This is a genomic window from Thermocatellispora tengchongensis, from assembly GCF_014202315.1.
Lineage (GTDB): Bacteria > Actinomycetota > Actinomycetes > Streptosporangiales > Streptosporangiaceae > Thermocatellispora > Thermocatellispora tengchongensis.
This window is the reverse complement of sequence record NZ_JACHGN010000023.1, coordinates 57,672-113,290: the sequence shown is the minus strand read 5'-3', so window position 1 is coordinate 113,290 and position 55,619 is coordinate 57,672. Positions and strand designations below refer to the sequence as shown.

At 71.9% G+C, this 55,619-nt stretch carries 56 protein-coding genes (2 of these 56 cut by a window edge); 27 read left to right on the top strand and 29 right to left on the bottom strand.

All coding sequences use genetic code 11. The features are described 5' to 3' along the window. The 14 genes from HNP84_RS40150 to HNP84_RS40085 form a co-directional block, all read left to right on the top strand. On the top strand, positions 1–473 hold the 3' portion of the coding sequence (locus HNP84_RS40150) for an ABC transporter ATP-binding protein (RefSeq protein ID WP_185055301.1). 430 nt of this gene lie to the left of the window's left edge; 473 of the gene's 903 nt are visible here — the last part of the coding sequence; the start codon falls outside the window, past its left edge; it ends in the stop codon at positions 471–473. Then, the gene (locus HNP84_RS40145) at positions 470–1,327 is read left to right on the top strand and encodes an ABC transporter permease (protein ID WP_185055300.1); all 858 of its coding nucleotides are present in this window, start codon (positions 470–472) and stop codon (positions 1,325–1,327) included. Before HNP84_RS40150 ends, HNP84_RS40145 begins: the two co-directional genes overlap by 4 nt. A 53-nt stretch (positions 1,328–1,380) precedes the next feature. Next, positions 1,381–2,415: an ABC transporter substrate-binding protein gene (locus tag HNP84_RS40140; RefSeq protein ID WP_185055299.1), complete on the top strand. Its 1,035-nt coding sequence runs from the start codon at positions 1,381–1,383 to the stop codon at positions 2,413–2,415. Positions 2,416–2,505: 90 nt separating this feature from the next. After that, entirely contained in the window at positions 2,506–3,036 is a 531-nt protein-coding gene (locus HNP84_RS40135; protein WP_185055298.1) for a DoxX family protein, read from the top strand. Positions 3,037–3,087: 51 nt separating this feature from the next. Further along, positions 3,088–4,272: an acyl-CoA dehydrogenase family protein gene (locus HNP84_RS40130; protein WP_185055297.1), complete on the top strand. Its 1,185-nt coding sequence runs from the start codon at positions 3,088–3,090 to the stop codon at positions 4,270–4,272. Positions 4,273–4,414: 142 nt separating this feature from the next. Continuing rightward, positions 4,415–5,650 carry a cytochrome P450 gene (locus HNP84_RS40125; RefSeq protein WP_185055296.1) on the top strand — a complete coding sequence of 412 codons (1,236 nt, stop codon included), beginning with the start codon at positions 4,415–4,417 and terminating at the stop codon, positions 5,648–5,650. 1 nt (position 5,651) lies between these two features. Then, positions 5,652–6,740: a zinc-binding dehydrogenase gene (locus HNP84_RS40120; protein ID WP_185055295.1), complete on the top strand. Its 1,089-nt coding sequence runs from the start codon at positions 5,652–5,654 to the stop codon at positions 6,738–6,740. Continuing rightward, on the top strand, positions 6,721–8,178 hold the full coding sequence (locus HNP84_RS40115; RefSeq protein WP_185055294.1) for an aldehyde dehydrogenase: 1,458 nt from the start codon (positions 6,721–6,723) through the stop codon (positions 8,176–8,178). The genes HNP84_RS40120 and HNP84_RS40115 overlap by 20 nt, the downstream gene beginning before the upstream one ends. 33 nt (positions 8,179–8,211) lie before the next feature. After that, positions 8,212–9,519, top strand: coding sequence for an amidohydrolase family protein (locus HNP84_RS40110; protein ID WP_185055293.1), 1,308 nt, complete (start codon positions 8,212–8,214; stop codon positions 9,517–9,519). Positions 9,520–9,907: 388 nt separating this feature from the next. Beyond that, entirely contained in the window at positions 9,908–10,663 is a 756-nt protein-coding gene (locus HNP84_RS40105; protein WP_185055292.1) for an enoyl-CoA hydratase-related protein, read from the top strand. Positions 10,664–10,688: 25 nt separating this feature from the next. Then, positions 10,689–11,921 carry an acyl-CoA dehydrogenase family protein gene (locus tag HNP84_RS40100; protein ID WP_185055291.1) on the top strand — a complete coding sequence of 411 codons (1,233 nt, stop codon included), beginning with the start codon at positions 10,689–10,691 and terminating at the stop codon, positions 11,919–11,921. A gap of 60 nt (positions 11,922–11,981) precedes the next feature. Continuing rightward, positions 11,982–13,097 carry an acyl-CoA dehydrogenase family protein gene (locus HNP84_RS40095; RefSeq protein ID WP_185055290.1) on the top strand — a complete coding sequence of 372 codons (1,116 nt, stop codon included), beginning with the start codon at positions 11,982–11,984 and terminating at the stop codon, positions 13,095–13,097. Next, entirely contained in the window at positions 13,097–14,269 is a 1,173-nt protein-coding gene (locus tag HNP84_RS40090; protein ID WP_185055289.1) for an acetyl-CoA hydrolase/transferase C-terminal domain-containing protein, read from the top strand. The genes HNP84_RS40095 and HNP84_RS40090 overlap by 1 nt, the downstream gene beginning before the upstream one ends. Positions 14,270–14,332: 63 nt before the next feature. After that, the gene (locus tag HNP84_RS40085; RefSeq protein ID WP_185055288.1) at positions 14,333–14,830 is read left to right on the top strand and encodes a flavin reductase family protein; all 498 of its coding nucleotides are present in this window, start codon (positions 14,333–14,335) and stop codon (positions 14,828–14,830) included. Positions 14,831–14,849: 19 nt separating this feature from the next. Here HNP84_RS40085 and HNP84_RS52135 read toward each other — a convergent pair whose 3' ends face one another. Both HNP84_RS52135 and HNP84_RS40075 read right to left on the bottom strand, forming a co-directional pair. Then, positions 14,850–15,005, bottom strand: coding sequence for a hypothetical protein (locus HNP84_RS52135; RefSeq protein WP_221337354.1), 156 nt, complete (start codon positions 15,003–15,005; stop codon positions 14,850–14,852). Positions 15,006–15,048: 43 nt separating this feature from the next. Further along, a complete protein-coding gene (locus tag HNP84_RS40075; protein ID WP_185055287.1) occupies positions 15,049–15,897 on the bottom strand; it encodes a fumarylacetoacetate hydrolase family protein in 849 nt (282 codons plus the stop codon). Between the two features lie 260 nt (positions 15,898–16,157). Between HNP84_RS40075 and HNP84_RS40070 the strand changes: the two genes are divergently transcribed. Next, a complete protein-coding gene (locus tag HNP84_RS40070) occupies positions 16,158–16,844 on the top strand; it encodes a GntR family transcriptional regulator (protein WP_185055286.1) in 687 nt (228 codons plus the stop codon). A gap of 23 nt (positions 16,845–16,867) precedes the next feature. Here HNP84_RS40070 and HNP84_RS40065 read toward each other — a convergent pair whose 3' ends face one another. The 3 genes from HNP84_RS40065 to HNP84_RS40055 all read right to left on the bottom strand — a co-directional run bounded on the left by HNP84_RS40065 (position 16,868) and on the right by HNP84_RS40055 (position 20,583). Next, positions 16,868–18,259 carry an MFS transporter gene (locus HNP84_RS40065; RefSeq protein WP_185055285.1) on the bottom strand — a complete coding sequence of 464 codons (1,392 nt, stop codon included), beginning with the start codon at positions 18,257–18,259 and terminating at the stop codon, positions 16,868–16,870. 139 nt (positions 18,260–18,398) lie between these two features. Next, entirely contained in the window at positions 18,399–19,532 is a 1,134-nt protein-coding gene (locus HNP84_RS40060) for a mandelate racemase/muconate lactonizing enzyme family protein (protein ID WP_185055284.1), read from the bottom strand. Between the two features lie 70 nt (positions 19,533–19,602). Further along, positions 19,603–20,583, bottom strand: a complete 981-nt coding sequence (locus tag HNP84_RS40055) for a hypothetical protein (protein WP_185055283.1) — start codon at positions 20,581–20,583, stop codon at positions 19,603–19,605. Between the two features lie 560 nt (positions 20,584–21,143). Here HNP84_RS40055 and HNP84_RS40050 point away from each other — a divergent pair. Beyond that, entirely contained in the window at positions 21,144–23,183 is a 2,040-nt protein-coding gene (locus tag HNP84_RS40050; protein WP_185055282.1) for a sensor histidine kinase, read from the top strand. A gap of 68 nt (positions 23,184–23,251) precedes the next feature. Further along, positions 23,252–24,139: a YwqG family protein gene (locus tag HNP84_RS40045; protein ID WP_185055281.1), complete on the top strand. Its 888-nt coding sequence runs from the start codon at positions 23,252–23,254 to the stop codon at positions 24,137–24,139. 68 nt (positions 24,140–24,207) lie between these two features. Here HNP84_RS40045 and HNP84_RS40040 read toward each other — a convergent pair whose 3' ends face one another. Then, complete coding sequence (locus HNP84_RS40040; protein ID WP_185055280.1) at positions 24,208–24,993, bottom strand: ABC transporter ATP-binding protein; 786 nt, start codon at positions 24,991–24,993, stop codon at positions 24,208–24,210. A 358-nt stretch (positions 24,994–25,351) separates the two neighbouring features. Here HNP84_RS40040 and HNP84_RS40035 point away from each other — a divergent pair, with 358 nt between their 5' ends. The 3 genes from HNP84_RS40035 (at position 25,352) to HNP84_RS40025 (ending at position 28,393) form a co-directional block, all read left to right on the top strand. After that, positions 25,352–26,257: an ABC transporter substrate-binding protein gene (locus HNP84_RS40035; RefSeq protein ID WP_221337353.1), complete on the top strand. Its 906-nt coding sequence runs from the start codon at positions 25,352–25,354 to the stop codon at positions 26,255–26,257. Beyond that, the gene (locus HNP84_RS54165) at positions 26,254–27,096 is read left to right on the top strand and encodes an ABC transporter permease (RefSeq protein ID WP_221337352.1); all 843 of its coding nucleotides are present in this window, start codon (positions 26,254–26,256) and stop codon (positions 27,094–27,096) included. Before HNP84_RS40035 ends, HNP84_RS54165 begins: the two co-directional genes overlap by 4 nt. A gap of 130 nt (positions 27,097–27,226) precedes the next feature. Continuing rightward, entirely contained in the window at positions 27,227–28,393 is a 1,167-nt protein-coding gene (locus HNP84_RS40025; protein ID WP_185055278.1) for an acyl-CoA dehydrogenase family protein, read from the top strand. 20 nt (positions 28,394–28,413) lie between these two features. Here the strand turns inward: HNP84_RS40025 and HNP84_RS40020 are convergent, their stop codons facing one another. Continuing rightward, positions 28,414–28,992 (bottom strand): 1,2-dihydroxy-3-keto-5-methylthiopentene dioxygenase, encoded by a 579-nt coding sequence (locus HNP84_RS40020; RefSeq protein ID WP_185055277.1) that lies wholly within the window; start codon positions 28,990–28,992, stop codon positions 28,414–28,416. 125 nt (positions 28,993–29,117) lie between these two features. Between HNP84_RS40020 and mtnK the strand changes: the two genes are divergently transcribed. Next, positions 29,118–30,338, top strand: a complete 1,221-nt coding sequence (mtnK, locus tag HNP84_RS40015; protein ID WP_312926836.1) for an S-methyl-5-thioribose kinase — start codon at positions 29,118–29,120, stop codon at positions 30,336–30,338. A 55-nt stretch (positions 30,339–30,393) separates the two neighbouring features. Here the strand turns inward: mtnK and mtnB are convergent, their stop codons facing one another. The 8 genes from mtnB to HNP84_RS39975 are packed head-to-tail and all read right to left on the bottom strand — an operon-like array spanning position 30,394 to position 38,210. Beyond that, positions 30,394–31,017, bottom strand: coding sequence for a methylthioribulose 1-phosphate dehydratase (gene mtnB / locus HNP84_RS40010; RefSeq protein WP_185055275.1), 624 nt, complete (start codon positions 31,015–31,017; stop codon positions 30,394–30,396). Further along, positions 31,014–31,694, bottom strand: a complete 681-nt coding sequence (mtnC, locus tag HNP84_RS40005) for an acireductone synthase (protein ID WP_185055274.1) — start codon at positions 31,692–31,694, stop codon at positions 31,014–31,016. Before mtnC ends, mtnB begins: the two co-directional genes overlap by 4 nt. Next, positions 31,691–32,647 (bottom strand): nucleoside hydrolase, encoded by a 957-nt coding sequence (locus tag HNP84_RS40000; RefSeq protein ID WP_185055273.1) that lies wholly within the window; start codon positions 32,645–32,647, stop codon positions 31,691–31,693. The genes mtnC and HNP84_RS40000 overlap by 4 nt, the downstream gene beginning before the upstream one ends. Next, positions 32,644–33,681 carry a s-methyl-5-thioribose-1-phosphate isomerase gene (locus HNP84_RS39995; protein ID WP_185055272.1) on the bottom strand — a complete coding sequence of 346 codons (1,038 nt, stop codon included), beginning with the start codon at positions 33,679–33,681 and terminating at the stop codon, positions 32,644–32,646. The genes HNP84_RS40000 and HNP84_RS39995 overlap by 4 nt, the downstream gene beginning before the upstream one ends. Continuing rightward, on the bottom strand, positions 33,678–34,571 hold the full coding sequence (locus HNP84_RS39990; protein WP_221337351.1) for an ABC transporter permease: 894 nt from the start codon (positions 34,569–34,571) through the stop codon (positions 33,678–33,680). The genes HNP84_RS39995 and HNP84_RS39990 overlap by 4 nt, the downstream gene beginning before the upstream one ends. Beyond that, positions 34,568–35,635, bottom strand: a complete 1,068-nt coding sequence (locus HNP84_RS39985) for an ABC transporter permease (RefSeq protein ID WP_185055271.1) — start codon at positions 35,633–35,635, stop codon at positions 34,568–34,570. The genes HNP84_RS39990 and HNP84_RS39985 overlap by 4 nt, the downstream gene beginning before the upstream one ends. After that, positions 35,632–37,179, bottom strand: coding sequence for an ABC transporter ATP-binding protein (locus tag HNP84_RS39980; protein WP_185055270.1), 1,548 nt, complete (start codon positions 37,177–37,179; stop codon positions 35,632–35,634). The genes HNP84_RS39985 and HNP84_RS39980 overlap by 4 nt, the downstream gene beginning before the upstream one ends. Before the next feature lie 2 nt (positions 37,180–37,181). After that, positions 37,182–38,210, bottom strand: coding sequence for a BMP family ABC transporter substrate-binding protein (locus tag HNP84_RS39975; protein WP_185055269.1), 1,029 nt, complete (start codon positions 38,208–38,210; stop codon positions 37,182–37,184). 333 nt (positions 38,211–38,543) lie between these two features. Here HNP84_RS39975 and HNP84_RS39970 point away from each other — a divergent pair, with 333 nt between their 5' ends. Next, positions 38,544–39,074: a flavin reductase family protein gene (locus HNP84_RS39970; RefSeq protein ID WP_185055268.1), complete on the top strand. Its 531-nt coding sequence runs from the start codon at positions 38,544–38,546 to the stop codon at positions 39,072–39,074. Between the two features lie 126 nt (positions 39,075–39,200). Continuing rightward, positions 39,201–39,875: an alpha/beta fold hydrolase gene (locus tag HNP84_RS39965; RefSeq protein WP_185055267.1), complete on the top strand. Its 675-nt coding sequence runs from the start codon at positions 39,201–39,203 to the stop codon at positions 39,873–39,875. Between the two features lie 18 nt (positions 39,876–39,893). Here HNP84_RS39965 and HNP84_RS39960 read toward each other — a convergent pair whose 3' ends face one another. The 11 genes from HNP84_RS39960 to HNP84_RS39910 all read right to left on the bottom strand — a co-directional run bounded on the left by HNP84_RS39960 (position 39,894) and on the right by HNP84_RS39910 (position 51,587). Further along, positions 39,894–41,612, bottom strand: coding sequence for an ABC transporter ATP-binding protein (locus HNP84_RS39960; RefSeq protein ID WP_185055266.1), 1,719 nt, complete (start codon positions 41,610–41,612; stop codon positions 39,894–39,896). Continuing rightward, on the bottom strand, positions 41,609–43,231 hold the full coding sequence (locus HNP84_RS39955; RefSeq protein ID WP_185055265.1) for an ATP-binding cassette domain-containing protein: 1,623 nt from the start codon (positions 43,229–43,231) through the stop codon (positions 41,609–41,611). Before HNP84_RS39955 ends, HNP84_RS39960 begins: the two co-directional genes overlap by 4 nt. 17 nt (positions 43,232–43,248) lie before the next feature. Next, a complete protein-coding gene (locus HNP84_RS39950; RefSeq protein ID WP_185055264.1) occupies positions 43,249–43,791 on the bottom strand; it encodes an ABC transporter substrate-binding protein in 543 nt (180 codons plus the stop codon). Between the two features lie 12 nt (positions 43,792–43,803). Then, on the bottom strand, positions 43,804–44,238 hold the full coding sequence (locus HNP84_RS39945) for a TroA family protein (RefSeq protein ID WP_185055263.1): 435 nt from the start codon (positions 44,236–44,238) through the stop codon (positions 43,804–43,806). Further along, complete coding sequence (locus HNP84_RS39940; protein ID WP_312926814.1) at positions 44,235–45,008, bottom strand: heme ABC transporter ATP-binding protein; 774 nt, start codon at positions 45,006–45,008, stop codon at positions 44,235–44,237. The genes HNP84_RS39945 and HNP84_RS39940 overlap by 4 nt, the downstream gene beginning before the upstream one ends. Beyond that, the gene (locus HNP84_RS39935; protein WP_221337350.1) at positions 45,005–46,102 is read right to left on the bottom strand and encodes a FecCD family ABC transporter permease; all 1,098 of its coding nucleotides are present in this window, start codon (positions 46,100–46,102) and stop codon (positions 45,005–45,007) included. Before HNP84_RS39935 ends, HNP84_RS39940 begins: the two co-directional genes overlap by 4 nt. A gap of 281 nt (positions 46,103–46,383) precedes the next feature. After that, a complete protein-coding gene (gene chrA, locus HNP84_RS39930) occupies positions 46,384–47,769 on the bottom strand; it encodes a chromate efflux transporter (RefSeq protein ID WP_185055261.1) in 1,386 nt (461 codons plus the stop codon). Positions 47,770–47,782: 13 nt separating this feature from the next. After that, positions 47,783–48,214, bottom strand: coding sequence for a chromate resistance protein ChrB domain-containing protein (locus tag HNP84_RS39925; RefSeq protein WP_185055260.1), 432 nt, complete (start codon positions 48,212–48,214; stop codon positions 47,783–47,785). Beyond that, a complete protein-coding gene (locus tag HNP84_RS39920) occupies positions 48,211–48,777 on the bottom strand; it encodes a Chromate resistance protein ChrB (protein WP_221337349.1) in 567 nt (188 codons plus the stop codon). Before HNP84_RS39920 ends, HNP84_RS39925 begins: the two co-directional genes overlap by 4 nt. Before the next feature lie 200 nt (positions 48,778–48,977). Further along, on the bottom strand, positions 48,978–49,937 hold the full coding sequence (locus HNP84_RS39915; protein ID WP_312926811.1) for a cation diffusion facilitator family transporter: 960 nt from the start codon (positions 49,935–49,937) through the stop codon (positions 48,978–48,980). A 528-nt stretch (positions 49,938–50,465) separates the two neighbouring features. Further along, on the bottom strand, positions 50,466–51,587 hold the full coding sequence (locus HNP84_RS39910; RefSeq protein ID WP_185055258.1) for a GNAT family N-acetyltransferase: 1,122 nt from the start codon (positions 51,585–51,587) through the stop codon (positions 50,466–50,468). Between the two features lie 139 nt (positions 51,588–51,726). Here HNP84_RS39910 and HNP84_RS56465 point away from each other — a divergent pair, with 139 nt between their 5' ends. Both HNP84_RS56465 and HNP84_RS39900 read left to right on the top strand, forming a co-directional pair. Then, positions 51,727–52,287, top strand: coding sequence for a BlaI/MecI/CopY family transcriptional regulator (locus HNP84_RS56465; RefSeq protein WP_312926809.1), 561 nt, complete (start codon positions 51,727–51,729; stop codon positions 52,285–52,287). After that, on the top strand, positions 52,284–53,153 hold the full coding sequence (locus HNP84_RS39900) for a M56 family metallopeptidase (protein WP_185055257.1): 870 nt from the start codon (positions 52,284–52,286) through the stop codon (positions 53,151–53,153). Before HNP84_RS56465 ends, HNP84_RS39900 begins: the two co-directional genes overlap by 4 nt. Here HNP84_RS39900 and HNP84_RS56460 read toward each other — a convergent pair. Both HNP84_RS56460 and HNP84_RS52130 read right to left on the bottom strand, forming a co-directional pair. Further along, positions 53,116–53,565, bottom strand: coding sequence for a WD40 repeat domain-containing protein (locus HNP84_RS56460; protein WP_221337348.1), 450 nt, complete (start codon positions 53,563–53,565; stop codon positions 53,116–53,118). The genes HNP84_RS39900 and HNP84_RS56460 overlap by 38 nt on opposite strands. After that, a complete protein-coding gene (locus tag HNP84_RS52130) occupies positions 53,508–53,762 on the bottom strand; it encodes a GTP-binding protein (RefSeq protein ID WP_221337347.1) in 255 nt (84 codons plus the stop codon). Before HNP84_RS52130 ends, HNP84_RS56460 begins: the two co-directional genes overlap by 58 nt. Before the next feature lie 160 nt (positions 53,763–53,922). On the opposite strand from HNP84_RS52130, the gene HNP84_RS39885 reads away from it, so the two are divergent. Further along, positions 53,923–54,306, top strand: a complete 384-nt coding sequence (locus HNP84_RS39885) for a Fur family transcriptional regulator (RefSeq protein WP_185055256.1) — start codon at positions 53,923–53,925, stop codon at positions 54,304–54,306. A gap of 96 nt (positions 54,307–54,402) precedes the next feature. Here HNP84_RS39885 and HNP84_RS39880 read toward each other — a convergent pair whose 3' ends face one another. Beyond that, the gene (locus HNP84_RS39880; protein ID WP_185055255.1) at positions 54,403–54,990 is read right to left on the bottom strand and encodes a TetR/AcrR family transcriptional regulator; all 588 of its coding nucleotides are present in this window, start codon (positions 54,988–54,990) and stop codon (positions 54,403–54,405) included. A 426-nt stretch (positions 54,991–55,416) separates the two neighbouring features. Between HNP84_RS39880 and HNP84_RS39875 the strand changes: the two genes are divergently transcribed. Then, on the top strand, positions 55,417–55,619 hold the 5' end (the start) of the coding sequence (locus HNP84_RS39875; RefSeq protein ID WP_185055254.1) for an aldo/keto reductase. 691 nt of this gene lie beyond the right edge of the window; the window shows 203 of its 894 coding nt (coding positions 1–203); the start codon lies at positions 55,417–55,419; the stop codon falls past the right edge of the window.

Here is a 55,619-nt window from a genome sequence, read left to right as displayed (position 1 = left end):
GGCTGCACCGGGTCCACCTGACGGGATTCGAGAACGCGCAGGTCACGCAGCTCTCGCAGGGCATGCGCCAGCGGGTGGCCATCGCCCGCACCCTCGCGCTCTCGCCGCGGTGCGTGCTCATGGACGAGCCGTTCGCCGCCCTGGACGCGCAGACCAGGTTGTTCGTGCAGCAGGAGTTCCTGGCCCTGTGGGAACGTTCCCGGGCGACCGTCCTGTTCGTCACGCACGACCTCACCGAGGCGATCTCCCTCAGCGACCGGGTCGTGCTGCTGGGCTCGCGGCCGGGGCGGCTGTGCCGGGACATCCGCGTCGATCTTCCGCGCCCGCGCGACGTCGATCACCTCAGGGCGGACCCGGCCTGGCAGCCGCTCTACGACGAGCTGCAGGACGCGCTGCGCGCCGAGGTTCCCGATCCCCGTCTGGCCGACGCGAGCGCCGAGCTCGCGCAGCGCATCGTGGCCGGGCCGAAGTGAGCGCCCCGGCCGTGCACCGGCACGCGGCCGGTCCTGATCGCGCCGCCGTCCAGGAGCGGCTGCGGGCACGCCACCGGCGGGCCCGCACCGCGAGGACGGCCGCCGTGTGGGGCGTGCGCCTGGGGGTCGTCGCGGCGTTCGTGCTCGTCTGGTACCTCGCAGGCGCCCTGGAGTGGATGAGCCCCGTGTTCATCAGCGACCCGGCGAGCGTGGCCGGGAGCCTTGCCGGCCTGGTCGTGGACGGCGGCATCTGGGCCGACGGGTGGGCGACGCTGTCCGCGGCGCTGACGGGCCTGGCGATCGGTGCGGCCACCGGGGTGGCGAGCGGCCTGCTGCTGGGCGAGTTCGCCCTGTTCCGGCGTGCCGTGCAGCCGATCGTCACGCTCGCCAACGCGCTGCCGCGCCCCGCTCTCGCGCCGATCTTCCTGGTCTGGTTCGGGCTGGGGGCCGGCGCGAAGATCGCGGTGTCGGTGAGCGTGGTGTACTTCCTGCTCCTGATCAACACGCTGGCCGGGGTGGACGGCGTGGACGCCGACCGCGCCACGCTCGCCCGTACGCTCGGCATGTCGCGGTTGCAGCGGTTCCGGCTGCTGCAGTTGCCCTCGGCCGGACCCGCCATCCTCGCCGGGCTCCGGCTGGGGTCGGTCTACTCCGTGCTCGGCGTCGTGGTCGCCGAGATGGTGGCGTCCACGGAAGGGCTGGGGCTTCGGCTGGTGCAGGCCACGAACCAGTTCGACATCGCCGGCTCGTTCGCGATCCTCTTCCTGCTCGCGTTGCTGGCGTTCGTGCTGGATTGGACGGTCGGACGCCTCGAAAGGCGCCTGTCGTGGGGAACCTCGCCGGCCACCTTGTGACGGTCACCTCGCCGCCGTCCTCGGCCACCTGTGATGAATGGAGTGCGACACCCATGCGCAGTCGACTCGCCCGCTCGCTGGCAGTTGTGACGGCGGCCGTGGCGATGGCCGGCCTGCCCGCGTGCGGCGGCCCCGCCACGGCGCCGGCAGACGGCTCGGACACGATCTCCCTGACCTTGCAGCAGTTCCCCGGCGCCTTGCCGTACATCAGCGACGTCATCGCGCGGGAGGAGGGCATCTTCGCCCGCAACGGCCTCGACGTCGAGTTCGTCAACCCGGGCGACGGAGCCACGGCGATGCGGCTGCTCGCCAACGGCGACACCCAGGGGCTGCTGGCGGACGTGGCGTCCGGGATCTCGGCCGCGGCGAAGGGCCAGCCGATCGCGGTGGCCGGCAGCGTCATCAACAAGAGCCTGTTCCAGATCTCGGCCCGGGGCGACCTGCTCGGCGTGCGGGGCGACTGGAAGGCCAAGGTGCAGGCGCTGCGCGGGAAGACCGTCGGGGTGCCCGGGATCGGCAGCAGCGCGGACCACGTGATGCGCGGCCTGCTGCGCGAGGCGGGCCTCACCCCGGGCACGGACGTCACCCTGATCTCGGTCACCACCGGCCAGGCCGCCATCGCGCAGTTCCAGCAGAAGGCGCTGGACGCGTTCATCAACGTCGCCCCCGCCGCCCACCTGATCGAGAAGGCCGGAGCCGGCGGCCTGTACGTGGACATCGCGAACGAGGCGCCGCCGCGGTTCGCCGACTCGGTGATCGGAATGATGACGAACAGGTCGTTCGCCAAGCAGAACCCCGAAGCCCTCCGTCGCTGGATCGCCGCGGAGGAACAGGCCATCCGGTTCATCGGCGAGCCCGCGAACCGGAAGAAGGTCGTCGGCTACATCGCCGAGAACATCACCTCCGACGACATCCCATTGGCCGAGAAGCTGGTGGACTACCTGAACGGCACCGCGTACTCGGCGACCCGGCCGCGGCTGGCGGTTCCGGCGCGGGTTCTGGACGCCCAGATCAAGCTGCTCGGCGACGGCGGCATTCCGGCCGGCTCGCTGAACGCCGCCGAATTCGTCGTCACCCCGAACCGGTGACCCTTGTCACCCTCGGAACAGTGCGGTGGAAAAAGGTGGAGAAATGACTGTTTCAGGCCGAGTGCCGGGCGAACAGGGAAAGGGAGTGGGATGGACCGAATCGACGCCGCGCTGCTCGTGCTGCGTCTGGTCATCGGCGGGGTCGTGGTCGTGCACGGGCTCAATCACGCCTTCGGCGGCGGCAGGCTGCCCGGCGCGGCCCGCTGGTTCGAGAGCCTCGGCCTGCGGCACGGGATGGCGCAGGCCGCGATGAGCGCCGTCATGGAGGTCGTCGCCGGCGTGGGCCTCGTCATCGGGCTGCTCACCCCCATCGCCGCCGCCGCCGTGATCGGCGTCATGCTGGTCGCCGGCGTGGTCGCGCATCGCCGCAACGGCTTCTTCGTCTTCAGGGACGGTTACGAGTACGTGCTGGTGCTCGGGCTCGGCGCCCTGGTCGTGGCCATCGCGGGCCCGGGCGGCGTCTCCCTCGACGCCGCGCTGGGCATCGTGGTCGCCGGAGGATGGGCGGCCCTGATCGCCGCCGGGCTGGGGATCGCCGGCGCCGCCACGCTGCTGGCCGCGACGTACCGCCCGGTCCGGGCAGGCGGCGACGAACGCGCCCATCCCGAACACCTGCCGTGAGCACCTCTCACAAGCACCTCTCGCAAGCACCGGAGAAGCACGTGGAGCGATATGACCAAGGACATCCTGGCCCGGCTCGATCCTGATCAGCTCGCCCTGCGCGAGATGGCCGCGAAACTGGCCGCCGAACGATTCGCCCCGCACGCCCGGGAGTGGGACCACGGCCGCACCCCGCTGCCGGCGGCGGAGCGGAGGAAGCTCGCCGAACTCGGCCTGCTGGGCATCACCGTCCCGCAGCAGTACGGGGGTGAGGGCCGGCCGCTGCTGGATGCGCTCATCGTGCTGGAAGAGCTCGCCAAGGCCTCACCCGTCGCGGCCTGGCCGGTGTTCGAGGCGTGCACCGGACCGGCCCGGGTGATCGAGCTGTTCGGCACCGAGGAGCAGCGGGCCCGCCTGCTGCCGCCGATCGTGGCGGGGGAGAAGACCCTCTCGGTGTCGATCTCGGAGCCGGACGCCGGCTCGGCCGCGACCGACATGTCCACCCGAGGGCGTGTCGTCGGGGACCACATCGTGATCAACGGCGTCAAACGATGGTGCTCGGGGGCGGGACACTCCGAGCAGTACCTGGTCTACCTGCGGCTGGACGACCGGCCGGGCGCGAAGGGGATCGGCGCCGTCGTCGTCGGCCGCGACACCCCCGGCCTGACGTTCGGCCCTCAGGAGCGGCTGATGGGCTTTCGGGGGGTCTGCTCGGCCGACATCTTCTTCACCGACGTACGCGTGCCGCTCGGCGACCTGATCGTCCCGGCCGGCGGGTTCTCCAAGCTGTTCACCGCGTTCTCGATCGAGCGGCTGGGCAACGCGACGATGTCGCTCGCCATCGGCCAGGCCGCGCTGGACCGCGCGGCCCGGCATGTCGGCGAGCGTGAGCAGTTCGGCCGCCGCATCGCGGACTTCCAACTCGTCCAGGGCACCATCGCCGACATGGTGATGCGGGTCGAGTCGGCCCGGCTGCTGATCTACGCGGCGGCGTCGCAGGCCGGGCGCGGAGCTCCCGGCCCGCTGGCCGCGTCGATCGCGAAGTGCACGGCGAACGAGATGGCCAAGGAGGTCTCCGACCTGTCGATCCAGTTGCACGGGGGCTACGGCTACTCCGAGGAGTACGAGGTGGAGCGGCTGCATCGCGACGCGCACGGCTGGGCGCTCGCCGGGGGCACCCTCAATATCCAGCGGGTGCGAATCGCGTCGGAGTATCTCGGAATGCGATTCGACCAACGCGCCGGCGGAGCGGCGTGAGCGGGCCCAGCCGGAAATTCCCGTGTCCCGTAATACGGAAACGAGCACCGACAACACCACCCAATGCGCCTTGACGCCTATTACCAAGAATAGGGAAGATGTGCGCACTCATCTGACCCACGTCAGGGGTAACACATTGCAAATGTACAGCGACACGAAAATGTACAGCGACACGAAAATGGACGGCGACGTGGATGCCGAGCGGCTCGCCGCCAACTTCGACCATCTCGATGAAAAACTCGGCGATGAGGTCCTGAACCAGGTCTACCGCCGCCTTCTCGCGGGCTGCCCGGTCGCGAAGACCGCCGCGCACGACGGTTTCGCGCTCGTCACCAGATATGCCGACGTCGTCGAAGTCGAGAAGGACTGCACCAGATTCTCCTCCGCTCAGGGCGTCATCCACCCGCCGCACCCCGGCCGCGACCCCAGCATTCCCATCGAGTTCGACGGCCCGGCCCACATCGCGTACCGCAAGCTGTTCATGGAAGTGCTCAGCGCGCCGCGGGTGCGCGGCATCGTGCCGTACCTGCGCGACCTCACCGAGCGCGTGCTCGACGCGTTCGCCGAGGGAACCGACGACGACTTCGTGCAGAAGGTCGCCGTGCAGATTCCCGTGCGTGCCGTGGGCCGTCTCCTGGGATTCGGCGAGGCGGCGAACGAGCAGCTCCAGGCATTCGCGGCGACGGTTCTGGAACACGCCGGCACACCGGCGATGCTGGAGGCGATGCGGGAGCTCGACGCTCTCGCGAGCACGCACCTGAGTCAGCGCCGGGCCCGGCCTCGCGACGACTACCTCACCACGCTCGTCCAGACCGACTTCGGCGGCCGGCCCCTCACCGAGGACGAGCTGCGCAACATCGTCCGGTCCTTCGTCTTCGCGGGATTCGAGACGACGGCACGGTCGATCGCGAGTCTCGTCCATCATCTGGTGACACATCCGGAGCTGCAGGCCCGGATGCGGTCGGACCCCGCCTCGATCGAGGGGATCGTGGAGGAGGGCCTGCGCCTGTTCCCGCCCGTGCACACCATGTTCCGCACCGTCACGGCGCCGACGACGCTCCACGACACCTCGCTGGCGGAGGGGGAGCGGCTGGTGCTGCTCTACGCCGCCGCCAACCGCGATCCCGAGCAGTTCGAGGACGCCGAGACGTTCCGGCCGGATCGGGCGAACCCCCGGCAGCACCTAGCGTTCGGCATCGGCCCGCACTACTGCGCCGGGGCCACGCTGGCGCGGGCCGAGATACGGATCCTCCTCGAAGCCCTCATCGCCCGGCCGCCCCTGGAACTGGTGGGAACCCCGCGGCACCTGCCCCGCCTGATGATGGGCCAGATGATGGGCGTCGATCACCTGCCCCTTCGGTTCCAAGGAGAGCACTGACATGCGTTCCGCCGTGCTCGTGGAGTTCGGGAAGGACCTCGCGGTCGAGTCGCTGGAGCCGCTGCCGCCCGGTCCGCGCGACGTCGTGGTCGCCGTCGGCGCGAGCGGCATCTGCCACACCGATCTCTCGGTCCGCGACGGCCTGTTCCCCGGCATGGTCTCGGGGCCGATGATCGGCGGCCACGAGGGGGCCGGCACGGTCATCGAGGCCGGCGACCAGGTGACCCGGGTCGCCGTCGGCGACCGGGTGATCGCGTCCTTCCGCCCGGCATGCGGCGCCTGTCCGTACTGCGTGCATGATCGCTCTCACCTGTGCGACGCCCTCGGCCCCTTCCTGCGGGCGCCGCGCGCGATTCGGCACGACGGTTCGCATGCCGTCGCCATGAGCGGGATCGGCACGTTCAGCGACGTCCTGACCTGCGACGAGGCGTCGGTGGTCCGCGTCGCCTCGGACCTGCCCGATGCCCACCTGGCCCTGCTCGGCTGCGGCATGACCACGGGCGTCGGCGCCGCGCTGTTCACCGCGCGCGTGCACCCCGGCTCGACCGTCGCCGTGGTCGGATGCGGCGGAGTCGGTCAGTCGGTCATCCAGGGCGCGGTCATCGCCGGCGCCGCCCGGATCATCGCGGTCGATCCGGTCGAGTCCAAACGGCGGATCGCCCGCGGTCTCGGGGCCACGGACACCGTCGATCCGGCGACCGCGCCCGCCGAGGAGCAGGTGAAGGAGCTGCTCCGCGGCAGGGGCGTGGACTACGCGTTCGACGTCGTCGGCGCGCCGGAGATCGTCGCGTCAACGTACCGCATGATCGGCAAGGGCGGGACTCTGGTGCTCGTCGGCTACGGGCCGATGGACAGCGAGTTCCGCGCACCCTCCTTCGACCTACAGGCGAACGAGAAGACGGTGAAGGGGTGCGTGGCCGGCTCGGCGCAGGTCCGCCGCCATTTCCAGTTGTTCGTCGATCTGATCGAGCGGGGCCGCCTCACCACCGAGGCGCTCGTCTCACAGCAGGTCCGTCTGGACGAGATCAACGTCGCCATGAAGGCGATGCTCTCAGGTGAGGTCATCCGAAGTGTCATCACGACGTTCTGAATCCGCAGATCGCCGTCGCGAGGCGATCTACATCGACGGTGAGTGGGTCGCGTCCACAGGGCCGCTGCGCGACGTCGTGTCCCCGGCGTCGCTGGAGGTCATCGGGTGCGCCCCTGACGGCACGGCCGCCGACATGGACCGTGCCGTGGCCGCGGCGCGCCGTGCCTTCGACGAGGGCTCGTGGTCCGGCCTTCCGGTCACCGAGCGGCTCCGCTACCTGGAGCGGGCGAGCGAACTGTACGCCGCGCGCGCCGGAGAGCTCGCGGAGCTGATCACCGCGGAGATGGGGAGCCCGATCACGTTCTCCCGGCAGGCCCAGGGCCCCATCGCGCAGCACATCCTCACGTACTTCATCCGGCTCGGCAAGCGGTTCGAGTTCGAGCAGGCCCGTACGGGGCTCAGCCTGCCGGCCCTCGTGGTCCACGACCCGTCCGGCGTCGTCGCGGCCATCGCGCCGTGGAACTATCCGCAGGCCCTGCTGCTGATGAAGATCGCTCCGGCGCTGGTCGCCGGCTGCACCGTCGTGGCGAAACCGTCGCCCGAGACGGCGATCGACGGACTGGTCCTGGCCGAGATCTTCGACGAGGCCGGCCTTCCGCCCGGGGTGCTCAACGTGGTTTCGGCCGATCGGGAGGCGGGCGAGCACCTCATCAGCCACCCCGGCGTGGACCGGGTGGCGTTCACCGGCTCGACCCAGGCCGGCCGCCGGATCGCCGAGATCTGCGGCCGCGACCTGCGGCGCTGCACGCTCGAACTGGGCGGCAAGTCGGCCGCGCTCATTCTGGACGACGCCGATGTGGCGCTCACCATGGCCGGCCTCCGCGACTACGCCTTCCGTAACAGCGGACAGACCTGTACCAACCAGACGCGGATCCTGGTGCCGCGTTCGCGGCGCGAGGAGTTCACCGACGCCCTGTGCGCCATGGTCTCGTCGATGGCGGTGGGCGATCCGGCCGACCCCGCGACCGAGATCGGCCCGCTGGTGTCCGAGCGCCAGCGGGACCGGGTGGAGGGCTATGTGGACATCGGGCGGAAGGAGGGAGCGAGGGTCGCCGTCGGCGGCGGACGCCCGGTCGGCCTGGACGTGGGCTGGTACGTCGAGCCGACCGTCTTCGTGGACGTCGACAACTCGATGCGCATCGCCCGTGAGGAGATCTTCGGCCCGGTCGTCGGGGTCATCCCCTACGACGACGACGCCGAGGGCATCGCCATCGCCAACGACTCCGACTACGGGCTCGCCGCGAGCGTGTGGGGCGGCGACCCCGAGCGCGCGGCCGGCGTGGCCAAGCGGCTCAAGGCCGGCATGTTGCTCGTCAACGGCCAGGGGGGCAGCTTCGACGCGCCCTTCGGCGGCTTCCGGCAGAGCGGGATCGGACGTGAATGCGGCATCGAAGGACTCCTCGCCTACACCGAGCCGAAGCAACTGCCGCTCCTGTGACCGGCCCCGAGAGAACGTACGAGAGGTGACACGATGCCGAGCGATCTCGAAGCTTCCCTGTCCGACACCGACATCTTCACGGTCGGGCCCGATCACGAGCTGTCCTTCCTGCCCGAGCCGGAGCCCAGGGACGTCTGGTGCCCGGTGATCTCGGTCGACGACCATGCGTTCGAGCCCCCGACCCTGTTCGACCGGGTGCCGGCCAGGCTGCGCGACGAAGCGCCCAAGCTGGTCCAGGTCGAGGGCCGGCCGGCCTGGCGGGTCGGCGGCAAGCACTTCTTCTTCACCGGCATGGACGGCGCCGCGAACCGGCCCATCAGCGAGTGGCGGTCGGTGAAGATGCGGATGGAGGACTATCGGCGGTCGGTGTACGACACCGATGCCCGGGTCCAGGACATGGACCTGGCCGGGGTGTGGGCCTCGCTGTGCTTCCCCTCGATCACCTGGGGGTTCGCCGGCACGACGCTGTCGCGCATCCCCGACCCGGAGCTCGCGTACGCGTGCGTGCGGTCCTACAACGACTGGGTGGTCGAGGAGTGGGCCGGTTCGCATCCCGATCGGCTCATTCCGTGCCAGATCACCTACCTGCGTGATCCGGAACTGGCCGCCAAGGAGATCTACCGCAACGCCGAGCGGGGCGTGCACGCCGTGAGCTTCACGGAGAACCCCGCGGCGCTCGGCTATCCGAGCGTCCACTCCGATCACTGGGAGCCGTTCTGGCGTGCCTGCGCGGAGACCGAGACGGCGATCAACCTGCACATCGGGTCCTCGGGCCGGATCTCGTGCCCGTCGCCCGACTCACCGGTGCCCGTGCAGGTGGCGCTGTTCCCGCTCAACGGGATCGAGACGGTGGTCGACTGGATCTTCTCCGGAATCCCCCTGCGATACCCCGACATCCATATCGTGCTGTCGGAGGCCGGGATCTCGTGGGTGCCGATGGTCGTCGAGCGCCTGCACCGGGCCTACCGCCAGCGGGACGCCGAGCCCGAAGTGTGGGCCGCCATCAACACGCATCCCGTGGACGTCCTGCGGCGGAACTTCTGGTTCACCTCGATCGAGGACCCGTCGGCGTTCCGCCGGCTCGACGTCATCAGCGAGGACCGCATGATGCTGGAGGTGGACTTCCCGCACACGGACAGCTCGTGGCCCGACAGCCAGTCGCTGTTCCGATCGGAGCTGGAGTCCCTCCCCACGGAGACCGTCAAGAAGATCTGCTTCGGGAACGCCGCCGCGCTGTACCACCATCCGGAGCCCCCGGCCTCGGTACAGGCGGCCTCGACGCTGCTGGGCGCGGCGGGTCAGGCGACCGACGCCGATTCGGGTGCGCGCTCCCGTCCGTGACCGTCGGCGCCGGGCTCGGGGAGTGTGAGCCCTGGCAGCCGGACCACTAGCAGTGATGGTCCCGTTGAAGCCGCCCTTCCCGCGGGACGCACTTCAGGCGAGCGGCCCAGCCGTTCCGGAACGGATCGGGCGCCTCCGGAGCGAGCCGACCCTACGGGACCTCGGGCCGAGCCGGAGGCATCCGAGACGCAGCCGCGACCGGCCGGGACAGCCGAGTCGTTTTCACCACCGAGGCAGAAGGAGGAAAGCGACAGATGCAATTCGATGTCGCTTCGGCGATGCGCATGGCCGGCGAGCCGGGCGGCGTGACGCCCGTGAGGTCAAGCGGACCCGATCGCCCTGATCGCCGCATGCCGGGCCGGCGCACGGACGTGCGGGTGAGCCTGCGATGACGGACACCGTGCTGACCGAGGTGGTGGACGAGAACATCCTTGTGATCACCCTCAATCGGCCCAACGTCAAGAACGCCATCAACTCCGACATCTCGCTGGGACTGCGTGCCGTCTTCGAGGAGCTGGACGGAAACGACGAGCTGCGGGTCGGAGTGCTCACCGGAGCCGGAGGAACGTTCTGCTCGGGCATGGACCTCAAGGAGTTCGCCCGCACCGGAAGGCCGCAGGGCGCGCAGGTGCTCCTCCGGGAGGGAACCAGGAAACCGCTGGTCGCCGCCGTCGAAGGCGTCGCCCTCGGAGGCGGTCTCGAACTGGCTCTCGTCGCCGACATCTTGGTCGCGGCCTCGGACGCCCTGCTGGGCCTGCCGGAGACCCGGGTCGGGCTGTTCCCCAGCGGCGGCGCGCTGTACCGGCTGCCGGGCATACTGCCCCGACCGCTGATCGCCGAGCTGGCCTTCACCGGTGAGCCGATCGGCGCGGAACGCGCTCATCATTTCGGCCTCGTCTCCCGGGTGACCCCTCCCGGCGCCACCTTGGGCGAGGCGCTGACGATGGCGGCGCGGATCGCGCGCTCGGCCCCGCTCGGTGTGGCCGCGAGCAAGAACCTGCTGCGTGGCTGCCACGGGGCGACGGCCAACGACTTCTGGGCCCGTCAGCGGGAGCTGGCCCACGCCGTGTTCTGGTCGAAGGACGCGGCCGAAGGCGCCGCCGCCTTCGCCGAGCGCCGAGAGCCCTGCTGGCGTAACCGCTGAGCGAGCCCACACAGGGAGTTACCGGATGGATCTGGACTATCCACCGCAGGTCGCGGAGTTCCGGGCCGAAGTGAGAGCCGTGCTGGCAGAGGAGTTGCCCGACGGCTGGGCGGGGACGGGTGCCATCGCCACCGCTGAGGAGACCCGGGCATTCGTCCGCGAGTGGCGGCGGACGATGTACCGCCGTGGCCTGCTCGGAGTGGCCTGGCCCCTGGAGTACGGCGGACGCGGGCTGACCATGCTGCACCAGGTGGCGCTGGTGGAGGAGCTCACCCGGGCCGGCCTTCCCTTCGGGGAGCAGCCCGCCGACTCGACGGGCGTGAAGATGCTCGGCAACACGCTGCTGCGGTTCGGCACGGAGGAGCAGAAGCGCGCCATCCTGCCCGCCCTGCTGTCCGGCGAGCAACGCTGGTGCCAGGGCTTCTCGGAGCCCGGCGCGGGTTCCGACCTGGCGTCGGTTACCACACGGGCCCGCCTGGAGGGAGAGGAGTGGGTCGTGGACGGGCAGAAGACCTGGACCTCCGGAGCGCACACGGCCACCGGGATCTTCGCGCTGGTGCGCACCGACCCGGCGGCTCCCAGGCACCGCGGTCTGTCCTTCCTGCTGATCCCGCTGGACCAGCCAGGTGTGGACGTCCGCCCGATCCGGCACGCCACCGGCGGCACGGACTTCTGCGAGGTGTTCTTCGACGCCGCCCGTACGCCGGCCGGCATGATCGTCGGCAGGCCGGGTGACGGCTGGACGGTCGCCTCGGTGCTGCTCACCTTCGAACGCGGCGAGGAGGCCGCGACCAACCCGATCCACTTCCGGGCCGAGCTGGACCGGCTCTTCGAGCTCGCCCGCCGGAAGGGCCGGGACCAGGACCCGGTGATCCGGCAGTGGCTCGCGCGTGCCCGCGCCCGCGTGGAGGTGATGCGGTACCTGGGCTATCGAATCCTGTCGGACGTCATGGCGGGCGGCGAGCTGGGGCACGCCTCCTCGGTCTCAAAGCTGTACTGGAGCGAGTACCACCGCGAGGTCACCGAACTGGCACTGGACATCCAAGGGCTCGACGGTCTGGCCCTGACGGGAAAGGAGGCCACGCGCCCGCTGCGCACGGATGACCCCGGTGCCGACCCGTCCTCGTCGCGGAGCTGGTGGAACGTCTCCCTCAACGCGCGAGCCGGGACGATCTACGCGGGGACCTCGGAGATCCAGCGGAACATCCTGGCCGAACGGGTCCTCGGCCTCCCGCGGGAGCCGCGGCCGGGCAGTTGACCCGGATCTCCCGCCCCGCGAACACCACGACCTGATGGGACCCTCGACAGAGAGGCCACGATGCGGTTCAGGTACGACCCCGAGCACGAGGACCTGCGCGAGAGCGTGCGCGCCTTCCTCACCGACGTCGCCTCCGAGAGCGCGGTACGACGGGACATGGAGTCCGACCGCGGCTGGTCGCCGCGGTCGTGGAGCCGGCTCTGCGCGGAGCTCGAACTGCCCGCACTGGCCGTGCCCGAGAAGTACGGCGGCGCGGGCGGCGGCCTGGTCGAGCTCGGCGTCGTGCTGGGGGAGGCGGGCCGCAGCCTGCTCTGCGCGCCGCTGCTCTCGACCGGCCTCGCCATACAGGCGCTCCTGCTGACGGCGTCCGGTGACGAGGTCGCCGAGCTGGCGGCCGGCCGGCGTACCGGGACGCTGGCGCTTCGCGAGCCGGGGCGCGACTGGGACGCGGTGCCGCGCACCCGCGCGGTGCCCGGCTCGAACGGCTGGCGGATCACCGGCACGAAGAACTGGGTGCTGGACGGGAGCTCCGCGGACCTGTTCGTGGTGAGCGCGAGCACGCCGGCGGGCACCTCGCTGTTCCTCGTCGAGTCCGGCGGCGGCGTCAAGGCCGAGGCGATCGAGACCGTCGATCCCACCCGCCGGGTCGCTCGCGTGATGTTCGACGCCGCCCCCGCCACCCTGGCCGGCGCCGACGGCGCGACCCTGATCCCGTCGATCCTCGACACCGCGGTGATCCTGCTCGCGGCCGAGCAGGTCGGCGTGGCCGAGCGCTGCCTGGAGATGGCCACCGAGTACGCGCGCCGGCGCATTCAGTTCGGCCGTCCCATCGGTTCGTTCCAGGCGGTCAAGCACAAGCTGGCCGATGTCCTGCTGGAGGTCGAGGCGGCCCGGTCGGCCGCGCTCTACGCCGCGTACGCGGCGGACCGGGGTCTGGACGTGGCCGAGGCCGCGGCCATCGCCGGCGCCACCTGCTCGGACGCCGCGTTGCTCGCGGCCGGTGAGAACATCCAGGTGCACGGCGGCATCGGCATGACGTGGGAGCACCCTGCCCACCTCTACCTGAAGCGCGCCACCGTCGGCCGCATGCTGCTGCGGCACCCACACGACCACCTTGAGCGCCTGCTGGAGCCGGCCGGGCTGCCCCGTACGGCGGCCGGAGAGCGGGGGCGGTGATGGCCGCGTTCGAGGACGAACTGGCCCGCCTGGTGAAGCCAGGGGCACGGATCGCGCTCGCGGACGGCGTGGGGACCCCGCGCGTGCTGCACGGCCCGCTGAGCCGCGCCGCGAAGGGCAGGGACGTGCGGCTGGTGCTCGGCTGGATGCCGTTGCCCGCCCCGGATCTGGACCCGGGCGCGTTCGCCGACGTGCGCGTCCTCATGGGAGGACCGGGCACCCGCGCGATGGTGGAAGCGGGCCATGCCCACGCCGTTCCCACCCGGCTGTCGGCCGTGCCCGCGCTCCTGCGCGGGCCGCTCCGGCCGGACCTGGTGGTCGCGACCGTCGTCCGGCGAGCGGACGGCCTGCGTCTGGGCACCGAGGTCGGGTATCTGCGCGGCCTCGTGGACGCCGGGGTGCCGGTGGCCGCGGTCCTCTCCTCCGGCTCGCCGTGTGCGGACGCCGGGCCCGCGTTGCCCGGCGAGATGGTCACCGTCATCGGTGAGACCGGTGACGGGCCGGGCGAGGTGCCCACCCCGGCGCCGACCGCGGCGGACGTGGCCATCGCCCGGCGGGTCGCGCGGCTGGTACCGGAAGGCGGCCGGGTGCAGGTCGGCCCGGGGCGGCTCGCGCAGGCGATGGTCTCGGCCCTGGAGGTGCCGGTCCGGATCGACTCCGGCCTCCTGCCGGACCCCGTTGTCGATCTCGACGAGAAGGGCCTTCTGGTGGGCGAGCCCGTCGCCGCCTACCTGAGCGGCACGCGCCGGCTCTACGAGTGGGCGGACGATCGGCCGATCCTGCGCCCGGTGGAGGTGACCCATGACGCGGCCCGGCTGTCGTCGCCGGACCTTCCGCCGTTGATCGCGCTGAACTCCGCGCTTGAGATCGATGTGGACGGACAGGTGAACGTCGAGGGCATCGGCTCCGCGGCAGTGGGCATGATCGGAGGCCACCCGGACTTCGCCGCCGCCGGGGTGCGGGGCCGCGGCCTGTCGGTGATCGCCATCGCCTCGGCGTACGACGGCTACTCCACGCTGGTGAGCCGCCTGTCGCGTCCGGTGACAACGGGGTCTCACGACGTGGACGTCGTCGTCACGGACCGGGGGATCGCGGACCTGCGTGGGCTCGACCGGCCCGAACGGAGGCGGGCGCTGCTGGGCCTCTGGGACGGCGAGATCGCCGAGCGATGATCGTCTTTTCGAGCCTGATTCTCCGGACGGCGCAGCCGTGATCTGTGAGCGAGGAGTGTCCAGATGATCGAGATGGAGCCGGTGGGCGACGACGTTCGTCTGCTCAAGCAGGCCTTCGGGTGCTTCCCGTCCGGGGTGGCCGCGATCTGCGCCCTGGTCGAGGGGGAACCGGTCGGGATGGTGGCCAGCTCGTTCACCTCGGTCTCGATAAGGCCGCCGCTTGTGTCCGTGTGCATGCAGGACACCTCGGCGACCTGGCCGCGGCTGCGCGGCCGGGCGAGGATCGGGGTGAGCGTCCTGGCGGAGGACCACGAGGAGACCTGCCTGCGGCTCGCGCGCAAGGAGGGTGATCGATTCGGGGGAGTGCGCTGGGAGGCGGGACGGGAGGGAGAGGTCTTCCTCCCCGGCGCCAGCGCCTGGCTGGACTGCTCCCTGTACGCCGAGCATCCCGCGGGCGACCACTCGATCGTGCTGCTTGAGATCCACCGCCTGGGCTCGGAGCCCGGCACGCCGCCGCTGGTCTTCCACGGCAGCCGGTTCCGGCGCCTCATGGCGGTGTGACCACGTGTGACCCGCCTGATCACACCGAGGCGATGAGACCGCCGTCCACCCGGATGATGACCCGTCGCCGGCCCCGCTTGCGCATGCCGGGCAGCAGGGCGCCGGCGATGGCCCCGCCCAGGCCGCCACCCGCGCCGAACACCGGCGCCACCTTGTCCCGCAGGTTCAGATCCATGAGTTCGCTCCCGTGGAACCGCTCGATTCCGGCACGCCATGCCTCATATCTCGGCCCTCACCGAGTTCTTCAGGTGCCCGATGCCGGGAATGACCGCCTCGGCGATGTCGCCGTCGGCGACCACGATCGCGCCGGGAGTCCCGGTCGAGATGATGTCGCCGGGGAAGAGCGGCATCATCTGACTGTGAAAGCCGACCAGTGACGCGGGCCGGTGCATCATGTGGGCCACGATGTTCGAGCGGCGCCGATGCCCGTTGACGACCGTCGTCACCTCGATCTCCTCCAGCGACCCGAACCGCTCGCGCACCTCCGACATCGGCACCAGCTCCGGCCCGAAACAGAAGAAGGTCGGAAAGTTCTTGGCCCGCGTCAGGTAACGGGGGTTGAGCTGCAGGATGTCCTCGGCGGTCTGGTCCAGTACCGTGGTGACGCCCCAGACATAGTCGAGAGCCTCCTCCTCCGGCACGTCGCGGCAGTACCGGCCGATGACGATCCCCAGCTCGGCCTCGACGGTCGTACGCGTGCTCTGGCGGGGGATCACGATCGGCTCGTCAGGTCCGACGATCGTGTGGTCGCCCTTCATGAACGAGGCCGGCTGGTCCGGTGCGCTCTCGCTCAGGTCCGCGGCGTGCTCCCGGTAGTTCAGGCCGATGCCCCATATCTTGCGCGGGCGGCGGTACGGCGCGGTGAAGACGACCTCACCCGGGGGCACGAAGACGCCGTCGGGGGCCTGCCGCGCGAGCGCCACCACCTCCTGCCACGCCTGCGGCTCCAGGAACGCCATGGCGTCGGCCGGGAGACCCGGCTTCAGATCGTCGATCGCGACGACACCTCGGTCGCCGGCCAGGGCGGGAAGTGCCCGCCCGTCCCGCAGGATGCTCGCCAGCCGCATGTACGTCCTTCCCGAGGGCCATCGCCGTGTCCGTATCTCGTATCTCGACATCGACCATATCTCGCCCATCTGCGCGGAACAACGGTCACGGCTGGCGGAAGCCTGCCCGTGACTCGTGCCAATAACCTCACTGAACAGGGCCTTTGTATCGTGGACGAGTCGCGAGACTAGCGACATATACCGTATATCAACTGGGCTAGTTCCGATGTGGACGGCCACGCCACACCTCCAGCGTCCAGTACCTGAGATATGATCCCGGTGTGAATGCCTCGCCGCTTCCGTTCATCGACCGGCCGGAGAACCTGACCGATCGGGTGCTGCGCGCCATCCGCGACAGCATCGTGGACCGGACGCTGAGCCCGGGCAGCCGCGTGAGCGAGGCACAGGTGGCCGCCATGCTCAACGTCAGCAAGACTCCGGTTCGCGAGGCGCTGCTGCGCCTCAAGCACGTCGGCCTCGTCGAGCCGTGCGAGCGCGGCCTTCAGGTCGTCCGGCCCTCCGTCGGAGCCATCCGTGACGCGTACGAGTTCCGCGCCGGACTGGAACGCACCTCAAGCTGGTACGCCGCCAACCGCGCCGACTCGCGGGAGCGCGAGCGGCTCGTCCACCTGGCGCGCCAGTCCCTGAAGGCGGCTGAGGCCCATGAGGCGGCGGCGTTCCGGCGGCACGACCGGGACTTCCACCACACCATCGCCGCGGCGAGCCGCAACGCGGTTCTCGCCCAGTCGATCGACGACGCGCTCGTACTGACGTCGGTCCTGCGAGAGCGCGACGTCCCCGCATCGCAGGACTCGGTCAGTTGCGCGCACGAGCACGTCTCCATCGCGCAGGCCGTGCTCGCCGGGCAGGCCGAGCGCGCCGCCCAGTTGATGTCCGACCACGTGCTGCACGTGATGTCGATCGTGCTGGCGGCACACACCAACGCGGAGCCAGAGACGTCGGCCTGACGAGTTCGGCTCGGGGGGCCGGGCTATCCGTCCTGCTTCTCGATGCCCGGGGCGGCGTCGAGCATCGCCGGCCCTGCCGCCGGAACCGGCCGCGCCGTGGCGATCGTCTCCGAGATGGTCTCCAAGGAGCGGTTGCGGGTGCGCTCGCCCAAGAGGCCGATGACGGCCGCGGCCGCGAACGCCGCCACTCCGAGGCACAGGAAGACCGTCTCGCTGCCGAGGCTCGCCAGAGCCCAGGCGATGACGAACGTGCTGGCGAACGTCGCGACGCGACCGGCGCCGTTCCCGATACCGGCGCCAAGGGCGCGAAGGCGGGTCGGGAAGACCTCCGGGAGATAGGTGTAGGTGCAGGCGTTCCCGGCGTAGATCACGAGGATGAGCAGGATCCCGCTCACGAGCAGGACCGTGTAGTCGGTGGCGAAGGCGAACGTCAACAGCAGCAGACCGAACGCGACATTGATCAGCAACAGCGAGGTCCGGCGTTCGATCCTGTCGATGAACAGGGTCGCGAGGAGTGCGCCCGGGCAGGCCGCGATGGCGATCGTCGAGGTGAACGACAGGCTTTGGGCCGTGCTGAAACCGTTCTCGACGAGCAACGTCGGCAGCCAGGCGTTGAAGCCGTAGCCGGCCGACGTCACGATGATCATGTACGTGGACAGGACCGAGATGCGCTTGAGGAGCGGCTGACGGAGGAGTTCGCGAGGAGAGCCGCTCACGAGGGCCGGCCGGGGCTCGACCGGCGGCAGCTCCGTGCCGGTGCGACGTCGTGCGTCCTCCTCGATCCGGGTGACGAGCGCTTCGGCGTCGGCACTGGGCCGGTTGGCCGCCGTCCAGCGCACCGACTCGGGAAGGACCCGCAGGGCGATGACCGCGACCACGATGCCCGCGGCCCCGAGCACGAAGACCCACTTCCAGCCGGACGGATCGCGCGGGACGACGAAGCGCGCGAAGACCGCCATCGCCGGGATCCCGAGGAGGCCGCAGGCGAGGACGAGCGCTTGGATCCGTCCACGGAACTGCTTGGGGTACATCTCGGAGATGTAGGTGAGGAGGACGACGGTCATGGCCTGCAGCCCGAATCCCACCAAAACCCGATAAATCGACAGATCGACGATGCCGACGGCGAACGCCGAGGCCAGAGAGAACGCCGAGTAGATCGCGACGGCCCCCGCGATGACCCGCTTTCGGCCCATCCGGTCCGCGATCCTGCCCCCGACGATGGAGCCGGCGAACATGCCGAGGAAGGAGGCGGAGGTGATGAATCCGACGTCGCCCAACGTCAGATTCCAGTGGTCACGGATCGCCGGGGCGACCAGGGCGAAGCTGTTGAGGTCGGCCATGTCGAAGAAGAGCAGAGCGGCGAGCACGCCCAGCCAGACGCGATGCTGCCGCGTCAGAACGGGAACGCGATCCATCCGGTCGCTGAGACCGGTGCCGCCGGAGTGGATGCGGGCAGGTTGGGACATCGTGTTCTCCGCGGTGCTTGCTGGTGGAGGGCAGGGCGACCGTCTCGGCCCGCCGGGCGAGCGATCAGGCGACCCCGCAGATCGAGGGCTAGCCGGACGCGGCGAGGTCCGTCCATTCCGTCCGGGAGAACCGTTCGATCGCTTCCGGATCGGGGTCGAACCCCGAGCCCGGGAGGTCGGAGACGGTGAGGTATCCATCCCGGACGTCGAACTTCTGCCGGACCAGTCCGTCGAACCAGGGCACGTACTCCCACCACACCTCCCGCTGGTCGAGGGCGGCCGCCAGTTGTGCCGAGACATGCGGATAGATGTGCGGCAGGAATACCGAGGAACCGCTCGCCGCGAGATCCGCCAGGCGCATCCACTGCCGGAAGCCGCCCACCCGCTCAAGCTCACCGACGAGATAGGGCACGCCCGCGTCCACGAGCGCGCGGAAGTCGTCCGCGCGGTACAGGCTTTCCCCGGTCGCGATCGGAACGGGCGATCTGGCGGCCAGGCGCCGATAACCGGCCACGTCGCGATGGTCGAGCGGGTCCTCCAGCCACGCCGGCTCGAACTCCGCGAAGCGCTCGGCGGCCCGCAGGGCGGTGCGGTAATCCCATCGCTGCAGCGCGTCCGCCATCAACGTCGCATCCGGCGGCAGAGCCTCCTTCACGAGCCGTACTCGCTCGACGTCCTCCGCGAGGTCCGGTTTCCCGACGATCATCTTCACTGCTTTGACGCCGCTCGCGTAGATGGCCTTCGCCTCCGCGACGAGGTCGTCTTCCGGGGTTTCCAGCATCAAGCCGGTCTGATAGGCCCGAATCCGATCCGACGTCTTACCGAAGGCCGTCGCCAGGCTGATGCCCTGGCGCCTGCATCGAAGATCCTCGGCGGCCATCTCAAGGCCGGAGACGGCGAACGCCGCGATCCCTTCTGATCCGACGAAACCGAGCTGCCGGCGGAGGAACGATTGCCGGGCGGCGCCTTCCTGCGGGCGCTTCCCGCGTACGTACGGGGCGAGATACCGCAGCCCGCATTCGAACAGGCTCAGTTGCCGCTCCTGCTGCGCCCAGAGCATCGAGCAGCCGGTGGCGCCGTCCTCGTCGGTGAGGCGTACGAGCAGCACGTTCAGGTTCGCGGGAACGCGCTGGCCATTCGGTAGCCGGATGTCCTTCAGACCGGTGGGGAGCGCCACCCGGCGGCCGTCGACACGGGTGATCTCCGAGCCCTGATCCGTCACTGCACATCAACCCCACTCGAACCAGCCTGACATTTCCTGTGATGACAGGACGAGAGGAACCACGAATCGACTAGGACCGGCTGCTCAAGGTCTCCGCGAGATGGAAAGTGAGCGACTCGATGACGGTGGGCCAGCCTCGCAGCGTCTCCGGAAGAGACGGAACCGCGTTTCGCCGGTCGCCGAGCACGATCAGTTCATCGACGCCCTCGGGGCCGGCGATGATCGGTCCCATGTGCGCCCCCGGGCGCTGGACGCGCATGTCACCGGCCACGTGATCGACTCCGCCGATCGTGCAGCTCCCACGCACGACCAGGTGAAACACTTCGGTGCCGGCGGTGAGCCCGCCGGAAGCGCAGCCGCCGGCGGAGGTCGTGGAAACAATGATGACCGGGCCACATTCCGGGTCCCCCATCAACGCCCCCACGGTGCGCGTCGTCTCATCCACCCGGGGCCATTCATCCGATTCGGCGTACGACCCGTTCAAGAACGGTTTCCGGAACACGCCCAGAGTGGTGGCGAGGGCCGACGGACCGGCCGTATCGGCCGGGTCGTCGGAGGTGAGATCGCCTTTGACGCCCAGCCAGTCGGCGAGTTTCGCGTCCCCAGCCGAATGAGACGGCGCGTCCGGGCTGACATGGCGGACCCGCATACCGCGCCGGTCGGCGAAGCACAACACGGTCCAGCCGCCTTCGGGGCCGTGGGCGTAATTGTCGCTCGGGTACGGCTTCCAGCCTCGCTGAAAGCGAAACTCCCCTTCACCGTAGGACTCCGGCCCCATCGGAAGGACTCCGCGCAGGGAAAGCCGGAAATTGTCACTGGCGTGACCATGCGCCGGGGCGTCCGGGGGCGTGAAACCGGGCTGCACGGCCAGGAACAGGAGCACCGGTCCACGTACGGCGTCACCCAGCAGAAGAGCGGTCGAATCGAACGGAGTATCGGCCGTCCGAGCGGAGCTCCGCAGGTCCTCGGGCACGGTCCAGCGGTCGGTCGCCCTGAAACTCAGGCCGACATGGTCCCCGTTCTCGATTACCTCACCGAAAGTCTGAAGCATGAGGATGCCTCCCGGCACACGCTGGCGAGACGACTGGCGCCACCATCGTCCCCGCGCGCACAGCCCGCCCACCAGGCCGAAAGCGGGCACAAGAACTACCACCATTCCGGCGGCTTTCGACCGGGAACAGCGATGGTCCGGCCCCGGACTCCCGCCCCCGTGCGGCGCGAACGCCGGCCGGCCGCCAAGCGGACCAGTGGTTGCGCGGGTGCCCTGCTCGTCCTCGCCGGAGTCGGCGCCGTGCCGGCCGAGACGCTGCGGCAGGCGCCCGGGGTAGAAGTCGCCGGCCTCGGTCGTGATCGCTCCGTTGGGGGGAGCGCGGTGGCGGGCAGGCCGCCGTGGTTTCACCGGAGAGTGCTGCCGACGGGTTCGGCGTTGCGCGGCGGGTTACGGCGATGTCGGGCGGGGCGGTCAGAGCGGGGGCTGTCTTTCCTGCTGCGTGTCCGAGGATTCGACAGGTCCTGACTCGGCGGTCGGCGTGCGGATCGGGTTAAGCTCCGGCGACGGAGCGTTGTCGAGCACCGCGTTCACCTGCGGGGTGGCGGGAGGAGGGGGCGGGGGTGCGCCGGCTCACCGGAGTACGTACGGCGGGGCTGGTCGCCGGAGGGCTGGCCGCCTTCTCGGTGACCATCGTGGTGGCGGCGGCCGTGAGCCGGTTCGTGTTGCCCGTCGATACCCCGGTGCGGCCGTCGGTGCTCACCGGCGACGATGTGGTGGGCATCGTCTACCCGGTGCTCGGCGCGTTGCTGGTCGTCCGGCGGCCGAGGGTGCTCGTCGGATGGCTGATGGTCGCGGGCGGCCTGACGATCGCCCTGCTCGGGCCGTCCCAGGCGGCGTACGAGTGGTTCGCCTACACCGGCGACCTCCACGCGCAGTACTACCCCATGGCCGTCAACGCGGGGTTCGGCGCGCTCGGCGTACTGGCGGTGGATCAACTGCTGCCGCTGCTCTACCCGGACGGACGGCTGCCGTCGCGGCGGTGGCGGCCCGTCGCCGTCGTCGTGTCGGTCGTGATGGTGGTCCAGGCGGTGGCGTTCATCTGCCGCGTCGCCCCTGCCGGCTCGCCGCGGGGGCCCAACCCGCTGGAAGTGGCCTGGATCGACCCGGTGAACGACTGGCTGGCCGTGATCCCGTTCAACTTCGTCTACCCGCTCGAAGCCGTCTGCCTGCTGTCGCTGGTGGCGAGGTTCTGGGCGGCCGACACCGTGCGGCGGCGGCAGATCGGCTGGCTGCTGTACGCCACGGCCGCCAACCTGATCGTCGAGTTCTGGGCGCCCTTCTCGCCGCTGGCGATGGTGACGACGGCCGCCATACCGGTCGCCATCGCGGTGGCGGTCATGCGCTATCGCCTGTACGGCATCGACACGCTGGTCAGCAGGACCCTGGTGGCCACGGTCGTGGTCGGCTCGGTCGGCGCCGTCTATCTCGGCGTCGGCGCGGTGTGCGGGCTGTTCTTCTCCGAGTACGGCCAGGTGCAGGGGCTGGCGGCGGCGCTGTTCGCCGGGGCGTTCTTCCAGCCGCTCCGCCGCCGGTTGCAGCGGCTGCTCGACCGCGCCTTCTACGGCCCCATCGGAGACCCCGAGGCGTTGAAGCGGCGACTCACCCGCGAGGTGTACTCCGCCGATCCGGCCACCGCGCTCGCGTCGCTGGTCTCCGCGGTGCGCGAGGGCCTGGTCGTCACGGGCGCGGCCATCGAGGTGCGCGACGGGCGGCCGGGCTACCTGGAGAGCGGCCACATCGACGTCGCCACCGCACGCGTGGTCCCGTTGGTGTGGCACGGTGAGGACGTCGGCCGGTTGCTGATCGGCGCGCCCGGGCCGCGCCGCTTCCCGGCCGCCCACAGCGAGCGCGTGATCAACGCGCTGACGCCGTACGCCGCCGACTTCGCCCACGCCGTACGGCTCACCGCGGAACTCCAGCGCTCCCGCGAGCGGATCATCGGCGCCCGCGAGGAGGAGCGCCGCAAGCTCCGCCGCGACCTGCACGACGGTCTCGGCCAGTCGCTCGCCGCGATGAGCATGACGCTCACCATCGCGCGGCACACGTTGCGGACGTCGCCGGAACAGGCCGACCACCTCCTGAGTGACCTGCGCGAGGGCATGAACGGGGTGACCGGCGAGATCCGCGAGCTGGTCTACGGCCTGCGTCCGCCGGTGCTGGACGACCTGGGTTTGGAGGGGGCCGTGCGGGCGCTGGCCACGGAGGCGATGGGCGGGCCGGGCGGGGCCGGGGGAGCGGCTCCGCGTATCACGGTGTCGGTGAGCGGAGACCTGTCGAGCCTCCCCGCGGCGGTCGAGGTGGCGGTCTACCGGATCGTGCAGGAGGCGCTGACCAACGTGCTCCGGCACGCGAACGCCACGACCGTGTCCGTGACGCTCGACGCCGGCTCGGCGCTGTCCTTGCGAGTACGCGACGACGGCGTGGGGCTGCCGGAATCCCGGCGTGGCGGTGTGGGCACGTCCTCGATGCGGGAACGCGCCGCGGAGCTGGGCGGCTCCTGCCTGATCTCCTCGCCCCCGGACGGCGGCACCCTCATCGAGGTCTCCCTTCCCCTCGACACCGCCGTACCGGCCCCCGCCGACACGCCGGCAGCGAGCTGAGATCCGCGCCCACGCCCTCAAGGCCGGATAGCGGCCTGGCCCGGAACGATGATCTTAGACTGTGCCGCATGACTCGTACGACGCCCGCGCCGCCGGTGGACGTCACCGCGGTGTTCCCGTGGATGACCGGTTACGCGCGGACCGCCGTGCGGCTGCACCCGCGTCCGGGCGCGCCCGGCGTCCACGACAGCCACATCGGGGGGCCGCTGTTGTGGCCGGAGGACGAGGTCTGGCCCACATGCGCCCGCCCCCTCGGCCGAGGGCGGGGCCCGCAGGACCCTCCGATCCCGATGGCGGGGGTCGCGCAGTTCTTCGCGCGGGACATCCCCGAGATCCCGTTCCCGGACGGCCGTGATCTGCTCCAGGTGCTCTGGTGTCCCGCCGTGCACGTGCAAGACGACATCTGGGGCCCGGCGATCCGGCTCATCTGGCGGCGGACGGCGGAGATCCCGGAGCCTTCCGGGCGCGGTCCTGCGGTCGCCGCGGATTCATGGGCGGCGCTTCCGGTCGAGGAGGACTATCTGCCCCGTCCCTGCGTCCTGCATCCGGAACGCGTCACCGAATACCCCTTCCACCAGGAGCTGCCCAGGGACCACATGCGGGCGCTGCGCCGATGGCGCGATGAGACCGGGGCCCGCTACCAGTACCTGCTGTCCATCGCGCCGGGCTGCAAGATCGGCGGCTGGGAGACCTGGCACAGCACCGACATGTACGAACTGCCGTGCGAGGTCTGCGGGACGGAGACCGAGCCGCTCCTGCAACTGGACAGCACGGAGTGGGACGGTGGCACCGGGCCGAGATGGCGGCCCCTGGAGGACCGCCATCTCGCGCACGGCTCGCCCGCCTACCGCGACGCCTGTGAGCCCACCTCGCTCACGCTCGGCCGCTGCGGATCACTCACCGTCTTCGTGTGCCCGGCGGACGCCGAGCACGGCATCCGCCTGAGCATTCAGTGATCTGCGGCCGTCCGTGGCCGATCGTCGTACGCGGCGCCGCCGGCGCGCTTCGGCGGACGGGCGCACGCTCACCGCCCCAGGTCCTGGGCCGGCACCGACGTGCCCCGCTCCATCAGCAGTTCGTGCAGGTCGGCGCTGCATCGGGCGACCTCTTCCAGATGGGCGTTGCGGCCCAGGGGCCGCGGGCGCGGGATGCGGATGTTGATCACCTCTCTGATACGTCCGGGACGCGGTGTGAGGACCACCACCCGGTCGGCCAGGAGCACCGCCTCGTCGATGGAGTGGGTGACGAAGACGATGGTCAACCCGTTGTCCATGTGCACGCGCTGCAACTCCACCGACAGCTCCTCGCGAGTGATCGCGTCGAGCGCGGAGAACGGCTCGTCCATCAGCATCACCCGGGGGTCGCCGATCAGCGAGCGGCACAGGGAGACCCGCTGCTGCATGCCGCCGGACAGCTCGTGCGGCAGGCGCGTCTCGAAGCCGGCCAGCCCGGCCATCTCCAGCAGTCGCAGGGCGCGCTCGCGATGCGCCGCCCGGCGCCAGCCGAAGATCTCCACCGGAAGCAGCACATTGTCGATCACGGATCGCCAGGGCAGCAGCGCCGGCCGCTGGAAGAGCATCGCGATGTCACGCCGCGCCTTGGTGACCCGCTCGCCGGCGACCGTGATCTCGCCTTCGGACGGCGGCAGCAGACCGGCGATGAGCCGCAGAAGGGTGGATTTGCCGCATCCTGATCGGCCGACCAGAGCGACGAACTCGCCCTCGGCCACGGTCAGGCTGAGACCGCGCAGCGCCTCCACCAGCCCGGTTCGTCCGCGGAAACTACGGGAAACCCCAGTCAGCTCGATCATGCGCACGGTTCTCCATTTGACTGTGGGTTTTACCCCGGCCGCAGCAGAGTATATGGATTGGCAAGAAATGGGAGTGCTGTGGGATAGATACCTTTTATTGTATTATCATGCAGATTCGCGGCTGAGGGCTCAGGCGCCTCGTACGCTGCCCGCGACATCACCTCGCCCATGATCTTCCGGCTCCAGCACCGAACGTCCCTTCGCGGGCCGATCCGCGTCGGAGGAAAGGAGGCGGTGCATGAGCAGGCTCATCCGTACTGTCGCGGCTCTCGCCCTGACCGGTGCGCTCATCGTCGCTTGCGGCAATCCTGACACTGAGCAGCAGACATCGACTTCCAGTGATAAAGCGCTGGAAAAGGTGACTTATCTGACCTCCTTCGGCAACTTCGGGCGAGACGCGTACGCCTGGGTCGCGAAGGACAAGGGGTTCTTCCGCGAGGCCGGCCTCGATGTGGACATCAAGCCGGGGAGCGGCACGGGCGACAACATCTCGAAGATCGAGGCCGGAGCGGCGATGTTCACCCCGGTCGATCTCACCGGCCTCCTGCTGGCGCGCGGCAACGGCGGCGCCAAGAGCATCGTCGTGGTGGCCGGAATCCAGCAGCGCACCATGGCGGCGCTGATCAGCCTCGAAGGCAACGGCATCGCCACGCCGAAGGACCTGGAGGGCAAGACGATCGCCGACAGCCCGGGTTCGGTGGTGCGCAACCTTTTCCCCACCTACGCCAAGCTCGCGGGCGTGGACGCCACGAAGGTCACCTGGGTCAACGGCGCACCCGCGAACCTCATCGGCCTGCTGGCGAGCGGCTCGGTGGCGGCCATCGGCCAGTTCGTGGTGGGCGAGCCGACGGTGGAGTCGGTGGCCAAGGGCAAGCAGGCGGTCGTGCTCCCGTACAGCGATGTGATGAGCGATCTCTACGGCAACGTCCTGGTCACCTCGGCCACGATCGCCAAGGAGCGGCCGGACCTGGCCAAGCGTTTCATCGGGGCCCTGATGAAGGGGCTCGCCCACAGCATCGACAACCCGGACGAGGCCGGCCGAATCCTGCAGAAGAACGTGCCGGCGTCGGCGGCCGTCCCCGCCGCCGCCGAATGCACCCTGATGCGGGCCTTCGTCCGCCCGGAGGGCTCGGGCGCCGTGGTCGGCACGATCGACACCAAGCGGGTCGCCCGCAGCATCGAGCTTCTCCAGGACGCGGGCGCCATGCCGGCCGGGGTGACCCCCGAGCAGTTGATCAGCGCAGAGCTGACGCCGAGGCCGTGACCGGACGAGGGGCACGTGACGCGGCCGAGCCGCGCGAGACCCGGCCCGCGCGACGTGTCGTTCCCGGCGGGAGCGCGGCGGGCACGGCGGTGGGGTGGCCCGCTCTCGGGCTCGCGGTCGCGATCGGCTGCTGGTGGATGGTCACCTCGGCGTTCCCCCTGGTCCATCCGGCGGTGCTGCCGGCGCCTGCCGAGGTCCTGGCCGCGTTCCAGGCCAAGTCCGCGGAACTGCTCGGCGGACTGGCCACGACGACGCTGGAGACGGTGGCCGGCTTCCTGATCTCCGTGGTCGCCGGAGTGTCGATCGGCCTGCTCCTGGCCGCCTCGCGGGCGGCCGAGCGGATGTTCTCGCCCCTGCTGGTGGCGATCAACGCGGTGCCGAAGATCGCGCTCGGGCCGCTGCTGGTCGTCTCGCTCGGCTGGGGCCAGCGGCCGATCCTGACCATGGTCGTCCTGCTCTCCTTCTTCCCGATCGTGCTCTCCACCGCGACCGGCCTGACCACGACGCCCGCCGAGCTCGCCGAACTGGCCCGATCCCTGGACGCCTCGCGCTGGCAGACCTTCCGCAAAGTACGGTTTCCGGCCGCGCTGCCGCACGTCTTCGTCGGGCTGAAGGTCGCCATGCCGCTGGCCGCGATCGGCGCCGTGATCGGCGAGTTCCAGGCCGGGGAGGGCGGCCTCGGCTACCAGATCGTCCAGTACAGCGGGATCGCCGACAGTGCCACCGCCTGGGCGGCGATCACCCTGCTGGGGGCGATGAGCGTCGCCCTCTACTCCGCCCTCGCGCTCATCGAGCGACTGGCGTTGCCCTGGGTCCGCGAGACCACGTCGGAGCGCTGACCGCTCGCAGCCCGCTCGGTGGGCGTGAACGGTGCCCTGCTGAGCGGTCAGGCCCGCGGACTCCACCGCCCGCCCCCGTCCGGCGGATATTCATGGTGTTCTTACAGGAAATACATGGAGATCGGGCGACATGGATCACGTGGAGGCCGCGCGCGGGGTCGCGGAGGTGCTCGCCGCCGACGTGGTGGCGCGGGACGCGAAGGGCGGCGCCCCCGAGGCCGAGGTGGCGTTGTTGCGGGAGTCCGGGCTGCTCGGGCTGCTGGTGGCCCGCGAGCTGGGCGGGGCGGGGGGATCGTGGGCCGACGCCCTGGACGTGGTGCGGACCCTCGCGGCGGCCGACGCGTCGGCGGCGATGTTGCTCGGCTACCACTACCTGCACCTGTGGCGGCTGGGGCGCTACGACAACGCGGAGCTGGCCGAGCGGGCGGCGCGGGGCACCGTGCGCGAGGGGTGGTTCTGGGGCGGGGCCAGCAACCCGCGCGAGCCGGGGCTGACGCTGACGCCCGACGGCGACGGCTACCTCGTCGGCGGGCGGAAGGGGTTCGCCACCGGGGCGCAGGTGGCCGACCGCATCGTGGTCAGCGGGAGCGTCGAGGGCGCGGGCGGCAAGGTGATGGTGGTGCTGGACGGGCGGGCGCCCGGGGTGCGGCACGCCGGCGACTGGGACGCGTTCGGGGTGCGCAGGTCGGCCAGCGGCGGGGTCGAGTTCGACCGGGCCAGGGTGCCGGGCGAGTGGGTGGTCGGGGAGGTGCCGCCGGGCGAGGAGGCGGCGCGGCCGGACCAGAGCCTGGTCGTGCCGGGATTCCAGGTCGTCTTCGCCCACCTGTACGCCGGCATCGCCCGGGGCGCCCTGACCGCGGCGGCCGAGTACACCCGCACCAAGACCCGTCCGTGGACCGGCAGCGGTGTCGAGACCGCCACCCGCGACCCGTACATCCTGGAGACCTACGGTGAGCTGGCCGCCGCCACGGCCGCGGCCGAGGCGCTGGCCGAGCGGGCCCGCGCCGCCTTCGACCGGGCCGCGCGCCGGGGCCGGAGCCTGACCGCCGGCGAGCGGGGCGAGACCGCCGTCGCCGTGTCCACGGCCAAGGTGGTCGCCCAGCGGGCGGTGCTCGACGTCACGGCGCGGGTGTTCGACGTGATCGGCGCGCGGGGCACCGCCGCGGGCGCGGGCTTCGACCGGTACTGGCGCGACGCCCGCACCCACACGCTGCACGACCCGGTCGCCTACAAGCTCAGGGAGATCGGTGACCACGCCCTGACCGGGGCGCTGCCCACGCCGGGGCCGTACTCCTGAAAATCGCTCCTGGGAGCCGGTCAGGAGCGGGTCGCGACGATGGTGTCGTAGTCGGGGATGCGGCTCGCGATCGGGTCGCCGGTGAAGTCGCCGACCCAGCCGTCGTCGTCGTGGAAGAAGCGGATCGCGGTGAAGTCGGGGCTGGTGCCCATGTCGAACCAGTGGGTCGTCCTGGCCGGCACGCTGAGCAGGTCGCCGGCCTCGCACAGCACCGCGTGCACCTTGCCGGCGACGTGCAGGTAGAAGATGCCCGAGCCGCTGACGAAGAAGCGCACCTCGTCGTCGTCGTGCGTGTGCTCGTCGAGGAACTTGGCGCGGGCCGCCGCGGCGCGCTCGGGCCAGTCGGGGGAGTCGTCCGGGTGGAGCTGGGCGACGTCCACGAAGGTGTACCCCTCCTCCGCGACGATCCGGGCCACCTCGTCGCGGTAGACCTCCAGGACCTCCTCCTGCCCGGCGTCGTCACCCAGGCCGTCCACGACCTCCCAGTGCCGCAGCCGTACGCCGATCTCCTTCAGGGCCGCCTCGATCTCCGCGGGGTCCTCGGTGCGCAGCAGCGTCTCGGGGGTCTCGCCGTCGGAGTACACGGTCAGGTATGTCATGCCTCCCATTGTGCTCCTTTTCCGGCTCTACCTCCTAATCCTACTTGTAATATCGGTAATACCGATGAGGTGCGCCTGTCCTGGCGGGGCCGGGCGCGGAACGTGGAAAGGACCCTCCGTTGACCGTGGTCGCGGACGCCGCGCAGTCGTACGAGCTGCTCACCGTCGAGAACGTGCCCGCCTACATCGCCGGCCGGCCCGCGCTGGCCCGGCTCGTCGATCCCGCGACGATCAGGCGGGTGCGCGAGGTCGGCGACGGCAACATGAACCTGGTGTTCGCGGTGGAGACCCAGGGCGGCCCCGGCGTGGTGCTCAAGCAGTCGATGCCGTACGTCCGGGTGGACCCCGAGTGGCCGATCACCCCCGACCGCAATCGGATCGAGGCCAGGGTGCTGGCCGTGCACGGCGAGGTGGCGCCCGGCCTGGTGCCCGCCCTGTACGACGTGGACGAGGAGCGCCACGTCATGGCGCTGGAGGACCTGTCGGACCACCGGGTGTGGCGCGGCCTGCTCAACGAGGGCCACAGGAACGAGGGTGTGGCGGCCGACCTGGGCGGATACGTCGCGCGCGTGGCGTTCGGCACCTCGATCTTCGGCCTGGGCGCCGAGGCGCACAAGGCGGCCGTGGCCGCGGCGGTCAACCCCGAGCTGTGCGAGATCACCGAGGACCTGGTCTTCACCGAGCCCTACATCGAGCACGAGCACAACAGGATCCTGCCCGCCAACGAGGCCGACGTGGCCGCGTACGCGGGCGACCCGGCCGTGCGCACCGCCATCGGCATGGCCAAGATCGCGTTCATGACCCACGCGGAGGCCCTGATCCACGGCGACCTGCACACCGGCTCGGTGCTGGTCCGCCCCGAGGCGCCCGGCGCGCCCCGCTCCACGCGGGCCTTCGACGTGGAGTTCGCCTTCTACGGCCCGGTCGGCTTCGACATCGGCGCCCTGTGGGGCAACTACGTCCTGGCCGCCGCCCGCGGCTTCGCGCTGGGCGACGAGGAGCACGCGGCCTGGGTGCTCGGGCTGGCCGGCGAGACCTGGGACGCCTTCGAGCGCGAGTTCACCGCCCTGTGGCCCGAGCGCGTGGACCCGCGCGTCTACGGTGACGGCGTGCTGGCCGCCTACCTCGCCAGGGTGCGCGCCGACGCGGCGGCGTACGGCGCCGCCAAGGCCGCCCGCAGGGTGATCGGCTTCTCCCGGGTCACCGACATCGAGACCCTGCCCGAGGACGTGCGGGCCAAGGCGATCCGGGGCGTGCTGCACGCCGCGCGCCACCTGCTGACCGCCCCGCCCACGCCCTCGGTGTTCGACGGCGTGGGCGGCCTCCTCGCGGCGGCGACCGCATGACCCGGCGCGTGGCGGTCTCGCCGGCCGCTCAGCGCGTCGCGATCTTGCCGGCCGCTCAGCGAGTGGCGATCTTGTAGGCCAGCAGCCACTCCACGCACTCGGTGATGTGGCGGGCCCGCTTCAGGTTCGGGCCCCAGGCGTACAGCCCGTGGTCCGCCACGATCACCGCGGGGGTGCGCGGATCGTAGGCGGCCTCGAACCGGTCGCCGAGCTCGCGCATGTCCTGGCTGTTGGCGATGACCGGGATGACCACCTCGTCGTCATGGGCGAGCCGGCCGATGCCCTTGAGCGTCTCGACGTCGCGCAGCAGCACGCCGCGGGGCCAGTGGTGCCCGGCCACGACCGCGTTCAGCGCGTGCACGTGCACCACCGCGTCGGCGCCGGTCAGCGCCGCCACCCGGGCGTGCAGGCCGGCCTCGGCCGACGGGACCAGCGGTTCGATCCCGCCGACCTCGACCGGCTCGCCGTCCGGGCCCACCACGGCCACGTCGGAGGCGGCCAGCTCGCCCTTGTCCAGCCCGCTGGCCGTGACCGCCAGCCGCAGCGGCTCGCGGGTCACGACCTCCGACAGGTTCCCAGAAGTGCCGCGCATCCACCCGAAGGAGGTGAAGCGGGCCGCCTCGGCGGCCAGCCTGCCGCCCGCCTCCAGCACGTTCTCGGCGTTGAGGGCCCTGCTCACTTGACCTCCTCGAAGGACGCCACCACCGGGTGGGCGCCGAAGTCGGCGTTCTCGCTCGGCTCGCCGGGCCGGCGCACCCCGATCGTGCGCCAGCCGGCCGCCGCGGCGGCGTCCAGCTCGGCGGGCACGTCGGACAGGAACAGCAGCTCGCCCGGGGGCGCGCCCAGCGCCTCGGCGATCCGCGCGTACGAGGCGGGCTCCCGCTTGGGCCCGGCGTTGACGGTGTCGAAGTGCCGCTCCACCAGCGGCGTCAGGTCGCCGGCCGGAGTGTGCCGGAACCACGGCCGCTGACCGGACACCGACCCGGAGGAGAACACCGCCAGGCGCACCCCCCGCTCGTGCCAGGCGCGCAGCGCGGGCGGCACGTCGTCGAAGAAGTGCGCGGTCAGCTCGCCGGCGGCGAACCCGGCCGCCCAGATCCGGCCCTGCAGCGTCTTGAGCGGGGTGGCCTTGACGTCGCCGTCCATCCAGGCGTGCAGGATGGCCACGGTCTCCTCCGTGGTGGCCCCGCCGGTCTCCGCCACCGCGGCGGCCACCTCGGGGTCGTCGCGGTGCGCCTCGATCCACGGGCCGAGCCTCGGGCGGGCGTAGTCGTACAGGCCCTCGTGCACGGACGCGGTCGAGCTGGTCGTGCCCTCGATGTCCAGCACGATCCAGGCGGGGGCGTTCTCGCTCATCGGGTCAGCACCTCCACGAAGTCGGCGACGAAACGCGGCGCGTCCACCGCGGTGATCACCCTGGTGTCGGGCGCGGGCTCGTACGGGAAGGCGGGCGGCAGCCCGTCGTGGGTGCGCATCAGCCGCGCCCGCGACAGGAACCCGTCGCCGCGCACGTTGACCGGGCCGTCCTGCCAGGCCGTGGCGAAGGACGGGTCGAGCAGGACGCCCGCGGCCAGCGGGTCGTGCAGCGGGATGATCCGCCGGCCCCACTCGTTCTGGTAGAAGTCCAGGTACGCGTCCAGGATCTCGGTGGCGAACCGCGCCACCGGGGTGCCGCTCGCGCGCAGCGCCCCGATCGCGCGCTCGTCCAAGATGGTCGTGCCGGTGACGTTGACGCCCACCATCACCAGCTCGTTGCGCGGCGCCGCGAACACCGCCGCGGCGGCGAGCGGGTCGTTGTCGATGTTGGCGTCGACCATCAGCAGCGTGCCGGGCGGCGCGTACGGGCCCGACCCGCCCATCAGCACCACCGAGCGGTAGCGGGTGAACAGCTCCGGGTCGATGCGCAGCGCCGCGGCCAGGTTGGTCAGCGGGCCCAGGGCCAGCAGGTCAAGCTCGCCGGGGTTCTCGGCCGCCAGGCGCACCAGGGTCTCGGCCGCGTTCTCGGCCGCCACCTCGGGCATCGGCCGGTCGTGGCCGAGGTCGCCCAGGCCGTCCTTGCCGTGCACGTGCCCCGCGATGCGCGGCGCGCCCGCCAGCGGCGCCGCGGCGCCGCGCGAGATCGGCGCGTCCAGCCCGAGCAGGTCGCGCACGTAGCCGATGTTGCGGGTGGAGTCCTCCTCGACGCAGTTGCCGAACACCGACGTGATCGCCACGATCTCGGCGTCCGGCCGCCCGGCGAGGTAGAGCAGGGTGTGCGCGTCGTCGATTCCGGTGTCGGTGTCCACGACGACGCGCCGGACCTGGGTCATACGGCCTCTTTCACATCTACTGGAACTTTCACATCTTCCGGCCGGTAGACGCCGCGCTCGGTCACGATCCTGGTGACCAGGCGCGGCGGGGTGGTGTCGAAGGCGGGGTAGTAGCCGGTGACGCCCTCGGCGGCTGTGCGCGCGCCGAGCACGTGCAGCACCTCCTCGCCGTCGCGGTGCTCGATCACGACGTCGGCGGCGGTGGGCGCGAGCGGGTCGGGGGCCTGCACCAGCGCGTAGAACGGCACGCCGAACTCCCGGGCGGCCAGCGCGACGCCGAGCGTGCCGACCTTGTTGATCACGTGCCCGTCGAGCGTCACCCTGTCGGCGGCCACCAGCGCCACGTCGGCGAGCCGGTCGGCCAGCGCGGCGGCCACCATGCCGTCGGTGATCAGGGTGGGCCGGTGGCCCATCTCGACCAGCGTGGCGGCCGTCAGCCGCGCCCCCTGGAGGTAGGGCCGGGTCTCGGTGCACACGAACTCCAGCGCCTTGCCCGCCTCCCGCGCCGCCTCCACGGTCGCGATCAGGTAGGCGTCGGCCCAGCAGTGGGTGAGCACCCGCGCGCCGTCCTCCAGCAGGCCGGCGGCGTGCCGGCCCAGCGCCGCGCTCCTGGCCCGGTACGCCGCGTCGTGCGCGGACGCCGCCGCCTGGACCGCCTCGGCCAACTCCGCCCCCGAGGCGTCCGGGAGCGGGCCGTCCACGGTGGCGTCCAGGATCGCCCGCACGGCGTCGCGGATGTGGTTGTTCGTCGGCCGGGTGGCGACGAGCCGCGCCCCGGCCGCGCGCAGCCGCTCCGCCGCGGCGCCGGGCGGCTCCGTCCGCGCCTCCCTGGCCGCCAGCACCATGCCGGCGGTCGTGGCGTACAGCGGGCCGGAGCTCTGGGTGACCATGCGCTCGATGGCCACGGCCACGTCCTCGCTGGTCGCGCAGCGCACCCAGCGCACCTCGAAGGGGTAGACGCGGCGGTCCAGGATCTCCACCGCGCCGTCGCCGGCGAAGCGCACGGAGCGGCCGAGCAGCGGCCCTTCGGTCATGTCGTCGTCTCCTTCGGGCGCCGCCTGGCCGCGGCGGCGACCAGGACCAGCGCCAGCAGCGTGATCACGTACGGCGCGGCGTCGGCCGCCTGCTGCGGCAGGCCCGCGCCCTGGAGCCGGAAGCCCACCGCCTCGGCCACGCCGAACAGCAGGCAGGCGAGCAGCACCCGGTACGGGCGTGCGCCGCCGAGCATGACCGCGACGACCGCGATCCAGCCGCGTCCGGCGCTCATGCCCTCGCTGAACAGCGTCACGTTGCCCAGGGCGAGCTGCGCTCCGCCGAGCCCGCACAGCGCGCCCGCGGCCAGGGTGACGCCGTGCCGGTACGCGCCGGCCCTCAGCCCCAGCGCCTCGGCGGCCTCACGGTGCCCGCCCACGCCGCGCACGCGCAGCCCGGAGCGGGTACGGGCCAGCCACCACGCGGCGGCCACGACCAGCGCCGCCGCGAGCGGCACCAGCGGCGACTGCGGCCCGAGAACCGGCACGTCCAGCCCCAGCTCGGCCAGCGTCGGCAGCCCGGCCAGGTCCGGCGAGCTGTAGGTGCCGCCGCTGCCCCAGATCCGCCGCATCAGGAACGCGGTCAGCCCCAGCGCCAGCAGGTTGGTGCCCACCGCGACCACGATCGGGTCGGCGCGGAAGGTCACCGAGGCGAGCGACAGCAGCCCCGCGTACAGGACGGTGGCGAGCACCGCGCCCAGCACGCCCGCCCACGCGCTGCCGGTCAGGTGGCCGCACACCACGGCGGTGAACGCGCCCCACAGCAACTGGCCCTCCAGGGCGATGTTGAACACCCCCGCGGCCTGGCAGATCAGGCCGCCGAGCGCGGCCGGCACGACCGGCGCGGTCGCGGTGAGCACCGCGGCCAGGAAGGAGAACTCCAGGATGCTCACGCCCGCGCCTCCCGCCCGCCGCTTCGGGCCCGCAGGTGCCGCACGGTGGCGAACACGGCCACGATCACGATGATCAGCCCCTGCACGACCTGGGTGAGCTGGCCGGGCACCCCGGCCTCGCGCTCCATGCCCTGGCCGCCGGCCTGGAGCACGGTCAGCAGCGCCACAGTGAACGGCACCGCGACCGGCCGCCCGGTGGCCAGCAGCACGGCCGCCACGGCGGTGAAGGTGTAGCCGGGGGCGGTCAGCGCGCCCTCCACGAACCGGTACGGCGGGCCGAGCACGATCAGGCCGCCGACCAGGCCGGCGAACGCGCCGCCGCCCGTCAGCGTGATCGCGGCCAGCCGGTCCACGGCCACGCCCCCATATCGGGCGAACTCGCGGTTCTGGCCGGTCGCCCGGATCTCGTAGCCCAGGACCGTGCGCGTGTCGGCGTACAGCCAGGCGGCGGTGAGCAGCGCGACCAGCGGCAGGCCGATGGTGACGTACGCGCTGCCGGCCAGCGCCGGCAGGTGGGCGGATTCCGGCAGCGGCGGGGTCTGCGCCATGCCGGTGCCCTGCTCGGCCAGCGGGAAGCGCACCAGGTAGGAGGCCAGCGACACGGCCGGCGCGCTGATCAGCAGCGTCGTCACGATCGCGGGCAGGCCGAGGCGGGTGCGCAGCGGCGCGGACGCCCCCGCCACCAGGGCGCCCGCCAGCGCCGCGGCGGCCAGCGGCAGCGCGACCGCGATACCGGCCGGCAGCGGCAGCTCCAGCGCGACGGCCGCTGCCACCACCCCGCCGATCGCCATCTGGCCGTCGCCGCCGAGATTGAACTCGCCCGCGCGCAGCGGCAGCGCGAACGCCAGCGCCATCCCCAGCGTGGGCACGAACGCGGCGATGGTGTACTCCAGGTTGCCGTCTGCCACCGCGCCGCGCACCAGCGCCGGGTACGCGAGCGCCGGGTCCACCCCGGCCGCCAGCATCACCAGCGTGGTCAGCACCAGCGCGCCGCCGACCGCCGGCACCGGCGTGGACAGCACGACCCGGCGGCCCAGCTCCGCCGCCGATCCGGCCGCGCTCATCGCACGGCTCCCGCCGCGCCCGTCATGGCCTCGCCCAGCCGGGCGTCGGTCGCGTCCTCGCCGCGGAACTCGGCCACGACGCGGCCCTCGTACATGACCAGGATGCGGTCGCACAGGGCGCGCAGCTCCGGCAGCTCGCTGGACTGCAGCAGCACTGCCTGCCCGCGGTCGCGGGCCTCGGCCAGCAGGGCGTGGATCCGCTCCTGCGCGCCGACGTCCACACCCTGCGTCGGCTCCTCCACCACGACCACCGGCGTGCGCCGCGACAGCTCGCGGGCCAGCACCGCCTTCTGCGCGTTGCCGCCCGACAGCGCCGAGATCGGCGCGTCCACCGAGGCCGCGCTGATCGAGAACCGCTCCACCAGGTCCCGCGCCCGTGCCCGCACCGCCGCCCGGGACAGGCCGAACCGGGCGGTCCGTATCCGGCGCTGGTCGCCCATCAGCAGGTTCTCCGCGAGCGACATCTCCGCGGCGGTGCCCCGGCCGTGCCGGTCCTCCGGCACGTACGCCACCTCGGGGTCGCGGCCGCGCGGCACGGGCGCGCCGCCGAGCAGCACCTCGCCGGAGTCGCCGTGCCCGAGGGCGCGCAGGCCGGTCACCGTGTCGAGCAGCTCGCGCTGGCCGCTCCCGGCGACCCCGGCCAGGCCCACGATCTCTCCCGGGCGCACGCCGAACGACACCCCCGACAGCCGGGCCACCCCGTCGCGGTCGCGCACGCTCAGGTCGCGCACCTCCAGGGCGTACGGGCCCCGCGGTGGGGCGCCGCGCCCGCGCGGAGGGGCGGCGGTGGCCAGGGAACGGCCGATCATGGCCCGGACCAGCTCGTCCGCGGTGGTACGGGCGGTGTCGAAGCGGCCGGTGACCCGGCCCCGGCGCAGCACCGTCACCCGGTCGCCCGCGGCCAGCACCTCACTCAGCTTGTGCGTCACCAGCAGCACCGAGGCGCCGGTGGCGGTGACAGAACGCAGCACCTCGAACAGCCGGGCGGCCTCGCCAGGGGTGAGCACCGCGGTGGGCTCGTCCAGGATCAGCACCTCGGCGCCCCGGTACAGCGCCCGCAGGATCTCCACCCGCTGGCGCACGCCCACCGGCAGGTCGCCGACGCGGGCGTCCGGGTCGGCGCGCAGGCCGTACCGCTCGCCCAGCTCCTCAACCGCGCGGCGCGCCGCCGCCCGGTCCACCGAGCCGCGCCGGACCGGCTCGGCGCCGATCACCACGTTCTCGGCCACGGTGAGCTCGGGGAACAGCCGGAAACGCTGGTGCACCATGCCGAGCCCGTGGGCGATGGCGTCGGCGGGGGAGCGCAGCCGGATGCGCCTGCCCTCGCGCCGCACGTGGCCGGAGTCGGGCCGGTGCAGGCCGTACAGGACCGACATCAGCGTGGACTTGCCGGCCCCGTTCTCGCCGACGACCGCGTGGATCTCGCCCTTGGCCACGGCCAGGTCGATCGCGTCGTTGGCGAGCACGGGCCCGAACCGCTTGGTCACTGCGACGAGCTCCGCGGCGGGGACGTCCGCCGCGGGCTCTCCGGCGGCTGCGGACACGCCTAGCCCTTCAGCGGGTCGGCGACGGTGATCTTGCCGGCCACGATGTCGTCGCGCGCCTGCTTGACCTTGGCGATCACGTCCGGGCTGGACGCCACGGTGCAGCCGGAGGAGGCCACGCCGGCCTCCAGCGCGTTCACGCCCACGCCGCCCTCGGCCAGGCCGTACACCTTGACGCCGCCGGTCCTGCCGGCGGCGATCTCCTTGATCGCGGCGCTCTCGGCCACGTCCACGTGCTTGAGCACGTTGTCGATGACGTTGCCCGCGCTCTGGCCGCACTGGTTGACGTCCACGCCGAACGCCTTGGCGCCGGTGGCGGCCACCGCCTCGAACACGCCCTGGTTGCCGCCCGAGGCGGCGGCCGCGATGACGTCCACGCCGCGCCCGGTTAGGGTCTGGGCCTGCGACTTGGCGCGGGCGGGGTCGCTGAAGGGGTTGGCGCCGCCGACGTACAGGGGAGTGCCCTCGACGCCCTCCTCGACCGACTTGGCGCCCTGGAAGAACGGCTCGATCCAGCGGTGGACGAACGGCGTGTCCAGCGCCGCCACCACGCCGATCCTGCCGCTCCGGCTGAGCATGCCCGCCTCGATCCCGGCGAGGTAGGCCGCCTCGTGCTCCTTGAACGACACGCAGGTCAGGTTGGGCGCCTGGTCCTTGGCGCAGGAGTCGACCTGTAGGAACTGCTGCTGGGGGTGCTGCCTGGGCACCGTGCTGAAGACGTCGTCGAAGGAGAAGCTGATGCCGACGATCACGGTCGGCTTCGCGCGTACGGCGGCGTCCACGTTCTGTGCGATCGAGGTCGGGTCCTTGCTCTCGTAGAGCTTGAAGGACGCTCCGATCTCCTTGGCGGCGGCCTCGGCGCCCTTGACGCCGAGCTGGAGGAAGCTGTTGGTGCCGACCGGGTTGGGGGTGATCAGGATGATCGACTTGCCGGAGGAGGCGGAGGCGTCCGAGCCGTCCGCGCCCTCGCCCCCGCACGCGGCGAGGGACAGGAGCGCGGCGGCCGCGGCGAGGACTGGGAGGATTCGCATGGTTCCTGGCTCTTGTCTTCCGTTGGCGCGCGCACGGAACGGTACGTGGCGTCGCTCAGGAGCATATCTAGATATTTCCTACCTGGTTATAGCAGAGTTGCGTCCCGGTCGGCCGCCGAGGCATCAGGAATCCCCCTAAAGCAGGTAGGGATTATTGCAATTCTGTCCGTCCTGGCCTAACGTTGAACCATGAGCCAAGGGCTGCACCTGACGCGGCGCGCGCATGTGGACTACGGCCACATCGCCAGCGCCCAGTGTCGCTGATCGCGGACTTCCCCCACCCCGTCCCGGCGCCGCCGGGCCGTTCCGCCGATCGAGCGAAGGATCAGCAGCATGACCGAGACCCTGCCCGCACCCCTGCCCGCGCCCCTGGCCGGCCGTTCCGTGGACGACGCCGAGTTCCGGCGCGCCCTCGCCGTGCACGCCGCCGGCGTCGTCGTGATCACCGCGCAGACCGACGGCATCCCCGTCGGGCTGACCGCCACCTCGTTCTCCTCCGTCAGCCTGGACCCGCCCCTGGTCTCCTTCTACGTGAACCAGGAGTCCAGCACCTGGCCGCTGCTGCGCGCGGCCGACCACTTCGCCGTCAACGTCCTGGCCGCCGACCAGGCCGAGCTCGCGGCCCGGTTCGCCAGCAAGGACGTCGATCGCTTCGCCCCGCCCACCCGCTGGAGCCCCGGCCCGCTCGGCGCGCCCCTGCTCCGCGACGTCACCGCCCACCTGCTGTGCCTGCCCTACGACCAGGTCGAGGTGGGCGACCACACCCTGGTCGTCGGCCTGGTCGCCGAGGCCGACGTCCGCGGCCCCGGTCACCCCCTCCTGTACCACCGCGGCCGGTTCGGCAGGTTCATCGCCCACCCCTGACCGGTCCAGATGGTGGTCCACGACCCCCGGCGCCTCGCTCGATCCCGGCCACACGGTGCGCGCCATCCTGCCGCCGGCCACCCCGCCGAGCCGGTCGCCGCCGCCCCCCGCAAGCAGGAGGAACCGATGTCGGCAACCGCCTCGCGGCAGGAGTTCGCCCTGCTGCCCGATCCTCGGCCGGCGCGGCGCCGCTGGGTCACCGTCTCCACCGGAGAGCATGTGAGCGGCGTCGCCTGGGGCGCCGGGCCGCCCGAGGCGCTGCTGCTGCACGCCGCCGGCGGCAGCGCCCGCGACTGGGACGGCGCGCTGTCCGCGTTCGGTCACCCCGCGGTGGCCCTGGACCTGCCGGGGCACGGCGGGTCCAGCCGCCGCCCCACCGCCCTGTACGCGCCGCGCAGGCTGGTGCTCCCCGTCGCCGAGGCGGTGGAGTCGCTGGCGCCCACGGCCGAGGTGGTGGCCGCGACCGGCCTGGGCGCGCTCACCGCGCTGGCGCTCTCCGCCCGCCGCCCCGAGCTGGTGCGGGCCCTGATCCTGCTCGACACGCTGCCCGGCCACCCCGCGCCGGGCGAGAACCCGCCCAAGGACGCCGGGACCGACGACGAGGCCCTGTGGGAGCGGCTGGCCGGGCTGGCCGCCGAGGGCACGCCGGTCACCGTCCTGCACCGTGTCCTGCCGGATTCCGCACTCGCCCGGCTGCGCGAGCACGCCCCCGCCGCACGCCTCGTCCCGTACACCTCCGGGACCGCCGACGCCGAGCTCGCCGCGCTGCTGCGCGCCCACACCACCGGGCGCACGTCATGACCGCCCGAATCCCCGAGATCAAAGGCCAGGGTGGGGAGACCCGTTCGGTGGCCGGGGTTCGGTGATTCGGCCGCCTTCGAGCACCACGACCCGGTCTGCGGCGTGGACGGTCGCCGAGCGGTGGGTGATCCACACCGTGGTGCATCCGGCCAGTTCCCGGTGCAGCCTGCCGAGGAGGCGCGCCTCCGTGGCGGCGTCCAGTTGGCTGGTGACCTCGTCGCAGATCAGCAGGGAGGGCCGCCGCAGCAGCGCCTGGGCGAGCGAGAGCCGCTGCGACTGGCCGCCGGACAGGTTGGCGCCGCGCTCGGTGAGGCGGGTGTGCAACCGATCGGGCAGAGCCCGGACGGTGTCGCCGAGCTCCACGGCATCGATGACGTGCCACAGTTCGGCCTCGTCGGCGCCGGGCCGGGCGAGCCGGAGGTTGTCGGCGATGGTTCCCGAGAAGAAGAACGGCCGCTGATCGGCGAGCGCCACCCGGCGCCGCAGCTCTTCGTCCGGGATGTCGCGCAGGTCCACGTCGTCCAGGGTGATCGCGCCGGCCGTGGGGGACAGGCAGCCGGCCAGCAGGTAACCCAGGGAGGACTTGCCGCTGCCGGTCGCCCCGAGGACCGCCGTCGTCGATCCGGCGGGGAGGTCGAGGTCGATGTGGCCGAGAACCGGTGCGGCCTCACCGGCCGGGCCCGGGTAGGCGAACCGGACCCCGCGCAGGCGTACCGCGGCTCCCGCCGGACGCCGGGCGGTGACGGCCGGCCGCGCCTGGACGGGGCGGGCCGGAGCGGGCGAGGCGTCGATGACGGCGAAGAGTCTCTGGGCGGCGGCCAGGGTGGTGCCGAACTCGCCGGCGAACGCCTCCACCGCCGTGAGCGCGGGCGCCATGGCCACGGCGATCGCGACCGAGATCCACCACGCCTGGCGGTCGAGCCGTCCGTCCTGCCACAGGTACGCCCCGGCCAGCGCGACGGCGCAGACCGTCGTCGCGAAGACGGCGGTGTTGGCGGCGCGGCGGGCCGCGGTGCGGGAGGCCAGCGAGCGGGTGCGGGCGGCGGCGTCGGCGTCCAGCTCGCCGAGGTGCCGCTGCCAGTGTCCGACGGCGCGCAGTTGTGTCAGCTCCCGCAGCCCGCCGATGGTGTCGGTGATGTGCGCGGCGATCTGCCCGCGGGTGTGCTGGCGTTGCCGCGCGGTGCGCTGGAGCCGGCGCCGCCAGAGCCGGGGCACGGCCAGGCCGGAGACCGCCGCCCCGGCGAGCAGGATCGCCGCGAGTGCCGGGTGGGCGGCCGCCGAGAGATATCCGGCCGCGCCGAGCGAGACGACGGCGGCGGCGATGGCCGGCGCGATCGTATGGGCGTAGAACACCTCGACCCGGTTGATGTCCGCGGTGGCCCGGGCGGTGAGGTCGCCGGAGCGGTGCTGGTAGAGCACGCCCGGCGCCTGCCGGGCAAGGGCGTCGAAGAAGACGGTCCGCAGCCGGGCCAGCACGGAGAAGGCCACCCAGTGCCCGAGATACTGCTCCCCATAACGTGCGGCGCCCTTGCCGAGGGCGAGCAGGGCGATCAGCCCCAGGGCCCCGGCGACGCCCGGCGGGCTCTCCCCGCCGCCGGCGCGATCGGCGAGGGCGACCGCGTGGACCGCGACCGCCAGGACTCCGATTCCCAGGGCGAGCTGGACGACGCGCAGCGCCGTGGACAGCGCGAGCGGGGCCGCGAAGGGCCGGGCGAACGCGGCCAGCCTGCGGATCACCGGGCCACCGCCCGTGCGTCGGCGATCTCGATGACGCGATCCGCGCCCCCGATCAGCGCCGCCGAATGCGTGGCCACGAGGATGGTCCGCGTGCCGCGCAGCCGTCGCAGGGAGTCGATGATGAGCCGCTCGGAGCGGGTGTCGATATGGCTGGTCGGCTCGTCGAGGAGCAGGACGCCGGCATCGGCGAGCAGCGCGCGGGCAAGCGCCAGCCGTTGCGCCTGGCCGCCGGAGAGGGTGAGCCCCTCCTCGCCGACGCGTGCGCCGAGCCCGCCCGGCATCGCCTGTACCTCCGCCGCCAGGTGCGCCTGCCGCAGGACCGACCACAGCCTCTGCTCATCGGCCGCGGGGTCGGCCAGCCGTAGGTTGCCGGCGATGGTGCCGGTGAACAGCCAGGCACGCTGCGGTACGAGGACGGGCCTCGCCGGTCCGCCATCGGGCGCCGAGAGCCGGATCGTCCCCGCGCGGGGCGCGAGCTCGCCGGCCACCACCGACAACAGCGTGGACTTACCCGACCCCGACGGGCCCACCAGGGCCACCATCTCCCCATGCGCGACCCGCAGATCGATCCCCTCCAGGACGGCGGGGCCGTCACCGTGCCCGGCGGTGACCGCGACCAGCTCGACCGCGGCACCGCCGTCGCCGGCCGCGGGCGGGGGAACGGCGGCGCTCCGGCCCGTGCCGGCGAGGGCGTGGAGGACCTGGCGCTCCGCCGCCCGGCCGGTCATGGCGATGTAGAAGAACTGGCCGACGACGCTGATGGGCTCCGTCAACAGCAACGAGATCAGCACCAGCGCCACCGCGGTGCCCAGGGAGATCGCGCCCGAGGCGTTCCGTGCGAGTGCCACAGCGGTGCCCGCCCCGATCAGCGCTCCGTAGAACACCACATCCGTGATGAGCAGGACAAGCTGGTTGCCGGCCAGGAGCCGCATGGTCGCGCGGCGCTGCCGTTCGCTCTCCGCTGCCAGCAGGCGCGACTGACGCTCGGCCGCGCCGAGCAAGGCGAGCAGCCGCAGTCCCTGGACGGACTCCAGAAAGAGCGCCGCCAGCCGCCGCGACTGGGTCTGGTACGCGGCGGTGGACGCGCGGAACAGCCGCTGGAACCCGCCGACCACCACCGGCACGGCGACCACGACCGCCAGCAGCGCCGCCGCCCAGGCCGCATCGACGGCCACCGCGACGATCGCCACCACGACCAGCGGGGTGGTGACCGATGCGATGAGCCGGCCGAGGAAGCCGCCCCGCCAGGCGGCGACCCGGGCGGCTCCGTCGGTGGCCAGCGAGGCGAGCGAGCCCGTGACCGGGCCACCGGCCGCGTGAGGGTCGCCGTGCGGGCCGCGGGCGAGGATGGACCGGTGGATCCGCGCGCGTACGCTGATCTCGGCGGCGGCCTCGCCCTTCCCGCTCGCGCCGCCCTGGCCGAGCACCCCGGCGACGGCGAGGGCGATGCCCGCCCCCATCAGCGCCGGCGCCCGCCAGTCGATCGCGCCCTCGCTCACCACCTGGTCGATGAGGCGGCCGACACCCAGGTAACACAGGCACAGTCCCGCCGCGGTCAGCCAGCCGCACGCCAGCGCCGCGAGGACGTGGCCCCGTGCCGGGACCTCCAGTCGTGTCACGGGTGACGCCGCCCCGCTCATCGGAACGATTCCGGGTGCAGCCAGTGGGCCATCTCCTCCAGCCCGTCGGCGAGGTGCACGCCGCCGACGCCGTAGGAGATCCGCGCGGGCAGCAACTTGACGCGGTCCTCCCGGACGGCGGCCAGCTCGGCCACGGCGGGGTTGTCCAGGAGCGAGCGGTAGGAGTCGCGGCCCTTGCCGGTGACGTCGATCAGCAGGATCGCGTCCGGCTTCGCCGCGATGAGCTGCTCTGCGGAGACCGGTGCGGTGGTGCGCAGGCCGATTCGTTCGGCGACCAGGGTGCCGCCCGCGCGCTTGACCAGGTCGGAGGTGAGCACGTCGGCCGCGTTGATGAACGGCCGGCCCGCCTGGTTGGACAGGATCGCCACGCTCGGCCGGCCGGTGGCCGCGCCGGCCTTCTCCGCCACGGCGCCCGCGCGCCGGTCGAGCTCGGCGGTGAGCTCGCCGGCCTTGGCCTCGGCGCCGAGCGCCCGCCCGAGCAGGGTCAGGTTCTGCTTGACCTCTTCCAGGGTGCCCCAGTTGTTGCCGATGGCGATCATCGGGATGCCGGCCTAGGCGAGCACCGCCTGGGCGTCCTGCTCGCCACCGTGCCGGGTGGTGATCAGGATCAGGTCCGGGTTCAAGGAGATGATCTGTTCGGGATCGGGGCCGGTGCCCGGCGGCAGCTTGGTCGGTACTGCCGCCATTTCCCGGGCGTGGCTGGACAGCGACGGGTTGGCGGACGAGGCCGGGATCGCGGTGAGCCGTTCGGCGCCGACGAGTTCCACGGCGGCCTCGGCCACGTCCGCCGAGAGTGCGGCGATCCGCATCGGCCGGCTCGGCAGGGTCACCTGACGCGGCGGGTCGCCGGGCACCTCGACGGTGCGCGGGTAGGAGGTCCGGTCCGCCGGCTGCGCGGATGGGCCGTCGCCGGCGTCCGATGCGCAGCCGGTCAGCAGGGACAGGCCGAGCACGGCGGCGCTCAGCCCGGCGAGGATGCGGTTCACGTGGTCTCCAGGGCGGTAACGGTGAGGGAATCGGTCACGTCGTCGCGGCGGACCACCGCGCGCACGCCGTAGGCCTCGTGCAGATGTGCCGGGGTGAGCACGTGCGCCGGCTCACCGGCGGCGAGCACCCGGCCGCCGGCCAGCAGAGCCAGCTCCGTGCAGTAGCGCGCCGCGAGGTTGAGGTCGTGCAGCACCACCAGCACCGTCCGGCCGGCGTCGGCGCAGGCCCGCAGCAGTTGCAGCACGGCGAGCTGGTGGCGCAGGTCCAAGGCGGAGACCGGCTCGTCGGCCAGCAGTACCGGGGCGTCCTGGGCGAGCGCCTTGGCCAGCAGCACGAGCTGGCGCTCTCCGCCGGAGAGAGTGGCCATGCTCCGGTCGGCCAGCCGGGTTGTGCCGGTCGCGGCCATGGCCTGCTCGGCCGCCTCGTGGTCGGCCGCCCCTTCCAAGGCGAACCGGCCCATGTGCGGATGCCGGCCCATGAGCGTCACCTGGTAGGCGGTGAAGGGGAACGACAGCGCGGTGTCCTGCGGCAGATAGGCGATCCGGCGGGCCAGCACCTGGGGCCGCAGGCTGTGCACCGGCCGATCCTCCAGCAGCACCCGGCCGCGGCTGGGCCGGTGCAGCCCGGCGATCGTGCGCAGCAGGGTCGTCTTCCCGGCGCCGTTCGGCCCGACCAGGGCGAGCATCCTTCCGGGCGGCACCGTCAGGTCCACCCCGTCGAGGATCACCGACTTTCCGGCCTCCACCCGCAGGCCGTCGACCACGATCACGCGGTGCTCCGGCGGGACCACAGCACCAGCAGCAGGAACACCGGCGCGCCGGCCAGTGCCGTGACCACTCCGGTCTGCAGCGTCACCGGGGCCGGCAACATCCGCGCCGCCGTGTCGGCCGACACCAGGAACACCGCCCCCAGCAGCGCGCTCGCCGGAAGCAGCAGCCGATGGTCGGGACCTGCGATCAATCGGATCACATGCGGAGCCACCAGCCCCACGAAACCGATCACCCCGCTCACCGACACCGCCGCTCCGGTCAGCAACGAGGCCAGCACCAGCAGCACGTTCCGCGTACGGGCGACGTCCACCCCGCTGGTGCGGGCGGCGTCGTCGCCGAGCAGCATGACGTTCAGGTCCCGGGAGAACACCACGGTGGCCGCGACGCCGGCGAGCACCGGTAGCAGGACCAGGCGCACGTGCTCCCAGGTACGGGCGTCCAGGTCGCCCTGCAACCAGAACACGATGCCGCGCAGCGACTGCTCGTCGGGCGCGTTGGCCACGAGCGCCGAGACCACCGCCCCGAGCAGCGCGTTGAGCGCGATGCCCACCAGCAGCACCGTGGCCAGGCCACGGCTGCGGCTCAGAGCGGCGATGCCGTAGACCGCCCCCACCGTGAGCAGGGCGCCGGCGAACGCCGCCGCGGGCAACACGAACGTGCCGGCCGCGCCGGACGTGATGGCCAGCACCGCGCCGACCGCCGCCCCGGCCGACACCCCGGTCACCCCCGGTTCCGCCAGCGGATTGCCGAACAACGCCTGCATCACCGAGCCCGCCAGCCCGAGAGCGGCCCCGACCAGCACCGCCACCAGCACTCGCGGCAGCCGGATCTGCTCGACCACCAGCGCCTCCCGTGTCGTCACCTCTCCCAGGGGCACTCCGAGATGCTCGGCGAGGATCGCCACGACGTCGCCCGGGGGGACCGAGACCGGGCCGAGCGAGATCGCCACGCCGCCCGCCACCACCAGCAGCACGACCAGCCCGCCCAGGGTCGCCGCCAGCGTGACGACGGCTCTCCGGCGGGACCGGCGCCGGGGCGACCGCGCGGGGAGGTCGCCCGTGACCGCGCGGTCGGGAACGGGCGGGGCCGGCACGTCCCGTGCCGCCTGCCGAGCATGATCTTCAGCGGCGGCGGATGCTTCCTTCGGCATATGTCTCTTACATCGTCATGATGGAAATGGTTATCGCAATCGTACTCATGAGCAAATGCATGACATAGCGGGGGTACCGGCACCGATCGCATGGCCACCACCCCGCACGTGAACGGCACACGGCCGGTCAAGTGGCCGTCACCGGCGCATGACGACGGCGACCTCCCCCCACGCCGCTCACCGGCGGGGGCCTGTGGACCCACCCCCTCGCCCTGGCCGCCCGGTCAGGGCAGCAGGAGGGAGGCGATGCCGAGCAGGGCGCAGACGCCCAGGATGCGCAGCATCGGCCAGCGCAGCACGAACGTCATGACCAGTGCGGCGGTGGTGATGACCAGCGCCAGTACGTTGACGCTCGCGAGGTCGGGCACCTGGAGGTGCAGCGGGCCGAAGGTCTCCATGCGGGTCGTGGCGAACAGGGTGTGCTGGGCGAAGTAGAGCGCGAGGTTGGCGATGACGCCCACGACCGCGGCGGTGATGCCGGTCAGCGCGGCGCCGATGGCGGTGTTGTGCCGCAGCCGCTCGACGTAGGGGGCGCCGAGGAAGATGAACAGGAAGCAGGGCACGAAGGTGACCCAGGTGGTCAGCAGCGCTCCCAGCAGTGCCCCGGCCCACGGGGTCAGCGCGCCGGGGTCGCGGTAGGCGCCGAGGAAGGCGACGAACTGCACGACCATGATGAGCGGGCCGGGAGTGGTCTCGGCCAGGGCCAGGCCGCGCACCATCTCGCCCGGGGTGAGCCAGGCGTAGGTCTCCACGGCGCGCTGGGCGACGAAGGCCAGCACGGCGTAGGCGCCGCCGAAGGTGACCAGGGCGGTGCCGGAGAAGAACAGGCCCTGGGTGGTGAAGACGCTGTCGGTGCCGGTGACCAGGGCGACGGCGGCGACCGGCAGCCACCAGGCCGCGAGTCCGACGGCCAGGATCGTGCCCGCCGAACGCCAACTGGGCCGGGCGTGGTGCAGGGCGTCGTCGGGGATCAGCGGGGCGGGACCGCCGTCGCCGCCGTGCCCGCCGCCCTTCTGGAACGCCCGCGGGGCGAGTTGGCGCACCGTCCAGCCGATGAGCGCGGCCACGGCGATGACGACGGGGAACGGCACCGCGAACAGCGCGAGAGCGGCGAAGGCGGCCACGGCGAGCGCGACGAACGCCGGGTGGGTCAGGGAGCGTCTGGCGACACGGATGACGGCCTGGGCGACGATGGCCAGCACGGCCGGGGCGATCCCGGCGAACAGCGCGGTCACCACCGTGGTGTCCTGCCAGATGACGTACACGGCCGACAGCACCAGCAGCGCGAGCATGCCGGGGAGTACGAACAGGGTGCCGGCGACCAGGCCGCCGCGGGTGCCGTTCAGCAGCCAGCCGACGTAGATCGCGAGCTGCTGGGCCTCCGGGCCGGGCAGCAGCATGCAGTAGTTCAGGGCGTGGTTGAAGCGCTGCTGGCCGATCCAGCGTTTCTCCTCCACCAAAGTGCGCTGCATGACCGCGATCTGCCCGGCGGGCCCGCCGAAGGTCTGCAGCGAGATCAGGAACCAGGCGCGTACGGCCTGTCCGAACGGGATCACATCGCCGGCGGGCACGGCCCCCGCGGAGGAGGGTTCCTGCCGTGAATCGGTCATCGTCGCCTCCGGGTCACGCGGGCGGGCGGCCGAGCAGGAACGCCCGGCGGTAGTACTCGTACAGCCCGTCGAACAACGGGCCGCTCACCTCCAGGACACGGTCGTCGTCGCAGGTCATCGACAGCCCGCGCAGGACGACGTCCAGGCCCGGCGCCTCGGGCGCCTCGTAGCGCTCGTCCTCGATGTCGGCCTCGTGCACGATCTCGGCGATCTTCCACAGCACGGGGTCGGTCAGGTCGTAGGTGCGCAGGATCGTCTCGAAGCTGCAGTCGGCGCCGTGGTGGGACAGCTCCACGCCGCGCATGTCGAAGGGCGTGGCGTCGGCGGGCACCTGGGCCGGGTCGTCGACGAACACGAACGTGGCCTCGGGGTCGAGGTGGCGGCGGATCAGCCAGGCGCACGCCGCCCGGTCGATGTGCACCCCCGCCCGGGTCGCCCACCTCATCGCGCCCGCCCTTCCGGCGCACCGGCTCCCTCGGCGTCCTGTATCAGGGCGGCCGTGGCGCCGTCACCGGCCTCGCCCGCCCGCGCGCCGTCGCCGGCCGCCTCCGGGGGCGCCGACAGGGCGCGCACCGCCTGGTGGGCGGCGTCGCGCTCGGCGGGCGGGAAGAAGTCGCGGCGCTCGACGCGGCGCAGCTCGGCCCGCAGCCGATTGGCCACGCGCGAGCGTTCGCCCGCTCTGGCGCCTTCGGCGGCCCTGGCCTGAACGATGATCATCTCGTACTCCGCGCGGCGCGCGGCCTGCATCTGCTCGGCGATGGCGCGCTCCTGGGCCAGGCTGCCGGGCGTGGCCAGCCATACGGTGGCGCTGCCGCCCCCGGCGGTGATCTCCTCGGCGATCCAGTCGACCTGCTCGCGGGTACGCGCGTCGGCGGGCAGCCCGACCAGGCCATCGCCCAGCCGGGCCACCCCCAGGCGCTCCAGCTTGCGCCAGACGGCGATCCGCGGCGCCGACGGCTCGCGTGGCATCCGGTAGGCCAGCAGCACCCAGTTCCCAGGCTGATCCATGAAGTACCTCTGTTTCAGTAACCATGGTTACGGTACCAGTGGAGGTAGGGGATCAGGCAAGGGCTCACCGGCGACGCTCTCCTCGGAGGAGAGCCGCTCTACGGCGGGGAAAGGGGGCGGCGCCGCGCGACGGTGACGGCGTCGAGCCGCGGCAGGCGACGGTTGCCGCCACGCCACCGAGCGTGGCGGCACACCGATACTCAGGGGCGGTTCCGCGCGGGCGTGTCCGCGCCTGCCCTGGCCGGGGATGGGGGGCTCACGTGAACCAGCGCGTCGACCAGCTTGGGCACGCCGCGCAGCAGCGCGTCCCTGGCCCGGTCGGCGACATCGTGCGCCTCGGCGAACGACAGGTCGCCGGTGGCGCGGATGGCGACCTCGGCGCGCAGCCGATGCCCGACCCAGCGCATCCGCACGGTGTCCACGCCGGTCACTCCGGGGGCGGACGACAGCGCCTCCTCGGCCCGCGAGATCAGCGCCGGATCGACGCCGTCCATCAGCCGCCAGTAGATCTCCCTGGCCGCCCGGACGAGGACCATCACGATGGCGGCGCAGATGATCAGGCCGACGATCGGGTCGGCCAGCGGGAAACCGAGGGCCACCCCGGCCGCGCTGAAGACCACGGCGAGCGAGGTGAGCCCGTCCGTACGCGCGTGCAGGCCATCGGCCACGAGCGCCGCCGAGCCGATGCGCCGCCCCACCCGGATCCGGTAGACGGCCACGAGCTCGTTGCCCGCGAATCCGATCAATCCGGCCGCGAACACCCAGCCGACGTTGGTGACCTCCTGCGGATCGAAGAACCTGCGGATGGACTCGTACCCGGCGAGTGCGGCCGAGGCCGCGATCGTCAGCACGATGAACACACCGGCGATGTCCTCGGCCCGGCCGTAGCCGTAGGTGTAGCGGCGGGTCGCCGCCCGCCGTCCCAGCACGAAGGCGAACCACAGCGGCACCGCCGTGAGCGCGTCGGCGAAGTTGTGCACCGTGTCGGCCAGCAACGCCACCGAACCGCTGACCGCGACGATCACCAACTGCAGCAGCGCGGTGACGCCCAGGCCCACGAGACTGATCTTCAACGCGCGGATGCCCTGGCCGCTCGCCTCCAGCGCGTCGTCCACGGAATCGGCCGCGTCATGGGAGTGCGGAGTGAACAGATGACGCACTTCAGCCCATAGCCGACGCCCGGCGAACCGCCCGCCGGCATGTCCATGCCCGTGCCCGCGCTGGTGCCCGTGTCCGTGCTCATGCCCGTGTCCGTGCCCGTGCCCTTGGTCGTGCCCGTGCTCGTGCCCTTGGCCGTGGTCATGCCCCTGGCCGTAAGCGTGCTCCCGCAGGTGCTCGTGTTCGGAATGCCGACCTGCTTGCGCCATCAGTGCACCCGTTCGTCGTCAGGGGCAGGGCCGTCGCGGCCGGCGTGGCGCGCGTGGCCGGTCACCCCATTTCACATCCCTTATCTGATTTAAGCGGAGCATTTGGTGATTATGCAAGTTGGGAATTGGGTGCCGATAAAACGCCGAAAGTGGGTATTTGTCGATGATGCCTAGTTGCGTATTGGGTGCAACAGCATCCCCGCTTCATGAAAGGCGTTGTGGCATGTGCAGGGGCATGTCAGGCGCTCACGCCGCGCTCAGGGGAGTGCCGCCGGCGACAGCGGCGTCGGCGATGTGTCATTTCGCGTGGCCGTTGACCGCTCAACTCCGAATATCTCGTGAGCCGCCCCGCGCGGCGCTCTCTCGCCCGCGCAATACTCCGCGCAGCGTGCCGCTCATCTTGAGCATCTTGTCGGCGGGGCGCAGCAATTGCGGATGGCTGAGGACGGTGTTGCGGGCGCCTCGGATCGGCACGCGGATCAGCCAGTGCAGCCCGGCCGACGGCGTCGGGCGGGTGAGGCGTCCCTCGGCCACCTCCAGCTCGCCGTTCTTCAGCTTCTCCTTGTACTCCTTCTCGCCTCTGCCCAGGTCGATCACCAGGATCCCGCGCTGGGCCGCCGCCTTCACCATGGCGAGGTGCTGGATGAGCCCAGGGGAGTAGCGGGCGAAGGAGATGTCGTAGGCCGGGAACCAGCCCGCCAGGACGGTGTCACTGCGCAGGCCGAAATGTCCGGCGATGGGCCGGTCGCCGGCGTACACCAGATCGAGCACCCCGGCGAAGCCGGGGGTGTTCACCTGGAGGAGGTCTTCCACCAGTCGGGTGATCCACGGGCGTGCGAACCGGTCGCTGCGCCCGGTCCGGCGATACTGGCCGCTCTTCCAGCCCAGCAGCGTGCGCAGCGCCTCGGGGTCGGTGACGGCGTAGTCGTGGCGCACCTCGCCGACCTCGCGGCCGAGCTTGCGCTCCTTGTAGGCGGTGCTCTTGTAGGTCTTGCCGGAGTTCTTCTGCATCTCGGTGAGATAGCCCTCCAGGCCGCCGCGCAGATCGATGATCGGCGAGGGGTGGCGGCTCGAATGATACGCGGGGAACTGGTCGGCGACCAGGTGGTCGAACTCCCACACGCTCAACCCGCAGGACTTCAGCAACCAGGGGACGTCGAGACGTACCCCGGGCGCGAGGATCGCGCCCTGCGCGTCGGTGAGGCCGGAGCCGACCGGTTTGCCGATGCCGAACCTGTGCCGCTCGAACGGGAAGAACCCCGCGATACGGCCGCCGTCCTCGATGACCGCCACCCGTACGTCAGCGCGGAGTCGCCCGACCGCCATGGTGAACTCCGGGCACAGGAATGGGTTGACGAGGGGCGACCCGGACCGCAGGAGGGTGCGCCACGTCTCGGCCTCGCCCGGGCCCAGGTCACCGGGTTTCACTACCGTGATCTTCATGAACTCCTCGTCGGGCTCGGGTGAAGCGCTCGGGCTCGGATGTGAGCTCGGTCGGGGCGTGACGACAAGCTACTACATATGTAATAGGTGCACGGCCGGCCAGGCCAAAGCCGTGAAAACTCGGTGGAGGGGGCGTGCGGTGAGCGTCGGCGGTGGTCCGGGACGGCATGGTGCCGAGGCGCATGTTCGGGGCGAGGTGCGCCGTGCCGGACGAAACCATGACAACCGTAGTAGTGTGCGGACGGTTCGGGTGAAGCCGGAGGCCAGTGGTCCGGCACGGCGCATCGGGACGCATCTGCCCGGCCGCCCGAGCGAGGAGAGGAGCGAGGTCGATGCGATGCCGCGCCGCAAATTAGGGCAACTGGAGGCGGAAGTCCTCGCCGTACTCGCCGGCGCCGATGACTTCCTGTCCCCGGGCGACATAGCCGAGCGCCTGGAGGGTGGCACCGCCTACACCACCGTCAACACCATCCTGTTCCGGTTGCTGGAGAAGAACCTGGTCGAGCGCGCGAGGAAGGGGCGGGCGTACGTGTACCGCCTGACCGCCGACGAATCCGGGCTGGCGGCGGAACGCATGTTCGGCCACCTTCGCCTGGCCCACGATCCGTCGGGAGTGCTCACCCACTTCGTCCACGGTCTGAGCCCCGAGGAAGAGGCGGCGCTGCGTGCGCTCCTCGACGAGCACAGGAGCGACGCATGAGCCTGGAGATCTACATCCCGGCGTCGCTTCCCTTCGCCGCGGCCCTGCTCATGTCCTGGCGGCAGCCCCGCATGCATCCCGCGTGGACCGCCCGGATCCTCGCCGTTCTCATCGGCGCCACGGTCCTCGCCGTGCTCTGCACGCTCCTGTTCGCCATCCTGGCCGCGGTGACCGCCGTGACGGCCGCCGACGCCGGCATCGTCGGCGACTTCTTCCTGGAGCACGGACCGGTGCCCATGCCGGTCGCCGTCGTGGCCGCCCTGGCCCTGTGCGCCATGACCGTCGCGGGGGTCCGCACCGTGCTCCGGCAGCGGGCGGATCTGCGGCACGTGCGTAACCTGGGCACGGGAGTGGTGGCCGACGAACGCCCCTTCGCCGCCGCCCTGCCCGGAAGAGACGGAGGGGTGATCCTCTCCACCGGCCTGGTCAGGCTGCTGACCGGCCGCGAACTGGAGGTGGTGCTCCGCCACGAGGCCGCGCACATCAAGCACCGCCATCACCTGTATCTGATGTTCGGCGCCCTCGCCGCCCGCATCGTCCCCGCGCTGGCGGGCGCGCACCGCGCCTTGCGTCTGGCCCTTGAGCGCTGGGCCGACGAGGACGCCGCGGAAGCCGTCGGCGACCGTGCCCTGACCGCGCGCACGATCGCGCGCGTGGCCCTCGCCAACCCCGCGGCCACCCCGGCCTGGTATCCCGGCGCCGCCGATTTCCAGGTGGCCCGGCGCGTCCAGGCGTTGCTGCGCGAGACGCCGCCGGACAACCGCATCACCGGCCCCGTCCTGCTCAGCGGGGCATGGATGGCCACCGGAAGCGCGATCTCACCTACCTTCAGTCACTACGCCAGCTTCGTGCTTCTGCTGGTTTGAGCTGCCGGTCGCATGAGGCGGTCATGCTCGCCGCGTCCGCAACGCCGTCATGGTCCGGCCGGGACGCCCCACCTGCACCCGCCACAGGCGGACGCCGTCGTGCCCGGGGATCAGGCGTGGCGTTGTAGCCCGACATGGTCGGCTCGGCGGCGTCGCGGGCGCGCCAGATGCGGATGCTGGAGTCCTGGTTGCCGGTACAGATCCAGCGCCCGTTGGGAGTGATCGCGATGGCCAGGTGCGAGCCGCCGTCGGGGTACGCGGCCACCGGTGCGGCCTGGTGGCGTTCGTGGCAGTACACGCCGTTGTAGGCGCACACGGCCAGGCGCCTGCCGTCGCGCGTCCAGGCCAGGTCGGTCACCGTGCTCGGGGCGTCGGCCGTACGCCACAGCTCCTGGCCTGACCGGTCGAGCACCCGCGCCCCGGCCGTCGGCGACGGCCACCCGCTCGGAGGCGGCCCACCGAACGCGAGCCGAAGCCGACCTGCTCGACGGCTTCGTTCTCCACGCCCTCGGGTTTGACCTCGTCCAGGTGCGTCTTGATGAGCAGCGTGGTCTTGCCCGATCCGAGAAAGCCGGTGAGCACGGTCACGGGTACGCGGTCGTCGGCCATGGGCTGCGTCCTCTCTGAGGTGGTGTACGGCCGGGATCGCCGGGGCCGAGCCGCGCAGGCGTAGCCGCCGAAACACGATCTCTCCTCACTGAGGGCTGGTGCATTCGGCTCAAACCCTGTAGGAAAATGAAAACCATTGTCAAGTCGGATGGTGGTGGACATGGTCGGCACACGCTGGCAGGTGGTGCTCGAAGAGGCCGGTATCCGGGTGACCCCGCACCGGATCGCCGTCCTTGAGGTTTTGGCGGGGCACACGCGGCCGGTCGCGGCTCAGCAGATCCATCTCGAACTCGTCGAACGGGGCGAGGCGATCGGCCTCAGCACGGTGTACCGGGCGGTGTCCTCGCTGGCCATGGCGGGCCTGGTCCACGTGTTCTCCCAGGTCGGGGAGGCGACCTACCGGCTCTGCGGGCCTGTCAGGCATCACCACCTCATCTGCAGGATCTGCAGGCTGGTGATCGAGCGCTCGGGGGAGGAGGACATGGACGGGTTCCAGCCCGAAGAGATCTACGGCATCTGCCCGGCCTGCCGGCGGGCCTCGTGAGCGCGTTCGCCTGGCGCGCCCCTGGGTCGGGGGCGGGCGACGGTCACCGGCGGCGTCGTCAGCGGCGCCCTGCCGCCTGATCGCCTGAGGCGGCCGTCACCGTGCCCGGATGCCGTTGAGGATGAGCGAGACGACATCCTCGGACTCCGCTTCGACCTCGGGGGAGCGCCACTCCGGGGCGTGCGTCGGGTGGTGGAAGCGGCTGGTCGCGTTGAGGACGGCTCGCGCGATCACCTCTGGCTCACCGGCTGCGAAGTCGCCGCCGGCGATGCCGTCGGCGACGATGGCGCGGATCTGGGCGAGCAGGAAGGCGATATGGGCCGAGGACACGCTGCTGTGCTCCATCGCCAGCACCCGGAAGGTGGCGAACAGTTCCGGGTCTTCCCTCGCCTTCGCCCACTTCGCGGCGAACATGGCGGTGAGCAGGGCGCGCAACCGGTCGGGCGGGGTCAGTCCGGGAGCCTGAACCGCCGCGGCGAGCTGCTCTTGCACCCGGTCCAGCCAGCGCCGGATCACGGCCTCGCGCAGCGCCGCCTTGGACGGAAAATGCCGGTACACGCTCCCGTGGCTCACTCCCAGCAGCCGCGCGACATCCAGCACCGTGGCCTTTTCCGGACCGTGGCGGCGCAGCACCTCCTCGGTGGCCGACACGATCGTCTCCGCGTCGAGTGGCTCCCCGCGCATCAGACCTCCTTGTCGAGCCTCCCTGCCGGGCCGCCGGGCTTCCCCAGCGAGGAACGTACGTTAGCGCACTGACAGAAGTCAAAGAGCTGCGAGTGTCTGTCGATATCTGGCTGACAAATATTGCTATCTGTCATTCCATAGCCGTAGGGTGTGGGCCATGGGAACGTCGGGCGAGGGCGGCTCACGACCTGCCGAGCGACCGGGGTCGTGCGGTGAGGATGACGAACTGGGCAGCTCACCCCTGATCGCCGGTCAGGCCCGGGGGCGTGTCGCCGGGGCCGGTGCCACCGTGCGGAAGGCGTCGTAGCCGCCGATGGACGTCGGCCTGGGGCGGCTCGGGCCCGGGAGCGCGCCACGGCGATCGTCCAGGCGCTCTGCGTCCGCCCGTCGTACACCGTGTTGCGATCATCGATCGAGGAGACACTCATGAGCACCTCTACCGCTCCGTTCGCCGGCCGGGCCGTGTCCCGGCTCGGCTACGGCGCGCTCCAGCTCGAGCGCCTGCACGACCGCCGCGCCGAGGCCGTCGCGCTGCTGCGCCGCGCGGTCGAACTGGGCGTGAATCACGTGGACACCGCCGAGTTCTACGGCTTCGGCTTCGCCAACGCCGTGATCCGCGAAGCCCTGCG

What these genes read in the sequence shown, in the direction of transcription:
- HNP84_RS40140 (WP_185055299.1), top strand. Translation starts at nt 1,381, where the DNA reads ATGCGCAGTCGACTCGCCCGCTCGCTGGCAGTTGTGACGGCGGCCGTG.
- HNP84_RS40135 (WP_185055298.1), top strand. Translation starts at nt 2,506, where the DNA reads ATGGACCGAATCGACGCCGCGCTGCTCGTGCTGCGTCTGGTCATCGGC.
- HNP84_RS40130 (WP_185055297.1), top strand. Translation starts at nt 3,088, where the DNA reads ATGACCAAGGACATCCTGGCCCGGCTCGATCCTGATCAGCTCGCCCTG.
- HNP84_RS40125 (WP_185055296.1), top strand. Translation starts at nt 4,415, where the DNA reads ATGTACAGCGACACGAAAATGTACAGCGACACGAAAATGGACGGCGAC.
- HNP84_RS40120 (WP_185055295.1), top strand. Translation starts at nt 5,652, where the DNA reads ATGCGTTCCGCCGTGCTCGTGGAGTTCGGGAAGGACCTCGCGGTCGAG.
- HNP84_RS40110 (WP_185055293.1), top strand. Translation starts at nt 8,212, where the DNA reads ATGCCGAGCGATCTCGAAGCTTCCCTGTCCGACACCGACATCTTCACG.
- HNP84_RS40105 (WP_185055292.1), top strand. Translation starts at nt 9,908, where the DNA reads ATGACGGACACCGTGCTGACCGAGGTGGTGGACGAGAACATCCTTGTG.
- HNP84_RS40100 (WP_185055291.1), top strand. Translation starts at nt 10,689, where the DNA reads ATGGATCTGGACTATCCACCGCAGGTCGCGGAGTTCCGGGCCGAAGTG.
- HNP84_RS40095 (WP_185055290.1), top strand. Translation starts at nt 11,982, where the DNA reads ATGCGGTTCAGGTACGACCCCGAGCACGAGGACCTGCGCGAGAGCGTG.
- HNP84_RS40090 (WP_185055289.1), top strand. Translation starts at nt 13,097, where the DNA reads ATGGCCGCGTTCGAGGACGAACTGGCCCGCCTGGTGAAGCCAGGGGCA.
- HNP84_RS40085 (WP_185055288.1), top strand. Translation starts at nt 14,333, where the DNA reads ATGATCGAGATGGAGCCGGTGGGCGACGACGTTCGTCTGCTCAAGCAG.
- HNP84_RS52135 (WP_221337354.1), bottom strand. Translation starts at nt 15,005, where the DNA reads ATGGATCTGAACCTGCGGGACAAGGTGGCGCCGGTGTTCGGCGCGGGT.
- HNP84_RS40075 (WP_185055287.1), bottom strand. Translation starts at nt 15,897, where the DNA reads ATGCGGCTGGCGAGCATCCTGCGGGACGGGCGGGCACTTCCCGCCCTG.
- HNP84_RS40065 (WP_185055285.1), bottom strand. Translation starts at nt 18,259, where the DNA reads ATGGATCGCGTTCCCGTTCTGACGCGGCAGCATCGCGTCTGGCTGGGC.
- HNP84_RS40055 (WP_185055283.1), bottom strand. Translation starts at nt 20,583, where the DNA reads ATGCTTCAGACTTTCGGTGAGGTAATCGAGAACGGGGACCATGTCGGC.
- HNP84_RS40045 (WP_185055281.1), top strand. Translation starts at nt 23,252, where the DNA reads ATGACTCGTACGACGCCCGCGCCGCCGGTGGACGTCACCGCGGTGTTC.
- HNP84_RS40040 (WP_185055280.1), bottom strand. Translation starts at nt 24,993, where the DNA reads ATGATCGAGCTGACTGGGGTTTCCCGTAGTTTCCGCGGACGAACCGGG.
- HNP84_RS40025 (WP_185055278.1), top strand. Translation starts at nt 27,227, where the DNA reads ATGGATCACGTGGAGGCCGCGCGCGGGGTCGCGGAGGTGCTCGCCGCC.
- HNP84_RS40020 (WP_185055277.1), bottom strand. Translation starts at nt 28,992, where the DNA reads ATGACATACCTGACCGTGTACTCCGACGGCGAGACCCCCGAGACGCTG.
- mtnC (WP_185055274.1), bottom strand. Translation starts at nt 31,694, where the DNA reads ATGAGCGAGAACGCCCCCGCCTGGATCGTGCTGGACATCGAGGGCACG.
- HNP84_RS40000 (WP_185055273.1), bottom strand. Translation starts at nt 32,647, where the DNA reads ATGACCCAGGTCCGGCGCGTCGTCGTGGACACCGACACCGGAATCGAC.
- HNP84_RS39995 (WP_185055272.1), bottom strand. Translation starts at nt 33,681, where the DNA reads ATGACCGAAGGGCCGCTGCTCGGCCGCTCCGTGCGCTTCGCCGGCGAC.
- HNP84_RS39985 (WP_185055271.1), bottom strand. Translation starts at nt 35,635, where the DNA reads ATGAGCGCGGCCGGATCGGCGGCGGAGCTGGGCCGCCGGGTCGTGCTG.
- HNP84_RS39975 (WP_185055269.1), bottom strand. Translation starts at nt 38,210, where the DNA reads ATGCGAATCCTCCCAGTCCTCGCCGCGGCCGCCGCGCTCCTGTCCCTC.
- HNP84_RS39970 (WP_185055268.1), top strand. Translation starts at nt 38,544, where the DNA reads ATGACCGAGACCCTGCCCGCACCCCTGCCCGCGCCCCTGGCCGGCCGT.
- HNP84_RS39965 (WP_185055267.1), top strand. Translation starts at nt 39,201, where the DNA reads ATGTCGGCAACCGCCTCGCGGCAGGAGTTCGCCCTGCTGCCCGATCCT.
- HNP84_RS39950 (WP_185055264.1), bottom strand. Translation starts at nt 43,791, where the DNA reads ATGATCGCCATCGGCAACAACTGGGGCACCCTGGAAGAGGTCAAGCAG.
- chrA (WP_185055261.1), bottom strand. Translation starts at nt 47,769, where the DNA reads ATGACCGATTCACGGCAGGAACCCTCCTCCGCGGGGGCCGTGCCCGCC.
- HNP84_RS39925 (WP_185055260.1), bottom strand. Translation starts at nt 48,214, where the DNA reads ATGAGGTGGGCGACCCGGGCGGGGGTGCACATCGACCGGGCGGCGTGC.
- HNP84_RS39920 (WP_221337349.1), bottom strand. Translation starts at nt 48,777, where the DNA reads ATGGATCAGCCTGGGAACTGGGTGCTGCTGGCCTACCGGATGCCACGC.
- HNP84_RS39910 (WP_185055258.1), bottom strand. Translation starts at nt 51,587, where the DNA reads ATGAAGATCACGGTAGTGAAACCCGGTGACCTGGGCCCGGGCGAGGCC.
- HNP84_RS39900 (WP_185055257.1), top strand. Translation starts at nt 52,284, where the DNA reads ATGAGCCTGGAGATCTACATCCCGGCGTCGCTTCCCTTCGCCGCGGCC.
- HNP84_RS52130 (WP_221337347.1), bottom strand. Translation starts at nt 53,762, where the DNA reads ATGGCCGACGACCGCGTACCCGTGACCGTGCTCACCGGCTTTCTCGGA.
- HNP84_RS39885 (WP_185055256.1), top strand. Translation starts at nt 53,923, where the DNA reads ATGGTCGGCACACGCTGGCAGGTGGTGCTCGAAGAGGCCGGTATCCGG.
- HNP84_RS39880 (WP_185055255.1), bottom strand. Translation starts at nt 54,990, where the DNA reads ATGCGCGGGGAGCCACTCGACGCGGAGACGATCGTGTCGGCCACCGAG.